The following is a 57,671-nucleotide window of genomic DNA, read 5'->3' on the forward strand; positions in this document are numbered from 1 at the left end:
TTTTCTGCGGCGATATTGTGCAAGGCGCCATATTGGGTGTCACCCGTGATATTGCCTTCGCTAAGCTCTTGGCGACGTTTAGCGTCTTCGGCGCTTAATGACACTAAGCTGCCATCTTGAGTTTCAACCTGACGACCGTAACCAAAACGCAGTGCGGCGAGATCATACTTTTGGAAAGTGGTCGCAAACCTGTCGGCGTTATAATCCATTTGGCTAGAGAAGTCTGCTTTAACCGATAGGTTAGGGTAGCCTGCTTCGGTTAAGGCCTCGCTGAACTTAGTGATCTCTTGTTCGTTAAAGAAGTTTGCCTGATCGCGGCTACCCGCAAAGTTGTGTCTTAGCCCTAATGTATGACCTAGCTCATGGGTAAGGGTGCCAGCAAAGGCTTGTGCGGCAAGTTTGGTCACTAGGTTAGTTTGGAAGCCTGTTGGCATGCTTTCGATATCTTTAAGCTTACCGCCCACCACGCCGTCGACCCAGAAATTGCTGTCTTTCCAATCAATCTCGTAGCCTTTAATACCACGAGGTAACTCGCGTAATGCCCCGCCCGTTAAACCAAAGGCTTTATCGACACTCATTAGGTTATGCTCAGCCCAAAACGCTTCGGTTTTGCTCTGCTGCGCGACTAACTCCTCAAAAGGGGCATTATCGACATCGGTAGTCGACAGATCTGGGATGACGGTTTGTGCCAAGGCTTGGTTTCTTGGCTGATTAACCATGGCATCGTCACTGTCACCATTTTGTGCAGCAATCAACTTGTTGGCCGCCACTGCATTGGCACGATTAACCGCTTCCTCAGAGGGCGTGTAATCAACGCCAGTGAGGGCTTTGACTGAATGAGCATCTAACATGCCACGGTTGTAGTCGAGCTGCACGCGGCGATAGTAACGTGTTGAGCCTTGCTCAAGGTTTGCACTGTATTGGTCTACACGGCCACTGACTATCTCACCGGTGAACGGGTTGGCCGCAGAGGGGCCATAGCCGGCAAGGCCATTGTCGAGCGGTTCGTCGAACAGGGTGATGTTGCTGTAACGCAGATCACCATGACGGTGCGTGCCAGCTTGTGCCAGCTTAAGCTCAGGTAAGCCAGTTTTGAACACTTTATTTTGAACATTGATCGCGGTGATACTTTGTGTGGCCGCGGTTAAGAATGGCTTATTCTTGGGCTCATAGAAGTTGTTGCTTAGGTAATAGGTGATTGACTCCTTCTTAGGGTTAAAATGGTTGAGGTACTGACGTACGTATCCATCTTTGCCCGCAGCATGGTTGCCATCTCGGTATTGATGTTGGGTTCTGAAAAAGCCAAAAGTGCCATTTTCATCTTCGCTATAGGGGACGGCTTCAAAGTCACTGCTTGCCAACTTGTCGAGTGCCACAACAGAGATATATTCGGTGGTGGTGAAAGAGAGGTTGTCAAAGTTACCTTTGAAAAACTTACCGAAACAGGCGGGGTTAGCTTGATAGGTGTGTTCAATCTCAAAGTTAAGCACGCCATTGGCTAAGTCCATTTGGTAGCCTTTCCAGTCACCATCTTGTACCAAGTGTGCAGACTCGGTTTCTGTGGTGCACTGTTTAAAGGTCACGAGATCGGTATAGTTTTCTTCGGCTATCTGTGCCGCTTCAAACTTAGGAATAAAGAACTTCTTTTTATCCCAAGTAATGTTGCGATCGTTTACTTCCTCTTCTTTGTTGGTACAGTCGCCCCAATTGTCCTCCTGGCATTGGAAGTCAATGTAGTTACCAGGAATGGTGAGCACGGGGGCCTTGTTGTACTCGTTGTCGTAACGAGAGTCATGGCCTAGACCAATGTTATCACGGTCTATCTGTCTTAGCTGAATGCCATTTTCTGTCATTCTAAGTGTAACCAGCTTCTCCTCGCCTTGAGAAAAACCATGAATAGGCGCTGAGTAGCGCGGCGCTTCACCTAGGCTACGAGTGTACAGAAACAGGCGTTCGGGTTGCTGGGTTGCTAGCTCTGACAGGGTGGAGGCTGAGGTGAGCTTATCTGTGCCCGCGTCAACATTGGTGGTGGCATCTTTAAAGTCTTGTACGGCGATCATTCGCTCATCTTTTTTGACTTCTTGATACGGCTCGTCTGTGCCACAGGCACTTAATCCTATCGCGCTTAAAATGGCGATAGCGACACTGCTCTTATACATAAAAACCTCCTCTTTGCTTAAATTTATAAGTATTTTGTGATTGATAGATAAAACACCGAACTGCGCTCGTCATAGACTTCAAAACCATGAGAGGCACCGCGATCAGGGTCATAGAGATAGCCGCTGTTATTGTGTCCAATTGCTGCAACCCAACTCGAAGCAAACGCCCAGCCTATCTCTTCGCTAAGGGTAAAGCGGTTGTCGTAGCGCTTGGTGTTAAAGGCTTTAGCCATGGCATAAGAGCCATTGATATCGAGATACCAGTTATCGATAAACTGCCAGGTCATATCAGCGAGAAGATCGATACGATATTCTACGAAATGCTCGCCATGACGGCCTGATTCATATTGGTAGGCGTTGTACTTTACCCGTGGCGAAACATAGAAGTTCCAATCCTCACTAGGACGATAAAACAGGTAGCCGGCCAATCTCGGCGCGGCCCTAAGTTTGTTCTCTTGACTGGTGTGGCTGGTGGGGAGGTATACCCCAGCACTGCCGATGTAGCTCCAGTCGCTCCCCAGTTGGCCGGTTGGCGTGCGGTATTCTAAAAAAGTATCGTAGAAGTAAGATTCATTATGATGTGTTTCTACCTCCCCTCCAGATGACAGGCGAAGGCTCCCCCAAGTATCACGATAGGCAATACGGCCATTGCCGCTCAGAGCTTGATAGGAGCTAGGGGCCGACTGTTCAAAGGTATTACTGGCCGCAGATGCACTGATATAACCAGACCAATGTGAGGTATTGTTGTCGATTGCTGCAGCAACATTTTCATTATCGGCCGCAGCTGAGTTTGATAACAACGCCGCAAATAATAAGCCTGTAGATATCACTTTTCGGCGTGTACTATTATCAACGCAGCCGTAGACACTCAGACAGCTTGAGTTTTTATAAGTCATGTAAATAACCTAATTTAGATAAGTTTTTAGAAACTGACCAATAGACCTGAGTAATGGTATATTCGGTTGGCTTAGTCGTGTTTGAAAGTTATTAACGGCAAACGCGGTTAATAATCTGGGGTAGATAAATTAAGACGGAGTGCCTTTGATAGGTTTAATCCAACTTATTAGAAGTGATGTGAACTCTAGTATGTTTTTCGGGGTTTTATACTTTTGCGATTTATATGAAGGTAAGCCCGCACAAAGGAATAATAGAAAAAATAGAGTTGAAGTTAACGTTAATGAACTGAAGTTGATATCTTCCACTTCAGCGGGAATAACATTTAGGTGTTGTTTACCGTATTGTTCAATGTAATCCAAGTACAATGAATGTGTTACAGCTTCTTTTTTTTTCGCGGCAGTGGTTTGTTGTGAAGGCGTTGAACCATGGGAAAATTGATGGCCTATTTCAGAGCTGTTTACTAAAAAGCAGGCACTCATATGTGTCAGTAGTATGATACCAACAAATAAAATGAAGCTTGATAGCGTGGCAGAACTTTTTTTTAACATACACTCATCTAAATGAATTTCACGTTTAATATGTATGATACAAATCGATACATTTGTTTTTAAGGCGAAAGTCCACTGTATGAAATACACAATTTTTATTCAACGCTAAAATAACATTCGCATCAATAGTGAGCGCTTTATCACATCTAAATTATTAATTTAGCCATGAATGTAAAATAAATTAACTTCGCGTTATCCTTGTGGTTACCTTGATGGTCATCGTTATTTACATTAATTACTTGTATTAGAAAAAGTTTATTATTGTGCTGGCTAATTATTTCGTGTTCCTGCTACTTTTTATTTTACCCAGATAACAAGGGAGGCACAGCTATCACTTCTTCGCTACGGTTAATCACAGAGTTTGATGGTTGAAGACACGATGTCGAAGACTCTTTCACCATGATCGATTAAAGTGATATCAACATCTATCTTTAGGACTAGGCTATGTGGAAAGTTAATCTGTTCCAGAATAGGCCACATAAAAGAGGTTATCTACGATGATTCGTTTGTTAATGCTTGCTGCTGTCATCATAAGTATCGTTACTCTGGCGAGTACTTATCGAGTTGGTGACACCGAGGGTGAGAGGCAAAATGTTGCACCAACTGATGACAAGATGCCTCTTTTCGCAATCAGTGCCAATGAGCTCGCCACTCAGCCTGATTCCAATCAAACGCAGGCCAGTTTTAAAGCGGTATCATTGCAGCGTCCAACTAAGCCTGCAAAAGATGTGGTGATTAATTCACTCGATGATCTCAGCGCGCTGTTTGATCAACTTAACTACAACACAGAAAGTTGGCAAGCGGGTAATCGAGAAGTGCCTAGGTTAACCTTTGAGTCGGTGGGCGAGCGCTGGCAGCAGACCTCTAGCCAGTTACCTGTACAGTTAAAAAAAATGGTGTTTTTTCGCCTGATGGCACCTTTAATTTTGGTGGCTAATGAAAATATTTTACTCGAACGTCAGATAATAGAAACGGCACCCATTGATGATACCCAACTACGTGCTTTGGCGGTTAAATATCGAGTGCTTAGCGCAAATGACAATGACAAACCACTGAGTGAGGCACAGCGGCAAACCTTACTTGAAGAGGTGGATATTATGCCACCATCACTGGTGCTTGCGCAGGCAGCGGAAGAGAGTGGTTGGGCTACATCGCGCTTTACGGTTGAAGGTAATGCCTTTTTTGGCCAATGGGACTTTAGCGGTAATGGCATGATCCCGAAACAGCAGCGTAAGGAGCTGGGCAATTACGGTTTAGCACGTTTTGATACGCCGCTAGCTTCGGTCGAAGGCTATTTACGTAATCTCAATACCAATAATGCTTACCAAAAGCTGCGTACGTTGCGCGCGCAACTCAGAGCTGAAAATAAACCGATCACTGGTTTAGAGCTGGCGGGAACCTTGGGCAAATATTCAGAGCGCGGTCAAGCGTATATCGATGGGATCCGTGGCATTATCACCTTCAATAAGTTGCAGCAGGTTGATGAGGCTTACCTCAGCGATAACGCGCCGCTGCATTTAATCTCTGGTAAATAATGCCTCCGCCACAGTAATCTCTTGGATGAGGTCACTGTGGTTGAATGGTAAGTATCACACGCCAGTCATCTGCCCGGTATAAAGGATAAAGTTACGTAATAGGAATACGCCAATAAGGCTAAAGCTGGCAGTTACCGCTACGTAGGTAAACTTGCGATCGGCGGAGACTTTCATCCACAAATTAAAGGCTAATGGCAAGGTTAAGCCGATACCGATAACGCCGCCCCAAAATATCCAGCCCCAAAACCCATAGCCCAGCGCATTGAGTGCGGCGACTTGGCTTTGGCCACCTGATAAAATTAGCCCTGCAAAGAAGGTGAAAAGTAGGCCTATCTCCACCAAGATCATAGGGATCTCAATACCGTGGATAAAGCGCACTTCAATCCCATTAGGGTTACCTCGAAGTAGCACGCCACCCAGCAAGGTTGCTGCCGCACCGGAGGAGAGTCCGGAGATTAAAAATAACAGCGGCAGTACTGGGTTGTTAAGCAGTGGGAAACCGATCAGTGCTGATAACAGAAAACCTGTGTATGCGCCTAATGAGATAGAGAGGATCACTAAGATACCTGTGATGGCCGCCTCCTGTCTGACTAGCATCTGGATAAAGCGTGTGCTTAAACGACCTATTGCGCCAAAACGACCGTCTAGCAGACGCGTTAAGCCTTGATGGAAGATGCAGCCAATCCAAGCAAACAGTGCCACTTGATAGGCCATTAGCACCAATACGCCCATCGACATCACTGAAGTGGTGTTGTAAAACACCAGTATCTTCCAGAAGTCCAATGGCTTGGTCAGATCGATAACCAAGATCCCTAGGCCGCCAAATACTGCTAGTGGCGCGATGATTGCCGCCGCCTGCACAAAGGGGGAGTGATAGGCTTCACTGGCTAACTTAAAATGTTTAAGCATGATGGCAAAAAATACCGCACCGGCAGATAACCCTGCCAAGAACAGATAGATAGCGATCGGCCAATGCCATACCAGGCCTTCAAAATGAAAAGCACTCATAGCATTACCTCCCCATCGATGGTTTGAATATGGAACAACTTTGGCCGGGTACCAAGATCCACTTTGGCGCGATACGTTGGCTTGGTTTTAAGTAACTTAACTAACGCTGAGTCAGGATCTTTTAAATTGCCAAAGGTCAGCGCTTGAGTTGGACACGCCAGGACGCAAGCAGGTTGCAAGCCTTTCGATAACTGGGTTTGCTGACAAAAATCGCACTTATCGGCAGTGCGCGTCTCGGGGTTAATAAACCGCACCTGATAAGGGCAGGCAGCAATACAGTATTGGCAGCCTACGCAGCGGTCGCTATTGACGGCAACGATACCAGTGTCTTTGTCTATATAGGCCGCACCTGTAGGACAAACACGTACGCATGGCGCGGCTTCACAGTGCTGGCAAGACACACGATTAAACCGATAGCTCTGGTTAGGGTAGTTCCCAAACGGACCTGTGCGCTCAATTTTGACTCGCGTCACACCGTCAGGCACATGATTGGTTTCACGGCATGCTTCAACGCAGGCGTTACAGCCGATACAGGCATTTTCGTCATGTACCATGGCATATTTAACCTCTGTTTGTGACGCATCTGTATTGGCATTTTCAGCCAAGGGAGATTTAGTCACCGTATAAACAGAGATCCCTGCGATCAACGCACCGCAGCCTTTAAGAAATTGTCGTTTTGATGTTTCCATCACAAGCCTCCTAGTGTTTGACCTGATGGCAGGTGACACATAACTGGCTATGCTGTTTGCTGTCTAATGACAACATTGGGTCGTATTCTGGATGTAGCTGGTGACATAGGGTGCAGCTTACGCGTGTCGCATGTACATTATGTGTCCACTCGGTGTTGGCCAGCGTTTGAGGATCATGGCAGCTTAGGCAGACCGCTACTTGCTGAGTCACAGACATTGGACTATTAGCGCCAAAGCGATTAATACTTGAGCCTTTTTTCGGGTGACTGCCTTTGTCACCATGGCAATCTTGGCACTCAATGGCTAAGGCAGTACTTGCGTGTACCCCATGCAGTTGGCCATTGCGCTTATGGCATTTAAGGCACGTACGGGTATCGTTCTCGGTCTGGGCGGCCAAGGTGATGGTCGGCAAGGTGCAGAAGATTGATGCCGTGATAAGGGTAGTAAGCACAATTGAGAGACTGCGGCTAATCTGACACATACCGACTCCTTACACCTTAAGGTGAACATGATTTCGGTGTTTAATGAGAGCGCCAAGTTGTCTATTTGACGCTCGGTTGGGCTGTGAACACTTGGATAAAGTGTGCTTGGATTGGGGTTGTTCGAATGCGTTTAGCCATTAGGCGGCGAGTGCAGTTCGTAACAAGGCTTCATCGCAATGCTTATCTTTATCTAGCTTAATGAATTGCACACCTATGTAATCTAAACATTTTTCGACAAATTTCATCTGTTCTGGTGAGCTCGTATCAGGGTTGCTAACCACTAATTTGACCGCAGAAGACTCGTTGTCAACGACCACATAGTCTAGGTGGCAATGCTCCATAAAATCTTGAACCTCTTCATGGTTTTTTACTGAGTCATCAATATCAACCACATTAACCAAAGACGCTCCGTACAGCACATCGTAGCGATTGCTCGCGATAGATTTTAAGCTTTTTAGAAAATGCATAGATTCTTTGTCGAGCAGGTGAGGTTTGATACTAACAGCAGCATCGACCATCTGAACCTCGCTTGATCTGAAGAACTTGATGCACGTCATTACGAAGGTCACGATGACGAGAGGAACAATTATGAATAAAACAAAATACATAAATGCATAACTTAAAATAACTGTAGCGGTGGCGTTCATGATAAACCTCCAAAAGTACTTCTGTTTATAAACTCTCCATTTAATTATTACTTTATGCGGAATATTTACAACAATTATCGAAATCAGTTTATTAAAATTTAGTGGCAGATCTGATAATTGCTTTTAACTATTTCGAATTGTAGAAAATCGATATTTGGATATCCAGTTTATGATTTGTGTATATCTGGTGTTTGTTTGTTTTTAATTTTAAACTTCTTTTAAATTAGTTTCTTACCGCTTTGTTGTAAAATGTTGAAATTTAAAAGTATGATCGAGATCTGATTTTTGTATCTATACATTTAATAAATAATAATATGGTAATTATGGCTGGGTTAACTATAATTCAAAATGGTATATTTGATGTCGGTAGAGGTATTTTACAATGAAAAATATAACTCTAGATAGTTTGGATATGCTTAGTGCTAATATATTGGTTAATTTGTATGAAAAACATTCTGCTTCATCAGTTGCTAGCGACATGAATATTCCAGCTCCTAAGGTGAGTCGCTGCCTACAGCATGCGCGGGCCATTTTTAATAATCCGCTGTTTATTCGAAAAAAGCATGGTCTTGAGCCTAATGAATTCACCCGCCAGCTTTACCCCATCGTTAAGGAGTTAGTACAGTGCGCTGAACACCTGTATCAATTAAACCAGCTGAATCCATTGGCGTTAGAATCGGCGATGGTGATCTACGTCAGCGATCTGTTGATCCCGCATTTGCCGCAGCAATTAAGTGCGGCCATTAATGAGGCACATCTGCCCATTAGTTACGAGCTCCGCAGTGGCTCAGATGATCTTTTACAAGATACAGCAAACGGCCTTATTGATGTGGCGATTCTCTGTGAGTCTGACGCAGTCCCATTGCAAGCTGATCCGCGTTTTGAAGTGATACCGCTTAAGACGCTAGAACATCTCTATCTGTTGTGCGGACTAAACCATCCTATCCTGCAGCAGGAGATCAGCTTAACCAATATCGCTACTTACCCCTATTTAAGCGCTTTTAGCCTACTAAATAAGAGCGCTCCAGACCCTTTCCAGGCTTTTTGCCGGCAGCAAAAGCTCTTTTGCCATCAGGCACCTAGCGATAACATCCAAACCGCGCTGGGCTTTCATGATCTCTATCGTTATTTATCAGACAATCAGACACTGAGCCTACTGCCCTACAATAAGGTTTATGAACAGAGCCATCTTTTACCCGGTTTACACGTGTGCTGCCTGTCTGCTATCGACACTGAGCTGCTGTACCAAGCACAGCCATATCCAAAGTTGTATTTGATTAGCGCCAAGCATCATCCGAGTCCACATATTGAATGGCTCAAAGAGCTGGTCACAGGGTTAATCAACCAATATGTGCACTGAGTTAACAGCGCCCTTATGGATGCCGAAAATGGCGAAGGCCTATTGTGAGGGATTGCAGCATTTTAGTGAAGAAGGCTCGGGTGTACTAGCGTCCTGACACATAGTTATCTGATGGTGGGTTAAATTACGATGCCGCGCCGCTTCATCATAATGGGCCTGCATCTCATCGAGTTTCTCTGTGAGCAGTGTCTTTAAGCAGTTGGCTAGTTGATCTTTAATTCCCTTATGGCAATTTAAATAGTAGCTGTCGCAAACAAGTTCGTTGGTGTCACGCCATAGTGATGACACGTCGATAAATGACACATCGTCACGGCTTTCAAAGTAATACATAGACATTGCCGAAGAGAGTAGCGCAACATCATCGCCATGACTCACATGGTCAATTAACATGCGTAGGCTTGGACTTTTAAGTGCGATGCTGATATCGAGCTCATGTTCTCTTGCATAGCGCTCTATCGGGTGGGGTTGATCATGTAGATTAGCATTGACTAGGGCAACGTGATAGTCAAACAGATCGATTAAAGGTTGATTGGAATTCAAAATGGGGTGCCCGTTTTTGGCCACAATAAAGAAGTGAATAATGTCGCCGAGTTTGTAGTTATTCACCATAGAATGATTAATAGGTTCAGTGGAGACACAGCAATCGATTTTCCCCTGACACAAGCGCTGACTAATATTGTCTGACCAAGGTTGAATATTGATACTAACGCCGCCTTCTAAACAATGACAGCTAGTATGTACGTAGTTCATCACCATTAGTGACCACTGCTCAAAGGTTGCCACACTTAACTGAAAAGGTTGTACGCCTTTGTCTATGGTGGTGGCGACTATTTTGTCGTACTGCTGCAAAATGGTTTGCACCATAGGGGTGATCTTAATGGCGATTTGATTGGGTTCGAAGCCATATTGCTGACGCACAAACAGCTCATCTTCTAATACTTCACGTAGGCAGGTTAAGCTACGACTGACTTTAGATTGGGTGGTGTGCAATCGCTCAGCTACGGCGCTGCCATTTTTTAGCTCAACCAAGCCGATAAACACTTGTAGTGTAAAGTAATCTAGGCGGCTCACTTTTTTCAGCATAGCGATATCCTTGTGCAATGACTGCGCCTTAGTTGGCTATTATTACAGGTATAAATTATAGATCTTCTGTTTAAAAATTAGTCAAAGGTAACTTCCTCTTTTAGCATGTTCGAGTTTAAAAAACTGCGCATTGGATCACACATAATGTCGGGTTTGTTAGGGGAGTGTTACCGTGGATGAGTTGCTATTGAGGTATTTGTCATAGATGGCTTGATAGCGGCCAGAGCTGATGAGGAGAGCAAGGCCTTGATTGAAGTCATCCCTGATGGCCGCATCATTGAAGATGGGGCGGTAGTCGAGTGGATCAACGTCTGTAAATTTATGTTCTTGAATGGGGTGAGTGACAAAATTTTTGCGTGATTGCAGTAATTGGCTGAAATATTTGAAAATACTTCGGTCACTTAACACCAGATCATAGCGACCTTTATTTAAGGTCAGCACCTGCAGTAACTGGTTGTTCTGTTCAAAGTACCGCCCCGACTGCTTCACTGGGGTTAACCATTCGGGATAACGTTTCACGGCGCCCACAAATGAGATCACGCTCAAGCCGTTGAGGTCTTCCGGTTTATTGATCTGAATATCACGCGCTTTCAAAGAGATAAATACGTTGTGATAGATCACTGCAGGATCGCCATAAAATCCGCCAAATGGCGTCAAGTCCTCCCCCAGATCTGTCATCGCGGCATCGACCGTTTTATTCTTAAACTCCACCGGAATACGTGCGAACGGGAAATAGAGTGGCACTAACACATGTCCTTTAAACGCTAAGGCCTCCCGGATGATATCAACTTCAATGCCAGAATCAGTTTCTGGAAAACAAAATGGCGCTATCTTTTCACCAAATGCCATCTCGACAGTAGCAGCGACGGATGTGGCAAAAGGGCAAAGGCTAATGAAAAACAAAAGCGTTAGGGTAAACAGTATTTTCACTCAGCCTCCACATAAGAATACAAATCAATACAATTGCCTACCTTACGAGATTGGTTTCATTGTTAACAGGCTAAAAAGTGCCTTGGATTAGATGGACCTTAATTACTATAGGTAAGAAATAGACCAAGGTAAATGACACCAAGTGAGTAGCTTGCCAGGAGTGACCTAGGGTTGTTTAAACCAAGTGTGGAAAATTCTCTTATGTCATACAGCAGCAAACTGGCATAGCTACGAAATAGTTATTTAAACCATTGTTAACTGACAATGGCATTTCAAATCGATAGAATACCAACAGATTATTCCTCATCTAGAGCCAACCCCATGCATGTACATATTCTTGGCATCTGCGGCACCTTTATGGGTGGCCTTGCACTGCTTGCCAGAGCCAATGGTCACAAGGTTACCGGCAGCGATGCCAATGTCTACCCGCCGATGAGCACGCAGCTCGAAGAGCAAGGTATTGAACTTATTCAAGGCTTCGACCCCAGTCAGCTTGGTCAGAACGAAGATGATGCCCCTGATCTGGTGGTGATAGGCAATGCGATGAGTCGCGGCAACCCTTGTGTCGAGGCGGTATTAAACCGTGGGCTTAAATATACCTCTGGGCCGCAGTTTTTGGCGGAACATATTTTGCCAGAACGCTGGGTGTTAGCGGTATCGGGGACTCACGGGAAAACGTCGACCTCGAGTATGTTAGCGTGGATTCTACAAGATTGCGGCTATGAGCCGGGCTTCTTGATTGGTGGCGTGCCGCAGAACTTTGGAGTGTCGGCGCGACTCGGCGGTTCGCCGTTTTTTGTGGTAGAAGCCGACGAATATGACAGCGCATTTTTCGATAAGCGCTCTAAGTTTGTCCATTACCAGCCACGCACCTTAGTGATAAACAATCTTGAGTTTGATCACGCCGATATCTTTGATGACCTAAAAGCTATTCAGCGTCAGTTTAACCACGTAATACGCACAGTACCGGGCCAAGGCAAGATTGTTTGGCCTGTAGGCAGTCAAGCGGTGCGAGATGTCATAAGCATGGGCTGTTGGAGTGAGCAGGAAACCTATAGTACTCATCAAGCTGAAGCGGGCTGGTATACCCAGGTACTGAGCAACGATGGCCACAGGTTTGAGTTGTTTTTTGATGGTGAATCACAAGGTATCTTAGACTGGCAGTTGATTGGCCAGCACAATGTGGAAAATGCCACCATGGCGATTGCTGCGGCGCGTCATGTAGGGGTGAAACCTCAGGCAGCGATTGAGGCATTAGTGAAGTTTGCGCCGCCCAAGCGTCGAATGGAGTTGATTGGTTCGGTCAATGGCGTCGAGGTGTATGACGATTTTGCTCATCATCCAACAGCGATTGCCACTACTTTGCAAGGTTGCCGCGCTAAAGTGGGCGAGGGGCGTATTTTAGTGGTGCTTGAGCCACGTTCAAACACCATGAAACGCGGCGTACATAAAGAGACTTTAGCGGCTTCGATGTCTCTAGCCGATGCAGCGTTTTTATATCAAGCCGATAATATCGACTGGGATGTAGAGGCAGCGATGGCGAAGGTTAGCCTGCCGATATCTGTGCTATACCAGATAGATGATGTGGTCGACGCTGTGGCTGCTGAAGTTAAACCAGGTGACACTGTTATTGTCATGAGCAACGGTGGCTTTGGCGGTATCCATGGCAAGCTTTTACAAAGGCTTGAAGGCGTTTCCACTTTCTAGCTTTAATTAAAGAGATTTATATGAATTATCCAAGAAAGGCCAAGGCTATTAGCTTGGCGTGGACCGGGGCCTCTGGGGCACCTTACGGGCTGAAGCTACTTGAGTGTTTGCTGGTGGCCGATTATCAAGTGTTCTTGATGATCTCTAGCGCCGCGCGGGTGGTGTTGGCCACTGAGCATGGCCTACAACTGAGCGCTAATGGCGACAAGGCGAAAGCGCAGTTACTGGAGCTGTTTGCACAGCAAGGCAGTGATATCAGCGGTGAGTTATATGTGCTGGGTAAAGAGGAGTGGTTCTCACCGCCAGCATCGGGTTCTGCTGCGCCTAAGCAGATGGTGATTTGTCCATGCAGTACAGGTACCTTGGCGGCCGTTGCCACAGGGATGAGTAACAGTTTACTGGAGCGCGCTGCCGATGTGGTGATAAAAGAGCGTGGCCAATTAATTCTGGTACCACGAGAAACACCCTTTAGCAGCATACACTTAGAGCATATGTTGTCACTGTCTAAGCTGGGGGCGACCATTATGCCTGCGGCACCGGGGTTTTATCATGATCCCAAATCGGTTGAAGATCTGGTAGACTTCATGGTCGCGCGGATTTTAGATCATCTGGGCGTCGACCACGCGTTAACCAAGCGTTGGGGCTATGATAAGCACAGTGCCAGCAATAGCGACAATTAAGACAATTTTGAGAATAGTATGAAACACACCATCGAAGTGATGATCTCGGCTGAAGAGATTGAGCAACAACTAGACATTCTTGCAGAGAAGATCAACGCCCATTATGCCAATAGCGAGCGCCTGTTAATGGTTGGCTTACTCAAAGGCTCAGTGGTCTTTATGGCCGATTTGTGTCGTCGTATTAAGGGCCATGTAGAGATCGATTTTATGTCGGTATCTAGCTATGGCAATGCTATGAGTAGCTCTCGGGATGTGAAAATCCTAAAAGATGTCCAGTCTGATATCGAAGGTCGCGATGTGTTAATCGTTGAAGATCTTATCGATTCGGGAAATACCTTAAATAAGGTGCGCGACATGTTGCTACTGCGTGAACCCAAGAGCCTAGCGTTATGTACACTGCTTGATAAGCCTGAGCGTCGTGAAGTGGATGTACCGGTTGATTTTATCGGTTTCACCATTCCTGATGAATTTATCGTAGGTTATGGGATCGACTACGCAGAGCAGTATCGTAACTTGCCTTATATTGCCAAAGTGGTGCCCTTGGATTAATGGCGAATGCCGTTAAGATTATAAACTCCTGCCATGTGCGGGAGTTTTTGTTTGTTTTTGATATTAAAGTGGATGTATTGCATGGCGAACAGTAATTATGCGCTCGAAATTGACCAACTAAAGAAAACGTATAAAGGCGGTGTCGAGGCTGTAAAAGGAATTAGTCTTAACGTTGAGGCGGGGGACTTCTTTGCGTTACTGGGACCTAATGGCGCGGGAAAGTCGACCACGATTGGTGTCATCTGCTCCTTGGTACAAAAGAGTGCCGGCAGGGTTAAAGTATTTGAACATGACATCGATACCCATTTAGAGCTGGCAAAAATGTCTATTGGCCTAGTGCCGCAAGAGTTTAATTTTAATCAGTTTGAAACCGTTCAACAGATTGTGGTGAACCAGGCCGGCTATTTTGGCGTATCCCGTGATGTGGCCCTTGAGCGTGCGCAGAAGTACTTGAGTCAGCTTGATCTGTGGGAGAAGCGAGATAGCCCTGCACGTGCGCTATCTGGTGGCATGAAACGCCGTTTGATGATCGCCCGAGCCTTGATGCATGAGCCAAAGTTATTGATTCTCGATGAGCCAACCGCTGGCGTCGATATTGAGCTGAGGCGTTCAATGTGGACCTTTTTGACTGAGCTCAACAAGCAAGGGGTGACGATTATCTTAACCACCCACTATCTGGAAGAGGCTGAGATGTTGTGCCGCAATATCGGCATCATCGACAAAGGGGTGTTGGTGGAGTGTACTAGCATGAAATCTTTGTTGAGCCGACTCAATATGGAAACCTTTATTTTGGATCTACGTGGTGATCTCGACGTCGTGCCAGTGCTCAGCGATATTCAGTGCCGCCTGAGTGATGCTCACACCTTAGAAGTGGATGTGGTTAAAAGCCAGAGTATTAATAGTGTGTTTGCTCAACTCAGTGAACAGGGGATTGAGGTGTTATCGATGCGCAACAAGGCAAACCGTTTAGAGGAGTTATTTGTGGAGTTGGTGGAACAAGGTAAGGGAGCGCAACGATGAGCAATGCCTGTGTCAATATGAAGCATGTTTACTTTACAGCGTTTAAGAGCATCTTGATAAAAGAGATCACCCGTTTTACGCGCATCTGGGTACAGACTCTAGTGCCGCCAGCGATTTCGATGACGCTCTATTTTCTGATTTTTGGTAACTTGGTCGGTAAGCGGATTGGTGAAATGGGCGGTGTTTCCTACATGGAATTTATCGCGCCAGGCCTGATTATGATGTCGGTGATCACTGCATCCTATTCTAATGTGGCATCATCCTTTTTTAGCGCTAAATTTCAGCGTAATCTCGAAGAGTTGATTGTTGCGCCTGTGCCTCACTATGTGATGATAGCTGGCTATGTGGGCGGCGGTGTGGCGCGCGGTTTATGTGTCGGCACTATCGTTACCTTAGTGGCAATGTTCTTTGTCGATATTAGCTTGCATCATGCGGGATTAGTGGCCATCACTGTGCTATTGACCGCTATTTTGTTTGCCCTTGGCGGATTGATTAATGCGGTATTTGCTAAGAGCTACGATGATATCAGTATCGTGCCGACCTTCGTGTTGACGCCGCTGACCTATCTTGGTGGGGTTTTTTATTCGCTGAGTTTATTGCCTGAGTTTTGGCAAGGCGTGTCGCAGCTCAATCCTGTGGTTTATATGATTAACGTGTTCCGTTATGGCTTCTTAGGTTATGCCGATATCAGCATCGCTTTGTCGTTTGCCATTATGCTAGGCTTTTGCAGCGCGTTATGGGCGATAGCGTATTATTTGATTAGCCGTGGAATAGGGTTAAGAAGTTAATTACTTTAGTCCCTATATCAATAGTCCCTATGGCCTAAGGTAATAGGGACTAGTTTTCTTCTAAGTAGCGCATCATTTCAAATACCTGCTCTATGGTATTGGCGCCCATTTTGGCGGTGCAACAGTGACCATTGAGGCTAGCGTGGGTACGCACCCAGTCCAGCAACTGCGCTAATGACACGGGCTCATTCGCTAGCATAAACTCGCCACCATCTGCCGTTGCGCGCCAGTGGTAGCTTAGCCCTTGGCTATCGATAATCATCATCTCGTCACTTGGGTTAATTTCCAGCTCTGCCAGCCACAGCTGTAGGTTGGCTAATAGCAAAAGGTGGTCATCATGGGGATGTTTTACCAGCAGCGGCCACGCGATCATTTGATTGAGGCTTGTTGGCTATGGGGGCGTTTTTTAAGCCACGGAAAGCGTGTATCACACTCGATTGTTTGGTATTGCTCTTTTTTGTCTATGTAGTGATGGCTGAGGCCAAAAGCGTAGCCCTTTAAGTAAACCAGCAGATAGAAGGCACTTTGGTCGCCACTATCAAACGGTGTGAGCTGCTGATTAAGATTAAAATTAAGCTTCATATTATCAATCTTATAACCCATATCCATGGCCAGTTTGGCGCAAATTAGCGGATCGATAACTTCCTTTTGCTGTAATAATTGGTTGGCATTGTTCACAAACCCAGACATATCCATCCCACCGCGACTGGCGATGACCTTTTGCAGTACTAGGTAGCTCAGCAGTGTGCCGAGTAACAGGCCGATAATAAAGAGGGTGATGTAGGTGAGTTTACGCATGGGGTTGGCCTAGACTGAGTTACGGGTCTTTCGTCTCGTAGGTTTCGGACTCATCTGCCGACTCCGCTTCAATCTTACTTTGGTGTTGCTTAAGCAGATCGATTGAGTGCTGGTTTAGCTGCTGAAGCTCATCAAAGTATTGATTCATCTCAGTCACTTGTTTCACAAACTCAGGATCATTCTCATCTTGTTTTTGCCAATAGCGTTTGCGATCGAGCTTTTGTTGCTCACTGGCGCGCAGGATATCATAGTAGCTATTTTCTTGATTAAGACGGTAAATCTCACTGCCAATTAGTTGCAGTAGCTTCTCTTTAGATATGGTGCGTTTGTTAAGCAGGGCTTGTAGCGGATCGTCAGGCGCTTTACGCTTGTCACTGTCGGTTTCAGTGGTGATCCCGAGCTGATATTTTATCTCATGCTGGCGAAAGTCTTTCGGGCAAGCGGTCTGGCTAAAGACGATTTTATCGTCTTTGATGCATTTATAGATACTGTTTGCCTGAGCAAGGCCTGAAAGCATCATCGTCGCTATGACAAGTAGCACTTTTCCCATCTGGCGATATATCCTCTATCTGCCTCGGTTGATTTATTGATAGCCGTTGACGCCATCATTGATAGACTTACGAGGAAGCTATTCAGCTTCGCTGTACATCCTTTTCTCTCGCAATACTGCTCTACTATGGCGCATGTTACTCATTAACACCAGTTTTTTACTTGTTAAAATTACCTATTTATCTTGTTAATTGATGCGAGATACAGTGTCATTGATGCCCTGTGCGCAGCGGAAAATAGGAGGCGAGCCCTTATAATAAAAAACCGCGATATGAAACCAGTCATATCGCGGAGTTTGCTTGGGTGGGGTTATCTAAAACCTAAATCATCTTGAGTCGCTGTTATTAACGGCTGCACTCTTCTAACAGATAAGCCAAATGACGATAAGAGATGCCACTGTGATGTGACAGACCGACTTCGCACATACGGTTGGCGTAGTAGCCCTCTTTGATATCAACAGGGATCAGCTTTTTGATGTTGCGCAGTGCACTGGCATTTATCTCAGGCTTATATAAACCTTTCTCACCAGCATAACCACAACACTCGATACCTTCAGGTAACTTTACGCCAGCACTGCAGGCATCGGCCAAAGCTTGCATCTTAGGCTCAAGCTTCATCTTACGAGCACTACAACCAAAATGCAGCGCAATGTTGACCTTCTTTGTCAATGTCAGCTTAGGCAAGATCTTGTCGTGCATAAACTCAACCAGATCGGTGATCTCAACCTTTGGATTACCAGTGAGCGTGCGGTAGGTACAAGAGAGTGCATCGACCACCACTGGCACTTTACCGTTATCACTGAGGGAGCTTAAGGCATCGATTAACTCATCGCGCTTAGCGTCGGCATTTTTAAAGTCACCTTTCGACTCCCACATCTGGCCGCAGCATAGATGACGAGTATTGTCGGGGGTGACGACGTTGTAACCTGCGCGTTCAAGCAAGGTAACCACAACATCAGGTAACGTGCGGTTATCTGGGTCTAACGGGGTTGGACCAAAGGTACGTCCGCCACAAGCTGGGAAGTAGACGATGGTCTCTTTATCTGGTGACGCAGGAGATGGCGTAGGCAGGTTAGCGCCTTTAGCAAAGTCAGGATTCCAGTAAGGTACTTCCTTAGACACCATACGGCCAACTTTCATGAGTCCATCGGTGACGCTGTCACCCGTGACTTTATGAATGATGTTAAGCACATTAAAACCTGTGCTTATTACTTGGTTGACCGCGCCAAAATGTTTGGCTTGGAAATCCAGTACTTTCTGTTCAGTCGTAGTGATATAAGGCGTACGCAACTTACGCACCAAGTTACCCATGCTGTTGTCTACGGGACAGGCAATGGTACACAGCTGACAAGCAGCGCAGGTATCAACCACATCGTACTTGGCGGCTGCGCGCATCTCTTCTGCTGCTTGCTTGTCGCCAGATTGTTCGAGACGAGCAATTTCACGCAAGGTGGCAATACGCTGACGCGGCGTGAAGTTAAGTGCAGAGGTTGGACAGGTTTTTTCGCAAAAACCACACTCAATACACTTATCGACAAAGTCATCAACCACAGGACATGGCTTGATATTCTTCACATGCACATTGGCATCATCGTTTAAGATCACGCCTGGATTGAGTAGACCTTGTGGGTCAAAAATCTGCTTAATGCGCTTCATTAATGTGTAGGCATCAGCACCCCATTCCATCTCAACAAATGGCGCTACCGCACGGCCAGTACCGTGTTCAGCTTTCATTGAGCCGTCATACTTGTCTATCACCATTTCGGCCACGTCTTGCATAAAGGCATGGAAACGGTCGATATCGCCTTGCGAGGCAAAGGTTGGTGTGATGATAAAGTGGAAGTTCCCCGCTAGCGCATGGCCGTAGATCACGCCTTCTGGGTAACCGTGCTTATGGAACAGTGCGGTGAGATCGCTGGCGGCGTTAGCTAAATGCTCTAGCTCAAAGGCCACATCTTCGATGATAACTGAGGTGCCTTTTGGACGCTCACCCCCGATGATGGGGAATAAGCCTGAGCGCATTGCCCAATATTTGCCATAGACTTCTGGGTCGTTACTGAAGCTGATAGGGCGTTCAGTTTCGATATGTGCAAGCTTGGCGATGACATCTTTAGTGTAGCGAGCCAGCGTCTCTTCATCGTTGGCACGTGATTCGATCAACAGAATGGCAGCCCCTTCAGGCAGTTCACTTAACCAATCTGGCATCCCTTTCTTGCCGGTGACAGACTTAATTGATGCCCAGTCTAGCAGTTCAGCGGCAGCAACACTGTCGCTTTTAATCGGAGGGATCGCACGTGCTGCATCTTCCATATTGAAAAATACGGCCATGGCAGAGGCCTTAAACTTAGCTTCATCGACGGTGTGGTAGGTTACCTCTTCGACGAAGGCTAATGTCCCTTCTGCACCTACAATCAGGTGGTTGATCAGATCGAACGGATCGGTGAAATCTACCAACGAATTGATACTGTAGCCAGTGGTATTCTTGATGGAGTACTTCTTACGAATGCGGTTGGCTAACACTTCGTTGCCACGGGTTAGTGCAGCAAGTTCGGTCAGCTCGTCTAATAATGCTTTATGGGAACTGGCAAAAGCAGCTCTAGACTGCGGACAGCCTGTGTCTAGCTCGGTACCATCGGCAAACAGCAGTTTGGCTGAGTCGATGGTTTGGTAACTGTTTTGCGCCGTACCACAACACATACCAGAAGCATTGTTTGATACGATGCCGCCCACCATGGCTGATGCCAAGGTGGCTGGATCGGGGCCAATCTTCTTATTGAGTGGCTTGAGTGCCATGTTGGCATCTGCGCCAATCACTGCCGAGCCTAGAGAAATCTTTTGGCTGTCTTCGCTGATCTTGATATCTCTAAAGCCATCGTGACCCAAAATAAGCAAGATGCCTTCGCCAATCGCTTGGCCTGAAAGGCTGGTGCCAGCGGCGCGAAATGTCACTGGCGCTTGATGCTGACGAGCGACCTCTAAGGTCTGTTTAGCTTGGGTAAGGGTTTCAGCATGAACCACCACTTCCGGTACAATACGGAAATAGCTAGCATCGGTAGACCAAGCAAAACGGCGTACAGGATCATCGGTAACGGCGTCAGTGCCAAGGATTGCACGTAGGTCTGTAATGACCGTGGAATAGTTAATCGACATAACATTACTCTTCTATTTAACCAAGGATAAGGGCGAGTTCATCACTGCTCGCCCACCTGTGTTTGGGTTATAAGCCGCCCCATAGGGCCGCGATAGTACCTGCAACCATTGCATAGCCGAGTGCGACTGGCATGGTCTTACGAATAATCTCTGATTCACGACCCGCCATGCCTACTACTGTAGCGGCAGCAACAACGTTCATGACGCACATCATGTTACCTGCGTTAGCACCAATACCTTGCAGTGCTAGCGCTAAAGCATGGTTCATGCCTATGTTGTCGGCCACACTGTATTGTAGACCCGAGAACATCATATTGGAGAAGGTTGCTGAGCCTGATAAGAAGGCACCAAAGATACCCACAATCGGTGCAATCCAAGCCCATACTGCGCCCATGGAGTTTGCGAGCAGGTCGGCAAGAGCCACTGGCATAGATTGCAACCCAGCTTCGTTTGAGCCTGAATTGAGGAAGATTTTCACCATAGGCACCGAGGCACCTAAAGAGATAATGGTCGGTAGCATAGATTTACATGACACGGTGATCGATTGCTTAATCGCTGAAGATTTCATCTTAAACAGCACGAAACCTATCAGACAGACCAAAACAAAGAAGGCACCAGGGGCGTAAAGGGTAGCAAAACCAGCTTTAAGCTCTGTGCCGAGTAAACCTGTCCAGCTAATATTAAAGCTCGTCAACCAAGTTTTAAGTGGTGCTACTGTGCGTGATAGCACTAACAGCGCAGCCATAATGATGTAAGGAGTCCATGCGGCAAACTGAGAGAACTGGGCTTTAGTTTCAACAACCGCTTTCTCTTGATTGTCATTTTCAGCAAAGTCATTCCAAGGCGTTTTAGGCAGTAAGTAACCTTTTTTCGCCACAGGGATCACGAGGGCCATACCCACTAACGCACCGATCACCGATGGGAATTCTGGGCCAGCAAAGTAGTTGATTAACCAAGCGGGAATCGTAAAGGCGAAGCCCGCGAACAGGGCAAACTTCCAGATGGCCAAGCCCTCTTTAAAGGATTTGTTACGACCAAAGAAACCGGTAAGTACCGCAACGAGCACTAATGGAATTAAAGTACCTGTGATCAGATCTATGGTGATCATGTGTAACGCAATGAACTGGGCATAGTCGGCGAAGTTACCACCGTGCTGAGCAATCTGCTCTGATGCCATGCTCACACCACCTTGCATCAAGCCTTGTTCCATACCAAATAGAACCGGTAAGCCTATAGCGCCGAATGATACGCTGGTAGAGTCGGCGATAAGTGCTACAACCGCAGCTGCAATAGGTGGTACACCTAACAGCACTAGCAGTGGTGCGCCAATGGCGGCGGGTGTACCAAAGCCTGCAGAGCCTTCGATAAAGGATCCAAATAGCCAGCAGATGATGACCACCTGTACTCGCGCGTCACCACTAATATTGGTAAAGCCTGCCCGAATAGTGTCCATTGCACCGGAATACTTAAGGGTATTAAGTAAGAATACTGCACCAAAGATAATGGTCAGTGGTGTTAAGGCCGATAGCAAACCTTCCACCACTGAGGCCGCTAAGATGGTGGTATCCATCTGCCAGATAAACACCGCAGCAAGACCGGTTACCACCATAGAGATGGGCATGGCACGCGAAGCTGGCATTCGTAAAAGTACCAAAAAGAGCATCACGCTGATTACTGGCGTTAAGCTGGCGAGTAGTTGAAGTAGGGTCATAATTGCCTCTTACTGTCTTTACTTTAATATTTCTAGTTATGGTTGGCGCTGAGTCGTTTGAAACAGTGCTGCGATGTTATTGCTTAGTGGTAAATTTTTTTGACCAACTAAGTCGTGATGCGTACTAAACGCTAATTCACGTAAAGCCAATATGATCTAGATCATATTGTATCTAATATGTGAGGTGGGGTTAGATGGCTGTGACGTTAGTCTGAAGTGATTAAATGGTTTTGTGACGCGCGTCACGCGACAAGGGGCTGGTATATAACAAAACAGTAGTGAGTTAGCATTTTTTAGCAAAAAACGATGATTTTAATGACGTATTTACTCTAAGTTTTGCTGTTTTTTGCAAAAATCTGATCTGATAATTTCATTTCTGAATTAAAAAATGTAATGACTAAATAATTGTCAATGTGATGTAGATCGCCTTGTTACTGGGTTGTGCTTTCTTTGAATTGGTAAGATCAATTTAACCTTCAATAAAATAGACCTTTATTACTCAGCGCTATTTTAGCCGTTGTGATTATGTTAAGCCTTATAGGGCCTAACTGATCTTGCTCACAATTCAATTTTGGTGGTTTATTTCTATTTGATGGCCACTATCGACGCATTTTAAATGTACGTCAGTACTACTTAATACGTTAAAAAATAACACATTAAGCGGCAGTGTGTCGCTTAATGTGTGCTAAAAGTTATTCTCGGTTAAAGCAAAGGTTATCAATTAGGCGGGTATTCCCCATATATGCCGCGGCAAGGATCACCAGGTGCTGGTGGTCAGTACTGACTGGGTCTAAGGTATCGGCACAGCGTACGGCAAGATAATCGGGCTTAAATCCAGCGGCAGCCAGCTGCTGAGTTGCGATTGAAATAGCCTCTTCAATCATTCCGTCTGACTGAATGGCACTAGCCATTTTATCCATGGTCTGCTTAAGCACTGCTGCAGCGCTTTTTTGCTCGTTACTGAGATAGCCATTTCGTGAGCTCATCGCAAGGCCTGAAGCCTCTCTGATGGTCTCAACGCCCACTATCTCGATTGGCATAGAGAGGTCGTCAACCATGGTTTTGATCACCATAAGTTGTTGGAAGTCTTTTTTACCAAATAACGCGATATCCGGCTGGACGATATTAAACAGTTTGCACACTATGGTCGCGACACCGCGAAAATGCCCAGGGCGACTCGCCCCACACAGTTCGTCTGAGATAGCCGGCACCTCAACAAAGCTCTGTTTGTCCATCCCTTTGGGGTAAATGATCGCTGGCGTTGGGGTAAAGAGTAACTCAGCACCTGCATCAATGAGGGCAGCCTTATCGGCGTCTAATGTGCGTGGATAAGCGTCTAGATCTTCATTAACGCCAAATTGCATTGGGTTGACAAAGATTGACACCACAACGTGATCGGCGCGTTTAACGGCTTCTTTTACTAAGGTGATGTGACCTAAGTGCAGGTTTCCCATGGTCGGCACAAAGGCGACGGTTTCACCTTGACGTTTCCAAAGGCGAACTTGCTCACGGATGTGAGCGATATCTTGAGTAGTAAACATGGTTATAACGACCTTTTTAACAGCTCTTAGGATTAGCTAAACGTATGTTCGCTGCTTGGGAAGATTCCTTTATCCACCTCTTCGATATAGGCGCGAATGGCGCTGCGTATCTCACCAGTTTGGGCAAGGTAGTTTTTCGAAAAGCGTGGAATGTAGCCGCTAGAGATGCCTAATACATCGTGCATGACTAAGATCTGGCCATCGGTGTCAGCGCCAGCACCGATTCCGATTACTGGGATAGTGAGTGCTTCGGTGATGGTTTTAGCCAGTGCGACTGGAATGCACTCAACCACTAATAGCTGCGCGCCAGCGGCTTCTAATGCTTTGGCTTCATTTAAAATACGCTGGGCGTTGTCGGCATCACGACCTTGTACTTTGAAACCACCAAAAACATGCACCGATTGCGGTGTAAGGCCGAGATGGGCGCACACAGGTATCCCGCGTTCGGTCAGCTTAGTCACAGTGTCGAGTAGCCAATGTCCACCTTCGACTTTAACCATGTTGGCCCCCGCTTGCATCAGCGTCGTGGCGTTGGTCATGGCTTGTTCTGGTGTGGCATAACTCATAAAGGGCATATCGGCTATCAGTAGCGCCCGCTTAATACCGCGACGCACGCAACGCGTATGGTAAGCGATATCGTCAATGGTTACAGGTAAGGTGTCATCATGGCCTTGGAGTACCATCCCCATCGAGTCGCCAACAAGTAGGACATCGATACCTTCACTATCGAACGCGCCCGCAAAACTGGCGTCATAGGCGGTGAGTGAAGTGAACTTTTTTCCTTCCTGCTTAAATTTAAGCAGGGTAGAGCTGGTTATCTTGGACATAATGGTGGTCTTAAATCAATTTATAAAAAGGAACTCGGTACACACTAGTGTGCTTTATATGCTAACTGGGCGCCAAGTTCAATGATCTGGGCCGAGTTGTTGCAATTGCATCGCCAGCTCATTGTTAATTAGGCTCGCTAATGGCGTCCCGCAAGGAAGGATTAATGCCGGTGCAATATCTGCAAGTGGGATCAGCACAAAACTGCGTTGTTTCATGCCGTAATGTGGAACGGTTAATCTTGGCTGGTTTATCGTTTGATTACCGTAAAGCAGCAGATCGAGATCTAAGGTTCTGGCGCCCCAGCGGATATTGCGTACGCGGCCTTGCTGGTGCTCAATCCCTTGCAGTGCATCGAGTAGTGGGATGGGGGCAAGGTCGCAATGAAATGATGCAACAGCATTAACATAGTCGGGTTGTTCAACTTCACCCATAGGAGCGCTGCGATAATAGGGGGAGACGTTGATAATGCCATCGCTGGCGATCAGCTTGAGCGCTTTAATCGCATCATCAAGTTGAGCAGCTGGGGACTCAAGGTTAGCCCCCAATGCGACGTAGACATAGGTCATTATTCTGCTGGCTTGCTGGTTTTCTTTGGGCTGCGACGACGGCTATTACTGCGATTACGATTGCCTTTGCCCTTGCTGCCACTGCGTGCGATGACACTGCGTTGTTCTTCACTGCCTTCAACGAAGCTTTTCCACCATGCGGCAGACTTGGCCACATTGCCACCTTCGGCTTCTGCGCGCAGTAGCAAGAGGTCATAAGCGGCTCGGAATTTAGGGTGCTCGATAAACTTAAAGGCGCGGGTGCCCTGATTACGGTCAAAGCGCAGTTGTAGTTGCCAGATATCTTTAGCCGGTGTGCTAAAGCGACGAGGGATGCTGATGGTTTGGCATTGCTGCTCCATCACATCGCCCATGGCAGCGTAAAAGGCATCATATAAGCTTAAGCCGCTTTCCAGTGCGATATCGTCGGCTCGCTGACTCAAGGGGTACCACAACATTGCCGCGTAGAAAAATGCAGGAGTAACAGACTTCTCTGCGTTTACTCGCTCATCTGTATTACGCATAATGGCGTTGGCCATCTTGGCAACAGGATCTTTAGGATCATCCTTTAATAAGGTTTCAATTAATGGGAATAGCGGCTCAAACAGGCCGAATTCACGCATCATGGTGAAATTGTTTTGTGCTTGACCGTTGAAGAAGAGTTTCAATATCTCTTCATACATGCGTGCTGCGGGAATATCTTTAAGCAGCGGCGCCAGCTCATAGATAGGTTCTGACGCGCCTTTATCTATGCTCATGCCCAGTTTTGTGGCAAAGCGCACGGCTCGAAGCATACGCACAGGATCTTCACGATAGCGCTTCTGTGGATCGCCAATCAGGCGCAGAGTGCGCGACTCAAGATCTTGTAAGCCGCCGCCATAACTGTGGATAGAGAAGTCACTGATATCGTAATAGAGTGCATTAACCGTAAAGTCACGGCGTTCTGCATCTTCATCAATGGTGCCATAAACATTATCACGCAGCAGACGACCTTCAGCGTTGGTCTTAGAAATCTTTTCACCGCTATCAACATGGTGACCGCGTAAGGTGGCCACTTCAATGACATCACGACCGAAAACGATATGCGCCAGACGGAATCTACGGCCCACAAGGCGACAGTTACGGAACAGCTTTTTGATCTCTTCGGGAGTGGCGTTAGTCACCACATCGAAATCTTTAGGTTCGAGGCCTAATAAAATATCGCGTACACCGCCGCCAACAAGGTAGGCCTTAAAGCCCGCTTTGTGCAGTCTATAGAGTACTTTTATAGCGTTTTCGCTAATCTGCTTACGAGAGATAGCGTGATGTTTGCGCGCTACAACTTCCAAGCTTAGTCCCGCTTGTGTGGTTTCTGTGTTGTTTTGATTGTCGTCAAAAAGCTGCTTACAGAATTGACTAATACGGCGAAAAATAGGACACCTCGAACATGGATCTAAAGTTAGCGATAAAATAAGGCCGCTATCATAACTCAAATACAGCTTAAAGAGTATACCCTCAGGGAAGCGGTTAGCTGCCAATGATCACGGCGCGAGTGTCATAGGCAGCGATGATTGCCCTTAACGTTACAGGACAATCTCCTGCTGTTTAGGTATAGCGTGTAGCGTAAATTGGCTGATAGCTTGAGTGAGCATAGTGCGCGGATCATCGATATCGACACTAGGTTGACCTAAAAAGGCCAGCGCAGATTGGATACTTTGCTGTGGCGCCTTACTGTCTATGGCTGGCGCATGGTTTTGCTTTGACAGTTTTAGCCCAGGCTCAGCGCAAACGAGTGGCAGATGTAACCATTGAGGGCTGGTGAGTGAAAACTGATTGAACAATGTTGCTTGGCGCGCACTCGAGGTCAGTAGATCACAGCCTCGAACGACTTCGGTGATCCCTTGATAAGCATCATCCATGACGACCGCAAGCTGATACGCATAGAGACCATCTCGGCGTTTAATAATAAAATCTTCGCTGGCAAAATCGGCATCGACATCGATCTCTCCCATTAATTGATCAGTAAACTGGCATACGGGACTGGTGTTGCGGATTCGAATAGCGCCTTGGTTTAGTGGTGGGTGTAGCTGGCCGCAGCGACCATCATAATGGCCACCCATAGTTTGGATTAATTTGCGGGTACATTGGCAATAATAAGCGTCATTCTGACTCAGTAACTGTTGCAGCTGCATCTCATAGGCGTCGAGCCGACTGCTTTGGTAAAGCTCTGTGTCATCCCAATGCAAGCCGTAGGCGTCTAAAGTACTTAAGATGTGGCTACTGGCACCGGCAATTTCACGAGGAGGATCGATATCTTCGATTCTGACTAGCCATTTTCCCTTTTGAGCACGTGCTCGCAGGTAACTGCCAAGGGCAGCAATCAGTGATCCGAAATGGAGTGGCCCCGAGGGTGAAGGAGCGAAACGACCGATATAGGCTTTAGAGTGCACGTTGCAGCCTTTGCAAGAAGCAGATACTAAAAAGCGGGGATAATCCCCGCTTTCATTAAAAAGTCAGATTAACCAGCCATCTGCTTTTCTTTAATCTCAGCAAGTGTCTTACAGTCGATACACTGATCGGCAGTAGGACGGGCTTCGAGACGGCGAATACCAATTTCGATACCGCACGAGTCACAGAAACCGAAATCATCATCTTCAATTTTCTGTAGCGTTTTTTCAATCTTCTTGATCAGTTTACGCTCTCTGTCACGGGCACGAAGTTCTAAGCTGAACTCCTCTTCCTGCGCAGCGCGATCCACTGGATCGGGAAAGTTTGCCGCTTCATCTTGCATATGACTAAGAGTGCGGTCTACTTCTTCGCGAAGTTGGTTGCGCCATGCATCGAGAATCTTTCTGAAATGACCAAGTTGATTGTCATTCATATACTCCTCGCCAGGTTTCCCCTGGTAAGGATCTACACCTGCGATAGCGAGCACGCCAAGTTTTTTAGTGCCTTCAGGCATAACGCATCTCCTGTTAATCATTTGCGTTGTAGGGCGTCTTTCATTAAAGGCCGATATCTATATCAGAAACTGATATACCACGCAAATTTTTTATGTTGCCATCTCTTTATCTTTTGACTATGTCCTCTATTTAGCATTAATTCAACTTTTACTCGCCTTTTAGAGTTTGACAGGACAGGATTTAGCCAAGAAAGCACTGTTTGGTGATAGTTGCGCACGATAAGCCAAGATTTCTACGCCAGCTTGAGCTGCCTGTTGGAGTAAGTTGGCATAGTCAGGGTCGATGTGACGGGCCGCTGTGACCGAAGTAATGCCGCTGTGTTGCACCACAAATAATAGTACCGCTCTGTGGCCTAAACGCACCATCTCCATTAGCTCTCGTAAGTGCTTTTGGCCGCGAGTCGTCACGGCATCAGGAAAGTAACCTTGACCCTCTTCGAGCAGAGTGCAACTTTTGACTTCAATATAGCAATTCGGTCTATGCTCATCTTCAAGAAGTAGATCGATACGACTATTTTCACTGCCGTATTTAACTTCGCGACGCAGTGATGCATATCCGCTTAACTCGCTAATCACCCCTTGAGCGATCCCTTCGGCGGCTAACTCGTTTGCACGGCCCGTATTGATGCCAATAATGTCTCCTACATCATTATGGGCTTGTTCCCAAGTATTGGGGTACTTACGTTTGGGATTGTCTGAGGTGGAATACCAGACTTTTTCACCCGGAAAGAGGCAGTGACGCATCGACCCTGTATTAGGGCAATGAATGGTGATTTGTGAGCCGTCGGGCAATTGGATATCAGCAAGAAAACGTTTATAGCGTTTGATTAAGGTGCCTTGTTCAAATTTGGGATCAAAAAGCATACTAAAAAATCATCAAATAAGCGGTGGCAGCAGGTTAGCAGAAAGTACGGAGTGAGCCTATTGGCGGATCAGGTTTTATCCTGATTAAGGTTTGGGGTTATACTTGGGCGCAAAAATGAAGACTCGATAATAATGCCTGTCAGATTAGCGCAAACAAATAGGGCGTTAGCAAGTGTAAGAAATCATGCTAATGATGACCTCGTGAGCTCTGTTTTTGCCATGACAAAATCTGATTAAGATAATTGCTGTCCAAACAAGGAATCGATATGAGCCACGCGATGAAGATTATTCTGACCAATGATGCACCTGCCGCCCACTGGGGAAAAGCCGATGTGACTTTTGAGCAGGGGCAAGCCTATATTCACCTGCAAGCCGGTGATCATTTGCGCCAAGTGCAACAGGCCGCCCGTAAACTCCGCAGCCAAGGGCTTTCACAGGTTGCATTGTGTGGTGAACATTGGGAGTTACACACTCAATGGGCGTTTGCTCAAGGTTTCGCCACGGCAAAAGGTGCTGGTGAGATTCAATGGACAGGCGATGAGAGTATGCAGAAGTTGTTGACTGACCGCCTAGCCAGTGCCAGCTTTGCACGCCAACAAATTAATGAAACCCCAGAGAATTTAGCGCCGGTAACATTAGCTTCTCAATCGGCTAAATGGTTGGCTGAAATCGGTGGCGATAAGGTGAGCTATCGTATTATTGAGGGCGAAGAGTTACTGCAACAGAAATGGATTGGTATTCATGCAGTCGGTCGCGGCAGTGAGCGTCCTCCAGCGATGTTAGAGCTTGATTACAATCCTTTGGGTGAAGACGCGCCAGTTTCTGTGGCCTTGGTCGGTAAAGGAATCACCTTTGACTCGGGCGGCTATAGCATTAAAGCGTCTGAAGGAATGTTGGGAATGAAGTGCGATATGGGCGGTGCAGCCACCGTTACTGCAGCACTTGGTTTAGCTATCAAATCAGGCTTAAACAAGCGTGTAAAACTCTTTTTGTGCTGTGCTGAAAACCTAATTAGTGGCCATGCTTACAAGCTGGGCGATATATTGACCTATAAAAATGGTGTGTCGGTGGAAGTGGTTAATACCGATGCGGAAGGGCGTTTAGTACTGGCCGATGGTCTGCAAGCCGCGTCGGAAACCGGGGCACCATTAATCATCGATGCGGCAACGTTAACTGGCGCAGCCTTGATGGCCGTTGGCACCAACTATAACGCCATTTTCTCTCCAAGCAGCGAATTACTGGCGCGCACTCAAGCTAAAGCCGCAAGTGTGGCGGAGCGTGTGTGGCCGTTACCGTTAGATCCTTGGCATAAAGAGATGTGTCCATCACCGTATGCCGATACCGCAAATAGTCGCCCAGTGAAAGGAGGCGGCGCTGGTGGAGCCTCTAACGCGGCAGGGTTCTTGTGGCACTTTGTGTCACCTGATGCACAGTGGCTGCATGTGGATTTAGCCGCGGCATTTGCTGACAGTGCTAATGGACTTTGGGCCGCCGGTGCAACCACTCACGGTGTATTGACGGTAGCTGCACTATTGGAAGACTAAGCGTCTTAATGACTTAACTCTATCGAATACTTAAAGCGGTCTCATCATGAGGCCGCTTTTTTATCTACGCTCACGGCTCATCTATCAGAGACCATGACGACACGATGGGATAGCGCACGCCATTGTGAGTGGACACCGATTGATACAGATGCAAGGTATCAGGGGCAAAGTATAAGGGGGCTGGTGGCGCAGCGGTCAGCCGCTTGGCTTTGCGATACAAAGTGATGTGGGGGATAAAGTCATGCTCGCTGCAGTGCAGGCCTATATCTGTGGCCAAGGTGACGCTTCGACGTTTAAGGTCGATTAAATTGGGATCAAGAGCTTTACCTATTAGGCAGATGGCGCTGGCTTTTTGCCAGTGAACGAATTCATTAAGTATGACGTTAAAACGCTTGAACTTAGCGGCAGTAGAGTGATGATTGAGTTGTTCAATGAGGCAAGCTTGTTGGTACTCATTTACTTGGCCAAGGAAGGCCAACGTCAGATGTAAATTAGCTGATGGCACTCGGTTACCATCGCTTTCAATAGCATTTTGCTCACCGAGTAGTTGTGTGGTTTGTACCTCATTTGGACTGAAACCTAAAAAAAGTCTCTTTAACATAGCGGTCTACTCTTCTACGGATTGCGATGAAAGCTAAATGTCATTGATGAAATTGTATTATTACTGATTAACACTTGAGTGTGTTACGGATTTGTTGTTAACTAATTTGTATACAAAAATTCGCGTGATAATCCCTGTTACTCATGAGTCAACGCATTGTATTAATTTACGATACTAATAAGCTCTTTCATATCGTATTAGCGTGTGAATCGTTGAAATAACGGGGTCATTGCCGTATCCCTAGCTATAATTTTAGTGTCGTAAGCCCGAGTCACCAAGGAAATTAGCCCTATATGCCTAATAGCAAGCAGCATCAACCGTATCTATTACAACAGGTTTTGGCCTATTTGTGTGATGGTGGTTTAGATGATGAGCTTGATGCTGTATTAGAAAATCTCGCCGTGGATGTCAACTGTGATGGACTATTTTTGCTGCGTGTTACTCAGCAGCGACGTCATCTGGTGGTTGAGGCGATGAGCCAGACACAGGGGGCGAAATTAAGCCGCAAAGATGCGGAACGATTATTGACTCGGCTGGCCAACCATCGTCGTTTACACTCCTATGCATCACTCAAAACGCCCTGTATTGTCGATGATCTCAACACCATTATCGACGACGACCTAGCCATTCAGTCACAGTTGGATGCCGTGCAGATCCGCAGTGCGTTGTTGATGCCAATTAGTGGTATTGATACCTATATATTGGGAGCCTATCGTTACGATTGTGACGAGCCATGGCACGAGGATAAGATTGAAGCGCTTCGATTAGCGAGCCACCTGGTCGCGTTTAAGCAAGAGTTAATTCGCCAACGTTCGATTGTTAGCAATAATGAACTGGTGTGTGCCGAACACTTGTATCGATTGCCGATGCCCTGCGCGCATATTGATATTGATAATAAAGTGGTGCGTTTTAATGTGAGTGCTGAAGAGACACTGCATCTGCAGGCGATGCAAGAGGTGTTGACCTTGGTTAATCGCCGTGACGAAGCATTACTGCTTGATACCATGCAGTTAGTGAGAGGCCAAGTTTTAGAGCAAGCTTCCTGTGAACTGGTAATAAAGCCAAGTCCTTCCCCTGCACCGTCACGACTGACTTTTTTGTCGCTCTCTGGTGAAGAGGGGCCACTATTGATGTTTATTGAGCCTATCGAAGAGCAGCTTGCCACGGCCCCACCCATCTCCTTGCATTTCGATGGGCTAACAGGACTGCCTAATCGTAGCTATTTCGAAGCGCTATACACTCAAGCTAAGCCTAATCGTCAAGGGCGTTCTACCTTCGTTGCGTTTATCAATTTAGATCGTTTTCAGATCGTCAACAATGTCAGTGGCCACAAGGCGGGTGATCGCCTGCTTTGTGAAGTGGCGGCACGACTTGGGCAGTTAGTGCGCAAAGATGATGTGGTCGCACGTCTTAGTGGCGATGAATTCGGTATTTTGATGCCAGATATCGACATGGCGATCGCCCAGCAAGTGGCGCAGCGTATCTGTCATGCCCTCAGTGAGCATGAATTTGTATGGAATGAGAGAAAACACAGTGTCAGTATCAGCTTGGGCTTAGCTCGGTGCGATGTACCAGAAGAGTCGATCTCCGAGCTGTTAAGAAGTGCCAGTGCTGCGTGCCGTATTGCCAAAGAAAAAGGGCGTAACGGTTGGTACTTGTATCAGGCGGATGACCCCACCTTAGATAGACTTAATACCGATATGAGTGCCTCTGTGGATATTATCGGAGCCTTGTCCAAGGACCAATTTGAGCTTTATTTTCAGCCGATAGAGCCGTTAATGAAGGAGTCAGAAGGCTTACATTTAGAGATATTGCTCCGAATGATATCCGATGATGGTGAGCTGATTGCACCAGGGATTTTCTTACCGGCAGCCGAGCGCTTTAATTTGGCCTCAAAAGTCGATAAATGGGTGATTGATCATCTATTGCGCTGGGGGGCTGAGCATTTATCACTTTGGCAGGCGATGTCTATGATATCGGTGAACTTATCGGCGTTATCGATAGGCGACAAAGAGTTTATTGACTGGTTAGAGATGCGTCTACTGGGTGAGCCTGAGTTGGTGGGTAAACTCTGCTTTGAGATCACCGAAACCGCAGCGGTCAGTCAGTTAGATCATGCAACCGAATTGATTAACTTAATAAAGCCTATGGGGTGTAAGCTGGCCCTTGATGATTTTGGCTCCGGTTTTTCAAGCTTTGCTTATCTGAAATTACTGGATGTGGATTTTGTCAAAATTGATGGTCAATTTGTGCAAAACCTATGCGAGGACAAGGCAGACCAAGCCATTGTTAATGCCATTGTGCAGTTAGGTCGTGATATGGAGTTTGAGATCATCGCCGAGTTTGTTGAATCTGTAGCCGTTGGTCGTCACCTTAAAGAGCTTGGCGTGGACTATGGGCAAGGTTATGGTATCGCTAAGCCGAGTTCATTGAATGGCCTGACGTCGGGCAACAGTTTAGCCTGGTACCAACAACTCAGTTAGTGAGTTGCCGTCGCACATCAGTTTTGTTTTGTTGGCTTTCCTTGTACACTTGTCGCAGTTTTTAGCGATAGAACGTCACCTTTGAATCAGTTACCTATCCATCAGCTCCTTAGTCGCATTCAACAAACATTAGCGGCCCATGACCAGCTCATTTTACAAGCCCCTACCGGTGCCGGAAAGTCGACCGCCTTGCCTTTAGCAATGCTCGATTGGCCTGAGATATCGGGGAAAATTCTGATGCTCGAACCAAGACGCATGGCGGCAAGAAATGTTGCCCGCTTTATTGCTAAGCAGTGCGGCCAAACTGTGGGCAAGCGGGTGGGTTACCGGGTAAAAGGCGAATCCAGAGTCAGCAAAGAGACTCAGTTGGAAGTGGTGACAGAAGGGGTTCTAACGCGGATGATCCAGCAAGATCCTGAGTTAGCAGGGATTGGGCTGATTATTTTCGATGAGATCCATGAACGTCATCTCACCACGGATCTTGGTTTGGCCCTAGCGCTTGAGCTGCAAGCTGTTTTCCGTGAAGATCTTAAGATTGTCGCCATGTCAGCGACATTATCCGGTTTACCGCTGCGTGCCTTAATGCCCAATGCGGTGCTACTTGAAAGTGAGGGGCGTAGTTTCCCGGTGGAGATTGAATATCAAGCGCCTGGGACGCAACAAGATTGGTTGTTACATATGGCAAAAGTGATCCATGATGCGCTCAATCAGCATCAAATGGGGTCGCTATTAACTTTCTTGCCCGGACAGAATGAAATCAATCGGTTAGCTCAATATCTCAATGAACGTCTGGATACAACCAAATACCTTATTGCGCCGCTTTATGGCAGCTTACCTGCTGCGGCTCAAGACAGCGCTATCGCTCCAGCACCGACCGGAATGCGAAAAGTGGTGCTGTCGACCAATGTTGCCGAGTCGAGTTTAACGATTGAGGGGATCACTTTAGTCATCGATTCGGGTTATAAACGCCAAGCCAGTTTCAATCCTAAAACGGGCGTAAGCCGTTTGTCACTTAAGCGCATTAGCCAAGCATCTGCGGCGCAACGCGCTGGTCGTGCGGGTCGTCTGTGTGCTGGGCATTGTATCCGCTTATGGGGACAGGAGGAGCACGGTCGATTAATGCAAGCCGATGATCCCGAAATCCTTCATGGCGATCTGACCGCCATGGTGCTCGACGCGGCTTATTGGGGCGTTAGCGCATTAGCTGAGTTACCGCTATTAAGCCCCGCCAATCAGGCCAATGAAGCGGTGGCTTGGTCGCTACTCACCCAGCTCACTTTGGTTGATGACCAACGTAAAATCACCCCCCATGGACAAGCGGCTTATCAATTGGGGTGTCATCCGCGTTTGGCACATATGCTGCTTCAAGCTCAAGCGTTTGATAAAGGTGATAACGTCGGCCACCACTTGGGCTTAGCGGCGGTATTGGCGGGTATTTTGGAGTCTCGCACTCTGCCGCGAAGAGGCGCAGATATCAGCAGCTATTTACGTGATGCACGTCAAGGCGAAGTCGCGCAACTGGCTCGAGGTTACCTACAACGGGTGAATGGCGCAAACCATATTGATGATGAGGTTTATCAAAGTCATCCCGACGAGATGGCGCTGTTATTAGCGTTGGCATATCCTGACCGCATCGCCAAAGGACGGGGTGATCATCGTTACCTACTCGCCTGCGGTGTTGGCGTGAGTTTGAGAGAGCATGAAGCGTTAGTCGCGACGCCTTGGTTAGTCGTTGCCGACTTTCAAGAGTCGCAGGGGCAGAGCAGTGGTCTCGTCTATTTGGCTGCTAAGTTAAATCCGCAGACTTTGACCTCTGAGCTTCGCCATTGTGTGAGTAATCGTGTGGAGTGTGGCTGGGATGAGCTGCAGGGGCGGTTTGTTGCCTTTGAGCAAAAACGGATAGGTGCTATCGTTGTTGAGCAGCGTCAACTACAGCAACTTGATAGTACACTGATAAAGCAAGCAATTTATGGCTTACTCCGTACTAAAGGGCTATCGATATTGGCATTTGATGATAAGGTAACCCAGCTTCGTCAGCGTATTGCTTTAGCGACCCATTATCAGCTAGCGGGTACTTGGTTTGATGTGAGTGAGCAAGGGCTATTGGCTCAGTTGGAGCAGTGGCTCGGCCCTTATTTAGATGATGTTCGTCGTATCGGACAGCTTAAAAGTTTGGATTTTTATGGGATACTGTTCAACCGTTTACCGTGGGAGCAACAGCAGCAACTGAATGAGATGTTGCCTACGCACTGGTTGATGAAAACAGGAACCCGAGCGAGAATTCGTTACGAAGCCTCTGGTCGAGCCTTATTGAGCGTGCGACTGCAAGAGGCCTTAGGCTTGGCGCAAAGCCCACAGATCGCGCAGGGAAAGTTAACGGTTACTATGGAGTTACTGTCGCCTGCTCAGCGACCGCTGGCATTGACAGCCGATCTGGCCAACTTTTGGAATGGCGCGTATGTTGAGGTGAAAAAAGAGATGAAAGGCCGCTACCCTAAGCACCTATGGCCCGATGATCTAGCCAACACCTTACCGACCAAATTCACCAAGAAAAAGACATTAAATAACGGCCAGTAAAACGCCGTTATCGATTTTTAATGGAATTGTAATGACAACGAAAGAGACACCAAAGAAGCGCGTACCACGCAAGCCTGCCAGTAAGTCAGCCAAGGCCAAATCAAAGCCTAAGAAGGGCGTGGCGACCTCCAGAGGGTGGGGGCGTAAGCTCTGGTCGATAACTTGGAAATTAGCGCTGATTGTTATGGCCGCGTTGACTATCTACAGTATCTATTTAGATCAGATTATTGCGCGTAAGTTTGAGGGACAGAAGTGGCACCTTCCAGCGCAGGTATTTAGCCGTTCGATGGCACTGTATCCAGGGGCTGCCGTCAGTCACGGACAGTTGATTGCCGAGCTAAAACTACTTGGATATCGTAAGGTGGCCAATCCTCGTCAAGTGGGTGAGTTTTCTGCGTCTAAAACTAAAGTTGATCTATGGCGTCGTCCCTTCCTACATCCACAAGGCTCTCAAGGTGAGCAGCGAGTGATGATCACTTTTGATGGTTTTGGGGTTGAGTCTGTCGCTCGCCATGATGATAAACGTCAAATGGCTGTGTTTCATCTAGAACCTGTGCTGCTGGACCGCATGATCACTGGTGATGGTGAAGATAGGTTATTTGTGCCGACAGAAAAGATGCCGCAGGCGATCGTCGATGCCTTAATATTGGTGGAGGACAGAAGTTTTTATCAACATCACGGCGTGAACCCTTTTGCCATTGTGCGAGCGGCGATGGTGAATATCAGTGCTGGGCGAACCGTTCAAGGTGGCTCGACCTTAACCCAGCAGTTGGCGAAAAACTTTTTCTTATCCAGTGAGCGCTCACTTATCCGTAAAGTGCGAGAAGCCTTGATGGCGATCATTATCGATTTTCGCTATGACAAAAATGAGATCCTTGAGGCGTACTTAAATGAAGTCTATATGGGGCAAGATAAGTCGCGTGCTGTTCATGGTATGGGGCTCGCTTCTCAATTTTATTTTGGTCGCCCGATTGCCGAACTGACTTTGCCGCAACAGGCATTTTTGGTCGCGGCGATTAAAGGTCCTTCCTATTACAATCCTTGGCGTTACCCTGCGCGCGCGCAAGAGCGTCGTGATCTAGTGCTGCGTTTGCTCATGGAGGCGGAGCAGTTATCGGTGGCGCAATATAAAGCGGCAGTGGAATCACCACTGGGGCTGCGTAAGTTTGATAAACCTGTGCATCAGAAGTTGCCAGCATTTTTTGCAGTAGTGAGACATGAATTAAATCAACGTTTTGGCAATGCTTTGCTGCAGCAGTCGGGTATTAAGGTGTACACCACCTTAGATCCAATGGCGCAAGAGGCGGCTGAAAAAGCCGTGGCTTCGACCATGAAACAGTTGAGCCAACGTGATAAGGCATTGCAAGTCGGTATGGTGTTGACCGACAAGTACTCCGCGGGCATCGCTGCCATGGTCGGTGATAAGGTGCCAAGCTACCAAGGGTTTAATCGTGCCGTGGAGATAAGACGTCCCATAGGCTCCTTGGTCAAACCCTTTGTCTATGCAACAGCTTTGTCTCAGGGGAATAAATACACCTTAGCGACCCCCTTGAAAGATGAACCCATTACCCTTAAAAATGGTCAGGGTAAAACTTGGTCACCCCAAAACGTGGACAAAAAGTTTACCGGACAGGTGCCGTTATTAACCGCTTTTAAACGTTCGATGAATGTGCCAACGGTTAATTTGGGTATGGCTATCGGCACTAGTGCGGTGGCGACGACACTAGATAAAGCTGGTTGGACTGACAAAATTCCTGAGTACCCATCGATGCTATTGGGGGCTATTAATGGCTCACCTTTGATGGTGGCACAGGCGTATCAAACCCTTGCAGATAATGGTCGTTACCGTCAGTTGAGTGCGGTGACTCATGTACTCGATATGGACAATAATCCGCTGCAGGGCGCGGGGCTCTCTTCATCACAGGCCATTGATGTTGGCAGTGACTTTTTAGTGCAGCATGCCATGACTCAAGTGGTCGCGTCGGGGACGGCGCGGCGGCTGGGTCAGGCGTTTCCAGGTGTCACCTTGGCGGGTAAGACCGGAACCAGTAACGACTCTCGTGACTCTTGGTTTGCCGGTTTTGATGAGCGAAATGTCGCGGCAATTTGGGTCGGTTTAGATGATAACGGCAAAACAGGCTTGTATGGCAGTAGTGGTGCCATGGCGGTTTATCAGGCGTTCTTAAAAAATAGGGCGCCTATTAGCCTAAGGCGAACACCTGTAAATGGTGTGGTGCAGGGCTATTTTGATGCCACATCTGGTGCGGCAATGGAGCGTGATTGTGGCAATGTGATGGCGCTGCCGGCACTGGCAGAGAGTTATCATCCAGCCAAAAACTGTGGTGAGCCACTGTCGTGGTGGCAAAAACTGACTGGCGGTTAATGCTTACCGGCTTAGATAAGGGATCTTTTTCCCTTATCTAGTCGGATAGCAGCTTAGTCTTAAACCTGAACACTGGAACATCTCAGCCGTCATATGCAGGTAGTACTGTTGCATATCGACCATTTCGTTATGGGTCGGCGATAGCCGCTGCTGCGCTTCTTTAATCTCAAACCCTAAAGAGAGTAGGCTCTTTACCGAGGGATGATTGTCACAATTGACGTAACAATATACCTCGTTGAGCTGGAGTACGTCGAAGGCGATGGTTAATAGCTGCTGTTTTATATACTTATTGAGCCCTTTGCCTTGCTGATCGCCAATGAGCCAGGTTCCAGTCTCTGCACGGCGATGATCAAAATCCATATTTTTAAGTCGGGTAAAGCCGATGATCGCATCGGTTTCTTTAAGCTGTACACTAAATAAAAAGCTGCCTTCATCTGACAATACGTTGGTAAAATAGTGGTTAAAGCTCTCTGGTGTGCTCTTTGGAAATCGTGCGAAACGCCAAATCCTTGGATCTATGCCTATTAATTGCATGAACTCGGTATCTTGGTCTACTAGCGGCTGAATATAGGCGCCGCAATCACTCTGTTTAAATGAGCGAATAAAGGATTGAGTTAGCAATGTGAACTGGGCTAGGTTCGTCATAAGTTCGCCTTATTTAACGTCAATGTTAATTAGCGTATTGCATGGGTGATAAAGCGGTTGACCGCATTGGCCTGTACCGGTTGTTTATAGGAGGGTGTAACATACTTGGGTTCAATCAAAACGCCTTTGCTGATTAAACGTGAGATAAGTGGCAAATAAGCCAGTGATGTTTTTCCTGTTAGTAGGTGATTAAAGTTAGCCTCCTTTTCATAGGCATTCAGTATCATACTGAAGCCTTTGAGGTAGAGGTGGTCTTTAGTGTAACCGCCCCCACGATAGACCCTTACTGTGATGGTATAAGCTAGATTATCTTCGACACCATATTGCTCTTTAAGCAGCAAAAAGGTGGAGCGAAAATCTTTATCTTTAATCATAGAGGCTACCGCCATTACCCGTAACGCCAATATTTTTAGTCGTTTTAAGGTAAGGTTTCCCGACAGATATTCACTCAAAATCGCCAACCCTTCTTGGGTCATGGTGTTGAGCGGACAGCCTAATGAGAGCACATTTAATGGCTGGCTTTGTGCATTTAAGGAGGTTACTAAGTGCACGCCTAGTTCATGGTGGGCTAAAGCCAGTGAGTCGGTGTGAGAAAGTATAGCGCGGCTATTAATGCGCACTTTGGTGCCTGAAACTAGCGCATTCGCCACCATAGAATCGTCCATTTGCAACTGCCAAGTATAGCCTTCTTGAGCTGCCATCGATGAGAGGATCTGGCAAATGGCTTGTGCATCTTGCAACTTACCGACGTTGTCATCGGGATCATCGGGTAGATGCAAAATGAACTGTGCATTATTAATATCTTTTTCGCTTGGCTCACCGTAATAACGCAATGAATCATATAAAAAATCCGTGCTACCGATCGACTTGTATTGATCGACTTTGTCGACATAGGAGTCGATAACATCTAGGTATAAAGTGTAGAGATCGTCATCCTTTAAGGTTTCTAATGGCAGGTTAAATAGGGCGCGTTTGAGTTTAAACGGATCGATATTCTCTTTGGCGTAAATGAAGGAAGGTTCCACCGAAAATTGATTATCGAAAAAGGCTTGTTTTTGTTCAACATTATTGAGAGGTTTTACCGCATCAAGTATATCGATATCTGCCACTAATTGGTGCAGTGGGGCGTCAATGTTTGTCTGCAATGACTTAAGGGCTGGCGATGCGAGTGTAGACATAGTTGGCAAACCTCGAAATAAGTAAAGCAAGAAGGTGATATTCACCTCTGCTGGCGTTGTGCCCTTTTCTAACCGCATAATAAAGTGTTGGCGGTATTTGGCTTAAGCTAACTCAGGATAGTGTTTTTTGCTAGAAAATCATCTACTCTAAAGGCAGATTTTTTTGATGGTGGTGGAGATTTTACTATTTTTAGTTATATCAGCCTGTTAGCTTAATACTTTTGTAAGGATAACAGGCTGCTGGATGGGACGGTTGTGGCGGTCATTAGGGGCGTTTGCTGCGCTTTTTAGGCTTAGCTTGCCGCCACAGGTACAGGCCTGAAAATGCCATAAAGATTAATGATAGTGCCACTAGATCCATAAGCCATTGGCCAGACAAACCAACAATGCGACCGCTGTGAAGGTCAAGTAATACACGTTCCCAGGTCAGGTTATTTGAGCGCGATAAAAGGGAGACTTGGGCCTTGGCTGCTGTGATTTTGCTGCCATCAAGCCCTTGTTGCCAAACTAGCGTAGGCTTGACTGTTGTGGCTGCCCACTCAATGAGTTCGGCATCTGCCACAAATTGGCCCTCTTGGGTCTTAAGGAATAGCCGATCTTTTTGAATGGCAATGGCCTCTATGTTGTCAGGCAGACCAGTGGCTCTGCTTTGTTGTTCGAGTAATTCCCCCTCAGCAGAGAGTATATAGAGATTACTTTCATCAATGGCGACAAACATTTGTTGATAAACTATTGCACTGATAAGTGGTGCGTTCGCCTCAAGGATACGTTTGTCATTGAGCCATAATAGGTTATCAGTGATGGCCAACAGTGGTTTAGTTTGGAAAATCTTTATCTCATTTGGCGGTTTAATACCGTAATGATCCAGCAACCATGCTTGTGTTACGTGACTGCTGTCTATGGTTAGCTGATTACTGTGGTTAATTAATATACCGCTAATTGATACCATTACCACCAGCAATGCGCTGGCGATCCCCAGTCTTCTGTGCCAAGGCCTAAAGAGTTTTGCTAATTGTTGATTCAGGGTTTTACGGTGGGGATGGCGGGGCTTATTGCTCATGCAGCGGTTCTTATCTGTTGTCTAAGGATGCGTCAATCGGGGGAATCATCCCCATTTCGTGGCGATTACTATAACTGAGCTTGATGCTAACCACTACTTTCTTATTGACTATTTATCTGTTGATCCAGATAGAGAGCGATACGTGAAAGCTTAGTGAGTGCTCTGACGGATAAGGTTGCGCCGGTAATACCATCGATATGTTTATCTAACTGATAGTTAGCTGTGAGTGTGGCGGCTTTAAATTGGTCGGTAAAAAAATCATGGCGTACTTCATCGCCGCGGCTTTCCCGATACACCAAGACTTTGGTTTGCACTATGGCGCTGTCTTTAACATGGATACCCACGGTAATGGGAGATTCTTTGCCTATCTCTTCTAGAATCCATACCGTTTGCTGTGGTTGTTGCCAGTATCTAACTCGCATCTTGTTAAACTTGTGGGCCAATATCTCTTCAATGACTTTTTTTGATTCGCTGTCTAGCCATAGCACGTTGGCTTTTGGGGCTACTGAGTTAAAGGCGCTCGCGATAAAATCTTCAGTAGTTTGATAGGTATTGTCAGCCTGTGACTGCAAGCTGAAACACAAGAGGATGCTGGCGCAAGCAAGGGTGATAGATTTCATGTTTAGCTCTGCAATGATGTGATGAAAAATAGGTCACTATGGCAAAGTAACCGCTATGTCATAACCGTTACTTTGGCATAGTGAGTGCGCCGCTAAGACGCACTCATTATGAAGCCTTGCTTAGAACTGGTAGCCAACACCTAAGTTGAAACCATCAGAGTCTTTAGCACCGCCAACTTTTTCGTAGTCAGCTTTGAATACAACGTTTTCGTGCAACCAGTAGTTAATACCGACATTGGTTTGCTCTACGTTAGTATCTGCGTTGTTACCGGCGTTGTTGTCATATTCGTTGTAGCGAGCAAACACACCAAAGCTCTCATTAAAACGGTAAGAAGGTTCGATATACCAACCTGTTTGTTCATCACGACCAAGTGCTTTGGCTTCTTGTCCATCGATGTCCCACTGGGCGTAAAGCGCTTTAACCGTAAAACCTTCGATGGTGTAGATAGCGTGAGCAGTCAGTAATGTCGCAGATGCAGTATCAACACCTTCGCGACCTTGGGTCAGGTCTGACTGGTATTGTGCTGTTGCCGCAAGCTCAAGGCCTGGTACTGCGGTGTATTTAACTCGTGCGGTATAAGCGAGATCTTCAGCTTTGGCCTTAGAGACTTTTTGACGACCGCCACGGATGCTGTATGACTCATCGACATAAAGACCTGAGGTGATGGCACCGTCAAATGCAAGACCAGGAGCAGCTTTAACATTCAGTGCAGCACCGGCTTCCCACCAAGTTGCAGGTAAGATATTTTTCTCAACTGGGTTACGCTCAACACCGTAAAAGGCAGGTGGCTCGTGAGTCTCGTTGATGATACCAACAGGCATTAGGAATAGACCCGCTTTACCCGTGAACATCTGGTTAAAGTCATGTTCGATATAGGCTTGCTCAAGCTCTACTTCACCATTTTGGCCGTCACCTGAGATTGAGTGCTCAACTTCTAGTTCAGAGAAGAAACGTGTGTTTTCAGTAAACTCGTGGCCGAAGAAAAGTACAAAGCGATGGAAATCGAACTCTTTCTTGTCAGTGCCTTTTTTATTATCGGTGATATTGTTGTAATGCAGTTCACCATAACCACCGATGGTGGTCGCGCTCTTCGCTGAGCTTGATTCTTCTACAACATCTGCGGTTTGTTCAACACGCTTTTCTGTCTCTTCAAGACGCTTCTCAAGGTCTTTCAGGACTTTTTGTTGCTGCTCAATTACTTTACGCAGTTCTTGAGTTTCTTCAGATGCAACAGCACCTTGGCTAGCAAATAAGCTGACAATTGCAGCAGCAATTAGCGTTTTCTTCATCATTCTCTTCCCAGTTGTTATGTCGGGGTTATTAAATTGCTGGCGATTCTACCAATTACGTATCGTAATGCAAACCATTATCATTAAGTTTATTGATTAAGATCAACAAATGTAAAAGATCTGTAAATGTTTAGGGGTAGGTGAAAGCTAAAATATTTTTTATAAAACACTTTAAAAACAAAAGTATGGGTTTATCTTCTTGGCGAGGGCATAGAGGCGGCTAAATGGTGTAGCGTAAACTTTCGGACTAAAAGTGGGCAGCGATATGCTGCCCAGCGTTAATTCTCAGATAAAAATCGGTAAGTAAATTAGAATTGGTAACGATAACCCATGGTCACGGATAGGGGTTTACCAGCAAAGTTGGAGCCATGGATCTTAGTGGTGACATAGTCAGTATCGAATAAGTTCTCCGCTGTCAGATAAAGCTCATGATCACGCGCTATATGGTAACGCCCAGATAGGTCAACAATGGTTTTAGCCTCGATAAGTTGCTCGCTCGGGATATGACCATTACCAGCTTGAGTGCGTATTTCACTGGTATAACGTGCTGCCAGCGTTAATTGCCAGTTCTCAGTCTCCATCGCCACCGAGGCAAACAGCATATCTTCAGGCAGGTAAGGCAGTTTAAAGCCAGCCTCGACATCCCCCCAAGAGTCAAAGTCTGAGGTGAAGCTGTTATCGAACTCTGCGTTAGTGTAGGTGTAGGCCAACTTAAGCGGGAAGCTCAACGATTTCCCTTGGTTGATGGTGTAATCTAGGCTGAATTCGAGGCCGTTTACATCGACTTCTCCGCCATTATACTGATTACCTATATTGTCATCATTACACCCTTGCGCAGCGGTGCAGTTGCCGTGCATATTGCTGTAGTCACTGTAGAACAGAATCGCTTCGGCGTTTAATTCACCACTATTGAAACGCGCACCTGCCTCATAGTTCCAGCTCTGCTCCTCTTTACGATCACGGTTGCCGGGCGCGGCTGGGGAAAAGCCTTTTTGGACACCGGTCAAGAGCAACCAGTGCTCATCTAATTGATAGGTGACTGCTAAAGATGGCAACAGTGCCGAGAAACTATTGCGAATATCTTTGTTTGGCTCGCCCTCACGGCCGATATTGCTTTTGCCCCAATCGAGTCGACGGGTTTCGACCGTTTCATAGCGCAGACCCGCAGTGAGATTAAATTGACCCCATTGGATTTTGTCTTGTAGATAAAGTGCCAAGGCTTGAGCACTGTCGAGGCGATTAGAGTCGGTGCCAGGTATGCCAGCCGTATCGAGACGCATCTGTTGATCCGCCTGCAAGGTGTATTTGTCTACCCATTGGAATCTGTCCATCTCATCTTCATGATAGCGTGCACCCAAAGCGAGTTCATGGTTGTCTAACAACCAGTTCAATTCAGTTTGAAGCCCTTGGGAGAGATACTCACGATTATTGGCTTTCACATCGACACTCAGATCTCCTGCTAGGGGGTCTTCATCAAAATCGGCGGCCAACTGAGTACCAGAGCCACTAATACTCTTACCCCCTACTTTACTGGTTTTATACCAGTTACGGGCAAAGGCATTATAGTACGCGGTTGTGCCGAGGGTCAGGTTAGGACTGAGATCGATAAGATGGTTAATTTGTAGCTGTTTGTGCTCAGTGGTCATCAGGTCTTTTTGCGAAGCAGAATAGCGCTGGTAGGGGTTAGCGGCAAAATCTGCGTCGGTTAAACCTAGGTAGGTTTCATTTGAGGATTCGTCCGAATATTTCAGTTTTATCTCCAGCATTTGTGGTTGCAGGCTGTTTTCATCACTGCGAATACTCAGTTTGGCGAGTGCATCGTTTTTACTAAAGCCGCTATCGCCACCGACGCCATTGATGGTACGAAAGCCATCGGCTTGATAGCGATATAGATCCACCAGCGCACCCACTCGTTCACCTTGTCCACCTGCATAGGTATGGAGTTTGCCGTAGCCATGCTGGCCGGCTGCCACCTCAATTTGCCCAGTCAACGGCGCATCAGGGATCTGCCGCGAGATAAGATTAATTACACCGCCAGTAGTGCGTGGGCCATATTTTACTGTCGAGCTGCCTTTAAGGATTTCGATAGACTGCATTCTGCCTGAGGTTGGAAAGTAATAGGCGGCAGGTGAAGCATAGGGGGCGGGCGCGGCTAGTACACCATCCTCCATAATGGTTATCTTTTCTGAGCGATTCTGGCCGGTGCCGCGCATGCCTAAGTTAGGGCGCAGACCAAAGCCATCTTCCTCTTGAATATAGACGCCAGGAATAGAGGCTAATGTGCGCAGTATATCGCTGTATTTGAAGGTGTCTAAATCTGCTTGAGTTAGCTGGTGGGCGCTGCCTGGTGCGGTATTGAGAGGGTTGCGTTTACCAAATACGGTCAGCTGTTCTAACGGTTGTGCAACTTGAAGGGGGGCTGACAGGGCATGGCTTGGGTTGCTGAGGGTACTCAGCAGTGCGACAGTGATCAGGCTAAGTGAGCCAGTAAATGAGCGTGACATAAAATCTCCAACGTAAATGAGAGTTATTCTCGTTAAGTTGGGCAGATGTTAGGAGTTGGTGCTTAAAATTAACTTAAAGCAGCAGCTATTTACATTTGTTAAATTCTGTATCCTAAGTCATCGGAGAAGTGTTTGTGGTGTTTTGCTGTACACTGTGGCCCCTGAATGATAACTAGCCCCTGTATTGTCGAGCCGATATGTTTCTAAGTCCTTATTATAAAAAAGATGAACAGCTTGTTTCTGTCACTGCTGAACAAGCCAGTGAGTTTGCCAAAGGCGTTGCGCAAGATTTTAATCCCATCCACGACGTTGCTGCGAAGAAGTTTTGTGTCCCCGGTGATCTGTTGTTTGCCTTGGTACTGGGTCAGTATGGCTTAAGTCAAACCATGGGCTTTCGTTTCGAGGGAATGGTTGGTGATGGCGTCCCCTTGCTGTTTCCTGAGCAGGTTGGTGGAGCCTTTGCCGTTGTCGATGATAAAGGCAAGCAATATCTTAGTGTTACCCGAAGCGGTGCCTCGACGCTGTGTGACGTGCAAACTGAGTCTTTTATAAGAAGTTACGTGGCTTTTTCTGGGCTTAACTTTACCCATGTATTGGTGCCGATGATGAAGGCCCATGGGGTGATGATTAACCCAGCGAGACCACTGGTAATTTATGAAAGCATGTCATTTGATTTAACCACGCTCGACTTCAATAAGGTTGAGCTAAGCCTCGTGGAGCAAAAGTTAGTGGTTGATGGCAAGCGCGGCGATGTGACCTTAGGTTTCGAGCTGCATTGCGGTGACAAATTAGTCGGCACAGGCATTAAGACCTTAGTACTGAGTGGCCTGCGAGCTATCGACGTGCAAAGTATGGATGAGATGGTTGAGCGTTATGAGTCTCGCCGTATAGATTACCAAGGTGCATAGTCGTTGGGATAATCACTAAACGACATCACTCACTAAGGGCTGCCCCCCAATAAGGTGACTAAAGCCATCGCTACTGCAGCGATGGCTTTTTTGTTTTCGCTAGATCAGAATTCAACTGCTGTTTCCTTAAGCTTCATTACGCGCCAAAGTGAGCTATGATCGCGCTTTTTTCACTCCCAATGTGTTTGAGGCATCGCCTCGATTGCCAAGGCTGCGGCTTTGTTTTACTTTAGTGGGATTATTTTAAAAATAGATCGTTAATGCTGCTCGGCTGCCGCGATTGTTTATGCGCTATTGCCAATATTTGGCGCTGTTTGGATAAGGATTAAGATGCCAAGCTTGAATCGAATTGTGCTCATCAATACGCACCTCCCTGGCGTTGTAGAACTCGCCCTCGATGGACATACCAATATCTGTGGAACCAACGCTTCGGGTAAGACAACATTGCAGCGTTTGGTGCCGGTGTTTTATGGTGAATATCCAAGTCGCGTCGTCCCCTCGACTCGCGACAGCTTTGAGCGTTGGTATCTGCCGCACGATTCGAGTTACATCATCTACGAATATCGTCGTGATGATGGCCTGCTTAACCAGGCTGTATTGGCTTCGGCGGGTGATGGTAAAGGGGTGAATTACCGCTTTATTGCGAAAGGGTTTGAGTTAGAAGATTACGTTAAGTCGCAGCAGGGAGAGTCGATTCTGTGTCACAACATGGCTGAATTAGGCCGTGAGATGAAGCGTGCAGGCGTGGCTGTCACCAATCTCCTCAATACCCGAGAGTATCGTGCCATTATCCAAAATGACCGCACCTTGCTGAGCACGGGAAGTAACCGCAGTGAATTGCGCGCCTATGCGCGTCAATTCTCTTTGTGTCAGAGCGAGCATTCGCTACGTCATATTGAAAAGCTTGCTAAAGCGGTGCACTCCAAAGAGGGCAAGATGGAAACCATCAAGTCGATGATTGCCGCCATTTTGGAAGAGGATGGTGTGAACCCTCCGAGCTCGCGTATCAACCCTCAGCGAGTCGAAGCATGGATAAGAGAAAGTCAGCTTATTCAAGGTTTTGAGCAGATCCGTCCCGAATTCGATAAGCTTGAACAAGAGTTTAATCAACTGCTTAGCGCCGAACAAAGGCTCGCTGGTCTAAAGCGTGGTTATGGCAGAGATGAAGCCACTGAAGTCGAACGTCAGGAGTTAAACCAACAACGCTCAAAAGAGTTAGGTTTAAAACTACGTCAGCTCGATGACGAATGGAAAGAAGTGCGCGATGAGTTAAATCAAGATCTGTCGGCCGCTAAAGGGGATGTTGCTAAGATCGAACACGATCTTGATGTGATCGAAGATCAACACGCTTCGTTTCTCGACGCCGATATAGAGCAAGCCAAGCTGGATTTAGATCAACTGCCTAGTTGGCGAGGCAGCTTAGATAACTTAACTGAGCGTCATAAGCTGCAAACCGAGAAACATCAAGATGTTGAGGCGGCTTATAATGCCCGTCGTAGCAAAATTGGTGAAAACCTTAACCGTGAACTAGAGCTACTCGATAAAGAGCAAGATAAACACCGCGAAGCCCGCGATAAACAGAAAGAGCAAGGCCGCAAAGAGTTAACAGCGCTTGACGAGCAGTGGCGTGAGCAGATGGATGCTGGCCAGGCAAAGCACAGAGAGCAAGAATATCAGCTCAAATTGACCGCTGCTGAGCTAACGATGCAGGTCAATAACGTGACCTATAGTGAAGAAGAAAAACTGGCGTTAGCGGTTTTTGATGAACGTATCTCGCGTGCTGATGAAGAGCAAGAAGCCTGTAATGCCAAGGCAGAACGGCTCAGTAGCGAGGAGCGCAAATATCGAGCTAAACGTGATCAAGCCAATGAAAGCCTGCGTCAAGCTGGTATTCGGGTGATTGAGCGCCAAGGTGCCTTAGATGAGTTACACCATATCCTCCTCCCTCAATCGCACACCTTGCTTGAGTACCTGCGTAAAGAGGTTGATGGTTGGGAACAGAACATAGGTAAACTGATTAATCCAGAACTGTTACATCGCAGTGATCTGCACCCTGTCATGGGTGAAAACAGTGACGATCTATTCTGCGGTGTCGGCTTAGATCTCAAAGCGATTGAGATCCCTGAATATGCAGCCTCAGAGCAAGAGCTACGTGGTCGTTATGGCGAGGCTGAAGACGCATTGGCCAAAGCCAAAGCATTGCAAGCAGAGGCGGAAAATAGTTTAGTCGCCATCAATGGTGAGCTTGATAAACTCAATCGTGAGCTGACCTTTGCTAAGACCGCGTATAAAAACAGTCGTGATGATCTGCGACGTCTGTTTGATGAAAAGCGGGTTGAGCAGGAGAAGATCAATAAAGCCCTCGGTGAGCGGAAAGCTCAAGCGCAAAAACGCCTAAGCCGTCTCGACAGCGAACTCAAACAACTTGAACAGCAACATCAAGCCTGGATTGACGAGCAAAAAGAGCAAGCTCTCGAGGCTCGCATGGAAAAGAATGCCTACTGGCAAGAGGTGGTTGGTGTACTCGACAGCCAATTAGCGCAGATTAAGAGCAACATTGCCCAGCGTCGCCAAGATGCTAAGAGTGAGCAGAAAGCTTGTGAGCAGTGGTATAAGGACGAGTTAAAATCACGGGGGGTCGACGAAGACAAGATTGTTAAGCTTAAGCAATCGATCCGCGAGCTGGAAAGCAACATTAGTAAGGCGGAGCAGCGTCGTAGCGAAGTACTCAGATTTGATGATTGGTATCAACATACGTGGCTGGCGCGCAAACCTAAATTACAAACTGAGTTAAGCACCATTAAGCTGGCCGTTACTGAATTAGAACAGCAATTAACCCGTAAAGCCAACGAGGTGAAGCAGCAAAGACAAAGCTTAGATACCGACCGCAAGCAGTCTGATGCGGTGCAAGTTGAGGCGTCGGAGAACTTAACTAAGCTACGCAGTGTGATGCGCAAATTAGCCGAGCTAAAATTACCGGCCAACAACGATGAGTTACAAGGCGGCTTGACTGAGCGTTTGCGTCAAGGCGAAGAACTGTTATTGCGTCGCGACCAGCTACTTGGTGCAGTGAAGCAGTATATTGAGCATTTCGATTCGGTGATCGCCAGTAAGTCTGGTTCGAGTCTATCGGAAACTTGGGAGCGTGCTCGCGAAGAGTCGAGCTTTATCAACGATAAAGGCATTCGTCTGCTCGACTACAGCAAGTTAGTGCCACAGCTTGAGCAGTTGCTGAATGTTATGGTGCCACAGGCGATAATGGGGCTGCGTGAACAGGGACGTAACTTTGGTATCGACTTAACTGCATTTTACGATGTCTTGGCCGATATCGATCGCCGTATTGCCTCGCAAAGTGCACGTATTACTCGCGAAGTGGGTGAGGAGTTGTTCCTCGATGGTGTCAGCGAGTCAGCAGTGCGTATTCGATCGCGGATCAGTGAACTCGAATTTTGGCCTGAGCTGGAGGTCTTTGTGAAAGCTTTCCGCCAATGGAAAGCCGACGGCTTTGCCGAGTTGCCCGATGAGCACTATACCAGCAGCATGCGCCGCGCGTTAGAGATCATCGGCCGCGCCGCATTAACTGGTGGTATCGCTAAGTTGCTTGAGATTGAGTTAAGGCTCAAAGAGGGCAATAGTGACTTGGTTATTCGTACTGACCGCCAGTTAAACGAATCGTCGAGCCACGGTATGGCTTATCTGATTTTATGTAAATTCCTTTTAGCCTTTACCCGCCTATTGCGCGGCCGAGCCGATGTGACTATTCATTGGCCTATCGATGAGCTTGGAACTTTACACCACGGTAACGTGAAGAAGATTTTCGATGCCTGTGAAAACAATAACATCTCGGTACTTGGCGCATTCCCTAATCCTGAGTCTGAGGTGCTGAACCTGTTTGCTAACCGTTACATTATTAATAAGCAAACTAAGAAACTGCAGGTGGTGAAGCCGCAAATTAACCCCATTGCCGATAAGTTGAGCCAACGTTTTGCCAAGGAGGCTGTGTAAATGAGTAGTACAACGCAAACCGTATTAGTTGGCCAAGGCGCATTGATTGAAAGCTTACTGCGCGGCGAGTTTATCTGCCGCACCAGTAATGAAGAGGCGTGGCGTGCTCTGAAGTCGCCAGTCACTCGTGACAATGTCGAGCAGTACCTAAATCAGATCAACCGCACCATCGCCTCAGCGGGTGAGGGCGAGGTCTTTTTCTGCGGTTATCAGCAGCTTGGCGATGATGAGCGTAAAGTGATTTCCAGTCAGTTTAAAGATATCTGTAATGCACTCATTCCCTTAGTGGAATGGCTGGTGCTGGTGCAAGAAGCGAGCGGCCAAGATGCGCCACTGTCTGAAGGGGCTGCCGTGCGTGTAAGCGAGCTGCAGATGCGGATTGAAGACACGCCAGCCTTTAGGGAACAACTGGGAAAAATTAGCCATTATCGTCTGTTTGGGTCAACCAGTACTCAAGTGGATGCGCAGATTAAGTTAGTGTTTAAGCGCTTAGTGGAGCTAGGTTATCTGCTACGGCCCAACGCTGAAAAACAGATCTACATTGCCACCGGTAAACTCGATTATCTCTATGAAGTGATCCGCTTTATCGATGAAACTGAAGGATTAAGTTTAGAAGCACAGGCTGAAACAGCGACGCAAAGGGACTTAATCTAATATGAGTAGTAACTTACACCAGGCCGGGGTAACACTACTTAAGCAGCTAGGCCGTCATGCCGAGCTGGTGATGGATGTTTACCTGTCTGGCTCTGTTTCTGAGGGCGGAGACAACGCCGCAGCCATTGAAAAGTTGCGCAAGGCGGATATCTTGTGGCGACCCGAACCCGAACAGGAGTTACGGCTCAAGCGTTCGGTACGTGCGCTGCTTGAGGAGGCGTTAAGCGATGAGCGTAATCGTCAAATCGATGCCAATGTCGGCTCATCACTGGCGACCATTAAGACCCTAGCCGATCACTATAAAGAGGCGCGTCATGCGGTTGATTATAGTGCGAGTGAAGCCTACCTTTCTGATTTAAGTGAGCATGTTTACAGTTTTGCCGAGGGGTTACGCTACTCGATTCGTGTACTGTGGAGCCGGATTAACAATGAATTTGGTTATGTTGGCACCATCAATGCCAAAATTCGTGAAAATGAGCTAGCGCAGAGTCAGGTTACCGAGCTGCTCAATGGGCTGGAGATGTTCCAGTTTAGTGAGTTAGGTGAAATCGCTGGCGATATTAGAGAGCTGAGAAAACTCCTGGTCACCACATTACAAGAAACGCTGAGTGACTGTACTCAGGAGCTCAGTGTGGTGCAGGGACGTTTACTGGAGCTATTGGGGCGTTTCAGACAGATTCAGGGGCGTACCCGGTTATTAAAAGGCTGGTTACTCTATACCGATCAGCATCCTGACTATCGGGTGGCCGACCATGTTGGTCATAAACAGTTACCAAGGCTGTTTAATCGTGCCGATGCGCTATTAGCGCCAGCAGCAGTAGACGTGAATAACAGTGGCTATGAAACTGAGCTATTGGGATTAGTGGCGCAGATCAAGGCGATAACAAGGGTTGGACGAGATAGCGAAGTGCGTGAGCATGATGTGGCGTTCTCCTTGGTTCAGGCTGAAGATTTTGATATTCCAGATAATCCGCTCAAGTTAGCCGTAGAGGAGTATTTCTGCGCGGTTATTGATTCAGGCTTACGACAATCGGCCCTCGAGTACCATCAAGATAAGCAGCTTAATTGGGATGAAGAAAGTTGGCTCTATCAAGTGATCTGCGGCTATGAAGGACTCCCCGAGGAGCATAGACGTTACTTTGAGCTAGAGCCTATCGGTGAACCAGATCCTGTTTATACGGGCAACTTCATCATACGTGATGTGGAGCTGTGGCTGGCCTAACTTTTTACGCCACTATCCAATAAAAAAAACCATTAATACATTGTATTAATGGTTTTTTTTATTAGTTTCGCTTGTTGAAGCCATGTTAGGGAAATCGGATTTTGTCTGTTTTTTAGCTAGGGAATATAAGGGCGATGCAAGTTTTGCTAGTGATTTGAGTTTTCACTTGTACCTTTTTTTGGTGGATTGTGCTAAGTTTTTTGGTTTTGTTGGGTATAGTCACTGCTGGTTGTGGTGGTTTGTTGTGCTAGTTCATTGCCTTCATGTTGTCGTTGTAAAAGTTTTGTACGGATTAACCTTTGTTTTATAAGATATTTGGTTGTAAATCAGCGAGCTAGCTTTGAGTGTTTGGGTGTTATTGATTTGTTTCGCCTGCCGTTAATTGTGATTGATATTGAAATTATTGTCAGCATGATTCACTATCAAACGCTCATTACGACATGTAGTCGTTTCATATCTAGATATCATCCGCAGAGATGAACAGATAAAAGCGCGCAATAGACGGGCTAATAAAATAGGCAAGCATATGACAAAATCACTTTCTACTCGGATCTTTATTGGTCTATTCTCTGGATTGATATTTGGGTCAATCATTCAATATTTCCTCGCTGACGTTAGCCTGTTCTCTGGCGCTTTGGTGGATGTCGCTTCAGGTGCGGGCACCATGTTCGTCAATATGATCATGATGCTGGTGGTGCCACTGGTATTCGTCAGTATTGTCTGTGGTGTATTAGAGCTGAAAGACCTAAAAAGCTTTGGTCGCCTAGGGGGAAAGACCTTCGGCTTCTATATTATTAATACTTTAGTGGCTATCTTTGCGGCATTAGCTGTCGCACTTTTACTCAAACCTGGCCAAGGTGTAGATATGTCCGGTGGCAGTGGTGCTGAGATCACCGCCACTGAACTGCCGAATTTGATGCAACTTATCGTCAATATTGTGCCGAGTAACCCTGTTGCCGCGTTTACCTCTGGCAACATGCTACAGGTTATCTTTATGGCGCTATTGATTGGTGGTGTCGTCAAGTCGATGGGCAGTGCAGTGCCTTTGTTGGTGCAAGGTTTCCAAGAGGGCAACAAGCTGATGATGAAGCTTATCAGCGTGGTGATGCAACTGGCACCGTTTGGCGTGTTCGCCTTGATGTTAAAGCTAGGGGCGACCTTAGAGGCGAGTTTATTCTTCAGTGTACTTGAATACTTAGTGGTGATATTGAGTCTACTGCTACTGTGGATATTTGTGGTTTATCCGCTAGCGGTAAGCCTATTTACACCGGTATCAGCAAAAGAGTTCAGGGCTAAAACACAAGAACAGATCCTGTTTTCACTGTCTACGGCCAGTTCAAATGCCACTATTCCAGTGACCATGCGTACCTTGACCGAAAAGTTAGGTGTTAAGCGTGCCGTGGCGGGTTTTGGTGTGCCACTGGGGGCAACCATGAACATGGGCGGCGTATCGATTTACATCACTATCGCTATCTTCTTTGTGGCCAACTCGTTCGGTGCACCGATTGCGATGGAGCAGTTACCTGCACTCTTGTTTAGCATTTTCCTATTGTCAGTCGGTGCAGGTGGTGTACCAGGTGGTGGTATGGTGATGATTGGTGTGCTTATTCACCAAATGGGTCTGCCAATTGAAGCATTTGTTATTGTTGCCGCGCTCGACCGCCTTATCGATATGGTATTAACCTCTTGTAATGTGGTGGGCGATGCCGCGGTATTGACCATTGTCGATGCCACAGAGAAAGAGCATGAGGCTGAGGTGGCAGAAGCATCAGAGCTTAAGTCGGCTTAATTCTGATTGGCCTAGTTTTTGTGAAACACTGAATCGATTGATAGTAAAAAAGCTCGCCTAGATGGCGAGCTTTTTTGTACGTAATATTAGAGATCTACGTTTTAAGTGTATGTAAAATATGTTGATTTTATGTGTATTGCTGATATCTTTGCTTCTGGTGCGACCAGCACAACGACAATCAATAACAGCGTCATAATCAAGCAGTATCACTATGAAATTGATGAAAGGGATTTTAATGAAGCCACGATTAAGTTTGGTGTTAATGCTTGCCATTAGCACGCTTCTGGGCTGTGCACAGAAAATTGAGGGCATCTCTAAAGATGTCGATAAGCAGCTTGCTGAAAATAGCGGATACCTGTTAATAGGTATTGATACTAACCGAGGGTTACACAGCATCATTATTGGTGGTACCAAATCATTAATGTTGACCGACAAAGATCTCCAGTCTGGGACCAACTATATATTAGTCGATGTGCCAGCGGGCCAATACCAAATAGAAGATATTAAGTTTGGTCGCTATGTCTATATGGAGCTTGAGCAGGGATATTGGAATTTTGAGGTGAAGCCCAATCAAGTCAGTTATGTTGGCGACCTATACGTGAAGACTGTTGGGTTTTGGATGGTATCTTCTGCTGAAATTCTACTTGAAAACCGCTCAACCTCTGCACAACTATTTTTAGAAGAGAAATTCCCTAATATCTTAAAGTCTCGTCAAGTTCGTTATTCGGGACCTGGCGAGGATAAGTTTTTAGAGTATGCCGAAAGGCTGCTTGCAGGTAAGGAGGTGGCACTATGAGAGCACTGATTGCGCTGTGTTTATATTGCTTGGCGTTTTATGCTCAAGCGACACCGATACCTGCAAAAGAGCTGTTTCGCTCACCAGCTATGTCGCAGGTGGGCTTTTCCCCTGATAATCGTTATATCTCGGCGCTAATTGTGGATGAGGGGAAGAGCTATCTGTCGCTGATAGGTGTTGAAGATAAAATATATCAGCATGTAGGGGCCTTTGACGCCGATGAGCAGCTCAATGAATATGTTTGGATTGATAATAACACCCTATACATTAGCTATAGTCACCGTGGCCAAGCTCGCCAAGTGTTGGCATTGTTGTCAGAAAAAGCTGGGAAAATCGATGCCAAAATGGTGTCGCTTCCAAGTGACGGATATCTGGTTGACCCGCTTATTGCTGACCCAACGCATGTTTTATATGCTAAGAACCGCTATGGTAATCGTCCCAGTAATCGCCTTTATAAGTTGACCTTAGATGAGTTGATCAATAAAAAGTTTAATTCCGCTAAATTTGAAGAAAAAAAGCTAAAGGATGTCGCGGTATTTGCCTTTGACAGTATTCGTGAGGAGTTGTTTGCGGTCACGGCAGATATTGAAAATATGCGTGGCGAAGTCCTTTATCGGTCACTAAACGAAAGCCGCTGGAAGCTACTGTTTGAAATTGATGACTCCGAGGTCAGTTTTAGTCCGATCGGGTTTATTCGTGACAATACCTTGGCCGTATTGAGCAATAAAAATACTGATAAAGTTGCTTTATATGAGTTTGACATTCCAAGCCAGACGTTAGGCAGCGTGTTATATGAACACCCAAAATACGACCTCGTTGGCGCTGAACTGGATGAGTCTGGCAAGGCTGTTAAGTCTGTTCGGTACGTGGAAAACGGTCATCATGTTAGCCATTTCTTTGACAATGATATTAACCAAATTAAATCGCTGTTTAGTAGCGCATTTCAGGGCAAGGAAACCGTTATTAGTGCGCACTCAAATGACGCGAAGCAGATGTTGCTATTCTCCTATGCCTCTGATGACCCAGGTAGCTATTACTTATTTGATGTGCAGAGTAAAAAAGCTGATTTGCTTACTGAGTTATATCCAGACTTAATTCAACATCAACTTCAGCCGACAGAAGTGTTTTCTGTCACAAATACCGCTGGCGTAGAGGTTGAAGCCTATTTAACTTTGCCAGATAAGCAGAGTGGCAACGGCGTGCTTTTGGTTATGCCTCATGGTGGGCCGATTGGTGTACGTGACTTTAACTATTTCAATAGTGAAGTTCAGTATTTTGTCAGCCGTGGCTTTGCGATACTGAGAGTTAACTTTCGCGGCTCTGAAGGTTACGGTAAGCAGTTTTTAGATAGCGGTAAAGGCGAGTTTGGAAAGGCGATTGAAGAGGATATTACCGCAGCGGTTACTCAAGTCAGAAAGCAACATAAGTTTAATCAGATGTGTGCCATTGGTGCCAGCTACGGTGGTTACTCTTCGCTGATGCTGGCAATTAAGCATCCTGATGACTATCAGTGTGCGGTGGGTGGATACGGCATTTACGATCTACCGTTACTGTTTAACGCAAACAACTTCAAAGTACTGGAAGAGTATCGTGAGAGTGTATCCAAAGTTGTGGGTGAATTGAGTGATGAGTTGATTAAGTACTCTCCAGTTTATTTGGCTGAGGCGATCAAAAGCCCTGTACTGTTGGTTGCGGGTAAGATGGATCGTATTGCTGATTTTGAGCATTCGATGCGAATGGAATACGTACTCAACAAATTGGGCAAAGAGGTTGAGACTCTCTATTACGAACAAACTGGGCATGGTCAAAGTTCATGGTATTGGCAGCGGCATGAGTCTGCCTATGTCGCGGACTATCTTAAGCGTACTTTAGTGCTTGGCGAGTACCATCAAATGCAGGGCGTTAATGATGAGCTGGTTAAACAGCTTGGTGGTGATACGGTGCTGATTGCCGACGGATTTCATTTTGATAATCGAGTTAAAAATGATCAGTCCTTAGCGCTTAAGTATTATCGTGAATCTGCCAATATGGGTGAGGGGCGAGCGGCTTACAATCTTGGTAATTTGCTTGTTGAGCAGGGACTTGAACTCAAAGATAACATCACCATAGGTGCAGGTGTGGACGATAAAGCAAATGCCCATGCACTAATTAAAGAGGGGGTTGAGTGGGGCGACAAGGCTGTTGAGTTTGGTTATGCAGGGGCTGGTTATTGGCTTGGTATTGTTTATGAATTAGGTGAGTTAGTTGAGCAAGATTGGGGGCGATCTTTGAAGTATTTTACCGCGGCAGCGGAGTTGGAATATGACGCGAGAGCGCGCTTGAGAATGGCAAAAGCCTATTGCCTTGCGCCTGCGCCAATTCGAGATGTCCAACGCTGTAGCGAACTGCTTTCGCTATCAGATCT

46 protein-coding genes (2 of these 46 cut by a window edge) are annotated in these 57,671 nt (G+C 46.7%); 18 read left to right on the forward strand and 28 right to left on the reverse strand.

The annotated features are described in order from the left end of the window. The 3 genes from L876_RS0110330 to L876_RS0110340 all read right to left on the reverse strand — a co-directional run. Positions 1-2,159, reverse strand: the 5' portion of a protein-coding gene (locus L876_RS0110330; RefSeq protein WP_028763743.1) for a zinc-dependent metalloprotease. It extends 1,411 nt beyond the left edge of the window; the window shows 2,159 of its 3,570 coding nt (coding positions 1-2,159); its start codon is at positions 2,157-2,159; the stop codon falls past the left edge of the window. Between the two features lie 23 nt (positions 2,160-2,182). Continuing rightward, the gene (locus tag L876_RS21540) at positions 2,183-3,055 is read right to left on the reverse strand and encodes a hypothetical protein (protein ID WP_051413074.1); all 873 of its coding nucleotides are present in this window, start codon (positions 3,053-3,055) and stop codon (positions 2,183-2,185) included. Between the two features lie 129 nt (positions 3,056-3,184). Further along, positions 3,185-3,604 (reverse strand): hypothetical protein, encoded by a 420-nt coding sequence (locus L876_RS0110340; protein WP_028763744.1) that lies wholly within the window; start codon positions 3,602-3,604, stop codon positions 3,185-3,187. A gap of 497 nt (positions 3,605-4,101) precedes the next feature. On the opposite strand from L876_RS0110340, the gene L876_RS0110345 reads away from it, so the two are divergent. Further along, positions 4,102-5,139, forward strand: a complete 1,038-nt coding sequence (locus tag L876_RS0110345) for a glucosaminidase domain-containing protein (RefSeq protein ID WP_028763745.1) — start codon at positions 4,102-4,104, stop codon at positions 5,137-5,139. 54 nt (positions 5,140-5,193) lie between these two features. On the opposite strand, the gene nrfD is transcribed toward L876_RS0110345, so the two are convergent. The 4 genes from nrfD to L876_RS0110365 form a co-directional block, all read right to left on the reverse strand. After that, on the reverse strand, positions 5,194-6,147 hold the full coding sequence (gene nrfD / locus L876_RS0110350) for a cytochrome c nitrite reductase subunit NrfD (RefSeq protein ID WP_028763746.1): 954 nt from the start codon (positions 6,145-6,147) through the stop codon (positions 5,194-5,196). Beyond that, positions 6,144-6,836 carry a 4Fe-4S dicluster domain-containing protein gene (locus L876_RS0110355; protein ID WP_028763747.1) on the reverse strand — a complete coding sequence of 231 codons (693 nt, stop codon included), beginning with the start codon at positions 6,834-6,836 and terminating at the stop codon, positions 6,144-6,146. Before L876_RS0110355 ends, nrfD begins: the two co-directional genes overlap by 4 nt. 10 nt (positions 6,837-6,846) lie before the next feature. After that, complete coding sequence (locus tag L876_RS0110360; RefSeq protein ID WP_028763748.1) at positions 6,847-7,317, reverse strand: cytochrome c3 family protein; 471 nt, start codon at positions 7,315-7,317, stop codon at positions 6,847-6,849. Between the two features lie 138 nt (positions 7,318-7,455). Next, complete coding sequence (locus tag L876_RS0110365) at positions 7,456-7,836, reverse strand: DUF2726 domain-containing protein (protein ID WP_245686969.1); 381 nt, start codon at positions 7,834-7,836, stop codon at positions 7,456-7,458. Between the two features lie 511 nt (positions 7,837-8,347). On the opposite strand from L876_RS0110365, the gene L876_RS0110370 reads away from it, so the two are divergent. Then, entirely contained in the window at positions 8,348-9,325 is a 978-nt protein-coding gene (locus tag L876_RS0110370) for a LysR family transcriptional regulator (protein WP_028763750.1), read from the forward strand. Between the two features lie 39 nt (positions 9,326-9,364). Here L876_RS0110370 and L876_RS0110375 read toward each other — a convergent pair whose 3' ends face one another. Beyond that, the gene (locus tag L876_RS0110375) at positions 9,365-10,408 is read right to left on the reverse strand and encodes a LysR family transcriptional regulator (protein ID WP_028763751.1); all 1,044 of its coding nucleotides are present in this window, start codon (positions 10,406-10,408) and stop codon (positions 9,365-9,367) included. 156 nt (positions 10,409-10,564) lie between these two features. Beyond that, positions 10,565-11,338, reverse strand: a complete 774-nt coding sequence (locus L876_RS0110380; RefSeq protein ID WP_248674568.1) for a substrate-binding periplasmic protein — start codon at positions 11,336-11,338, stop codon at positions 10,565-10,567. Between the two features lie 321 nt (positions 11,339-11,659). Here L876_RS0110380 and mpl point away from each other — a divergent pair, with 321 nt between their 5' ends. The 5 genes from mpl to L876_RS0110405 all read left to right on the forward strand — a co-directional run bounded on the left by mpl (position 11,660) and on the right by L876_RS0110405 (position 16,082). Further along, on the forward strand, positions 11,660-13,045 hold the full coding sequence (mpl, locus tag L876_RS0110385) for a UDP-N-acetylmuramate:L-alanyl-gamma-D-glutamyl-meso-diaminopimelate ligase (RefSeq protein WP_028763753.1): 1,386 nt from the start codon (positions 11,660-11,662) through the stop codon (positions 13,043-13,045). Positions 13,046-13,065: 20 nt separating this feature from the next. Then, the gene (locus L876_RS0110390; RefSeq protein WP_028763754.1) at positions 13,066-13,725 is read left to right on the forward strand and encodes a flavin prenyltransferase UbiX; all 660 of its coding nucleotides are present in this window, start codon (positions 13,066-13,068) and stop codon (positions 13,723-13,725) included. A gap of 18 nt (positions 13,726-13,743) precedes the next feature. Next, positions 13,744-14,274, forward strand: a complete 531-nt coding sequence (gene hpt / locus L876_RS0110395) for a hypoxanthine phosphoribosyltransferase (protein WP_028763755.1) — start codon at positions 13,744-13,746, stop codon at positions 14,272-14,274. Positions 14,275-14,355: 81 nt separating this feature from the next. Continuing rightward, on the forward strand, positions 14,356-15,294 hold the full coding sequence (locus L876_RS0110400) for an ABC transporter ATP-binding protein (RefSeq protein WP_028763756.1): 939 nt from the start codon (positions 14,356-14,358) through the stop codon (positions 15,292-15,294). 17 nt (positions 15,295-15,311) lie between these two features. Beyond that, entirely contained in the window at positions 15,312-16,082 is a 771-nt protein-coding gene (locus tag L876_RS0110405; protein WP_028763757.1) for an ABC transporter permease, read from the forward strand. A gap of 49 nt (positions 16,083-16,131) precedes the next feature. On the opposite strand, the gene L876_RS21545 is transcribed toward L876_RS0110405, so the two are convergent. The 12 genes from L876_RS21545 to sfsA all read right to left on the reverse strand — a co-directional run bounded on the left by L876_RS21545 (position 16,132) and on the right by sfsA (position 29,008). Beyond that, complete coding sequence (locus L876_RS21545) at positions 16,132-16,455, reverse strand: DUF4144 family protein (protein WP_051413075.1); 324 nt, start codon at positions 16,453-16,455, stop codon at positions 16,132-16,134. Beyond that, positions 16,452-16,880 (reverse strand): hypothetical protein, encoded by a 429-nt coding sequence (locus L876_RS0110415; RefSeq protein WP_028763758.1) that lies wholly within the window; start codon positions 16,878-16,880, stop codon positions 16,452-16,454. Before L876_RS0110415 ends, L876_RS21545 begins: the two co-directional genes overlap by 4 nt. 19 nt (positions 16,881-16,899) lie before the next feature. Further along, positions 16,900-17,430 (reverse strand): hypothetical protein, encoded by a 531-nt coding sequence (locus tag L876_RS0110420; protein WP_028763759.1) that lies wholly within the window; start codon positions 17,428-17,430, stop codon positions 16,900-16,902. 343 nt (positions 17,431-17,773) lie between these two features. Beyond that, positions 17,774-20,578 carry an FAD-binding and (Fe-S)-binding domain-containing protein gene (locus tag L876_RS0110425; RefSeq protein ID WP_028763760.1) on the reverse strand — a complete coding sequence of 935 codons (2,805 nt, stop codon included), beginning with the start codon at positions 20,576-20,578 and terminating at the stop codon, positions 17,774-17,776. Positions 20,579-20,645: 67 nt separating this feature from the next. Then, on the reverse strand, positions 20,646-22,289 hold the full coding sequence (locus L876_RS0110430; protein WP_051413076.1) for an L-lactate permease: 1,644 nt from the start codon (positions 22,287-22,289) through the stop codon (positions 20,646-20,648). Positions 22,290-22,981: 692 nt separating this feature from the next. Further along, entirely contained in the window at positions 22,982-23,830 is an 849-nt protein-coding gene (gene panC, locus L876_RS0110435) for a pantoate--beta-alanine ligase (RefSeq protein WP_028763762.1), read from the reverse strand. A gap of 32 nt (positions 23,831-23,862) precedes the next feature. Further along, positions 23,863-24,657, reverse strand: coding sequence for a 3-methyl-2-oxobutanoate hydroxymethyltransferase (gene panB, locus L876_RS0110440; RefSeq protein WP_028763763.1), 795 nt, complete (start codon positions 24,655-24,657; stop codon positions 23,863-23,865). A 78-nt stretch (positions 24,658-24,735) separates the two neighbouring features. Continuing rightward, positions 24,736-25,224: a 2-amino-4-hydroxy-6-hydroxymethyldihydropteridine diphosphokinase gene (gene folK, locus L876_RS0110445; RefSeq protein ID WP_028763764.1), complete on the reverse strand. Its 489-nt coding sequence runs from the start codon at positions 25,222-25,224 to the stop codon at positions 24,736-24,738. Continuing rightward, complete coding sequence (pcnB, locus tag L876_RS0110450; RefSeq protein ID WP_028763765.1) at positions 25,224-26,675, reverse strand: polynucleotide adenylyltransferase PcnB; 1,452 nt, start codon at positions 26,673-26,675, stop codon at positions 25,224-25,226. Before pcnB ends, folK begins: the two co-directional genes overlap by 1 nt. A 90-nt stretch (positions 26,676-26,765) precedes the next feature. Beyond that, a complete protein-coding gene (gene gluQRS / locus L876_RS0110455) occupies positions 26,766-27,632 on the reverse strand; it encodes a tRNA glutamyl-Q(34) synthetase GluQRS (protein WP_028763766.1) in 867 nt (288 codons plus the stop codon). A gap of 68 nt (positions 27,633-27,700) precedes the next feature. Beyond that, the gene (dksA, locus tag L876_RS0110460; protein ID WP_028763767.1) at positions 27,701-28,144 is read right to left on the reverse strand and encodes an RNA polymerase-binding protein DksA; all 444 of its coding nucleotides are present in this window, start codon (positions 28,142-28,144) and stop codon (positions 27,701-27,703) included. A gap of 159 nt (positions 28,145-28,303) precedes the next feature. Beyond that, positions 28,304-29,008 carry a DNA/RNA nuclease SfsA gene (gene sfsA / locus L876_RS0110465; protein WP_028763768.1) on the reverse strand — a complete coding sequence of 235 codons (705 nt, stop codon included), beginning with the start codon at positions 29,006-29,008 and terminating at the stop codon, positions 28,304-28,306. 266 nt (positions 29,009-29,274) lie between these two features. Here sfsA and pepB point away from each other — a divergent pair, with 266 nt between their 5' ends. Further along, positions 29,275-30,552, forward strand: a complete 1,278-nt coding sequence (pepB, locus tag L876_RS0110470) for an aminopeptidase PepB (RefSeq protein WP_028763769.1) — start codon at positions 29,275-29,277, stop codon at positions 30,550-30,552. Between the two features lie 70 nt (positions 30,553-30,622). On the opposite strand, the gene thpR is transcribed toward pepB, so the two are convergent. Beyond that, positions 30,623-31,153, reverse strand: a complete 531-nt coding sequence (gene thpR, locus L876_RS0110475; protein ID WP_028763770.1) for an RNA 2',3'-cyclic phosphodiesterase — start codon at positions 31,151-31,153, stop codon at positions 30,623-30,625. A gap of 293 nt (positions 31,154-31,446) precedes the next feature. Here thpR and L876_RS0110480 point away from each other — a divergent pair, with 293 nt between their 5' ends. From L876_RS0110480 to mrcB, 3 genes are all read left to right on the forward strand, one after another. Next, positions 31,447-33,636: a putative bifunctional diguanylate cyclase/phosphodiesterase gene (locus tag L876_RS0110480; protein WP_028763771.1), complete on the forward strand. Its 2,190-nt coding sequence runs from the start codon at positions 31,447-31,449 to the stop codon at positions 33,634-33,636. A gap of 81 nt (positions 33,637-33,717) precedes the next feature. Further along, the gene (gene hrpB / locus L876_RS0110485; protein WP_028763772.1) at positions 33,718-36,213 is read left to right on the forward strand and encodes an ATP-dependent helicase HrpB; all 2,496 of its coding nucleotides are present in this window, start codon (positions 33,718-33,720) and stop codon (positions 36,211-36,213) included. 31 nt (positions 36,214-36,244) lie between these two features. Next, entirely contained in the window at positions 36,245-38,596 is a 2,352-nt protein-coding gene (gene mrcB / locus L876_RS0110490) for a penicillin-binding protein 1B (protein WP_028763773.1), read from the forward strand. A gap of 33 nt (positions 38,597-38,629) precedes the next feature. On the opposite strand, the gene L876_RS0110495 is transcribed toward mrcB, so the two are convergent. The 6 genes from L876_RS0110495 to L876_RS0110520 all read right to left on the reverse strand — a co-directional run bounded on the left by L876_RS0110495 (position 38,630) and on the right by L876_RS0110520 (position 45,893). Next, entirely contained in the window at positions 38,630-39,241 is a 612-nt protein-coding gene (locus L876_RS0110495; protein ID WP_028763774.1) for a GNAT family N-acetyltransferase, read from the reverse strand. A 29-nt stretch (positions 39,242-39,270) separates the two neighbouring features. Then, entirely contained in the window at positions 39,271-40,419 is a 1,149-nt protein-coding gene (locus tag L876_RS0110500) for a flavohemoglobin expression-modulating QEGLA motif protein (RefSeq protein WP_051413078.1), read from the reverse strand. 265 nt (positions 40,420-40,684) lie between these two features. Next, positions 40,685-41,479, reverse strand: coding sequence for a PepSY-associated TM helix domain-containing protein (locus tag L876_RS0110505; protein ID WP_028763776.1), 795 nt, complete (start codon positions 41,477-41,479; stop codon positions 40,685-40,687). Between the two features lie 101 nt (positions 41,480-41,580). Continuing rightward, positions 41,581-42,099, reverse strand: coding sequence for an FMN-binding protein (locus L876_RS0110510; protein ID WP_028763777.1), 519 nt, complete (start codon positions 42,097-42,099; stop codon positions 41,581-41,583). Positions 42,100-42,219: 120 nt separating this feature from the next. Beyond that, positions 42,220-43,389 carry a porin gene (locus L876_RS0110515; RefSeq protein WP_028763778.1) on the reverse strand — a complete coding sequence of 390 codons (1,170 nt, stop codon included), beginning with the start codon at positions 43,387-43,389 and terminating at the stop codon, positions 42,220-42,222. Between the two features lie 308 nt (positions 43,390-43,697). Further along, positions 43,698-45,893: a TonB-dependent receptor family protein gene (locus tag L876_RS0110520; RefSeq protein ID WP_028763779.1), complete on the reverse strand. Its 2,196-nt coding sequence runs from the start codon at positions 45,891-45,893 to the stop codon at positions 43,698-43,700. A 197-nt stretch (positions 45,894-46,090) separates the two neighbouring features. On the opposite strand from L876_RS0110520, the gene L876_RS0110525 reads away from it, so the two are divergent. The 7 genes from L876_RS0110525 to L876_RS0110555 all read left to right on the forward strand — a co-directional run. Beyond that, a complete protein-coding gene (locus L876_RS0110525) occupies positions 46,091-46,801 on the forward strand; it encodes a DUF3581 domain-containing protein (RefSeq protein WP_028763780.1) in 711 nt (236 codons plus the stop codon). A 330-nt stretch (positions 46,802-47,131) separates the two neighbouring features. Then, complete coding sequence (locus tag L876_RS0110530; RefSeq protein WP_028763781.1) at positions 47,132-50,806, forward strand: ATP-binding protein; 3,675 nt, start codon at positions 47,132-47,134, stop codon at positions 50,804-50,806. Further along, positions 50,807-51,460, forward strand: a complete 654-nt coding sequence (locus L876_RS0110535; RefSeq protein ID WP_028763782.1) for a hypothetical protein — start codon at positions 50,807-50,809, stop codon at positions 51,458-51,460. A 1-nt stretch (position 51,461) separates the two neighbouring features. Beyond that, the gene (locus L876_RS0110540) at positions 51,462-52,682 is read left to right on the forward strand and encodes a hypothetical protein (RefSeq protein WP_028763783.1); all 1,221 of its coding nucleotides are present in this window, start codon (positions 51,462-51,464) and stop codon (positions 52,680-52,682) included. Between the two features lie 526 nt (positions 52,683-53,208). Then, positions 53,209-54,471, forward strand: coding sequence for a dicarboxylate/amino acid:cation symporter (locus L876_RS0110545; RefSeq protein WP_028763784.1), 1,263 nt, complete (start codon positions 53,209-53,211; stop codon positions 54,469-54,471). Positions 54,472-54,682: 211 nt separating this feature from the next. After that, on the forward strand, positions 54,683-55,267 hold the full coding sequence (locus L876_RS0110550; RefSeq protein ID WP_037428411.1) for a hypothetical protein: 585 nt from the start codon (positions 54,683-54,685) through the stop codon (positions 55,265-55,267). Then, on the forward strand, positions 55,264-57,671 hold the 5' portion of the coding sequence (locus tag L876_RS0110555; protein ID WP_028763786.1) for a prolyl oligopeptidase family serine peptidase. 529 nt of this gene lie beyond the right edge of the window; 2,408 of the gene's 2,937 nt are visible here — the first part of the coding sequence; it begins with the start codon at positions 55,264-55,266; its stop codon lies off the right edge, out of view. The genes L876_RS0110550 and L876_RS0110555 overlap by 4 nt, the downstream gene beginning before the upstream one ends.

The sequence above is a fragment of the Shewanella colwelliana ATCC 39565 genome, assembly GCF_000518705.1.
Taxonomy (GTDB): Bacteria; Pseudomonadota; Gammaproteobacteria; order Enterobacterales; family Shewanellaceae; genus Shewanella; species Shewanella colwelliana.

Bases quoted from the DNA above. Each gene is read 5' to 3' on its own strand.
- L876_RS21540 (WP_051413074.1), bottom strand. From the start codon at position 3,055: ATGACTTATAAAAACTCAAGCTGTCTGAGTGTCTACGGCTGCGTTGAT.
- L876_RS0110340 (WP_028763744.1), bottom strand. From the start codon at position 3,604: ATGTTAAAAAAAAGTTCTGCCACGCTATCAAGCTTCATTTTATTTGTT.
- L876_RS0110345 (WP_028763745.1), top strand. From the start codon at position 4,102: ATGATTCGTTTGTTAATGCTTGCTGCTGTCATCATAAGTATCGTTACT.
- nrfD (WP_028763746.1), bottom strand. From the start codon at position 6,147: ATGAGTGCTTTTCATTTTGAAGGCCTGGTATGGCATTGGCCGATCGCT.
- L876_RS0110355 (WP_028763747.1), bottom strand. From the start codon at position 6,836: ATGGAAACATCAAAACGACAATTTCTTAAAGGCTGCGGTGCGTTGATC.
- L876_RS0110360 (WP_028763748.1), bottom strand. From the start codon at position 7,317: ATGTGTCAGATTAGCCGCAGTCTCTCAATTGTGCTTACTACCCTTATC.
- L876_RS0110365 (WP_245686969.1), bottom strand. From the start codon at position 7,836: ATGGTCGATGCTGCTGTTAGTATCAAACCTCACCTGCTCGACAAAGAA.
- L876_RS0110370 (WP_028763750.1), top strand. From the start codon at position 8,348: ATGAAAAATATAACTCTAGATAGTTTGGATATGCTTAGTGCTAATATA.
- L876_RS0110375 (WP_028763751.1), bottom strand. From the start codon at position 10,408: ATGCTGAAAAAAGTGAGCCGCCTAGATTACTTTACACTACAAGTGTTT.
- mpl (WP_028763753.1), top strand. From the start codon at position 11,660: ATGCATGTACATATTCTTGGCATCTGCGGCACCTTTATGGGTGGCCTT.
- L876_RS0110390 (WP_028763754.1), top strand. From the start codon at position 13,066: ATGAATTATCCAAGAAAGGCCAAGGCTATTAGCTTGGCGTGGACCGGG.
- hpt (WP_028763755.1), top strand. From the start codon at position 13,744: ATGAAACACACCATCGAAGTGATGATCTCGGCTGAAGAGATTGAGCAA.
- L876_RS0110400 (WP_028763756.1), top strand. From the start codon at position 14,356: ATGGCGAACAGTAATTATGCGCTCGAAATTGACCAACTAAAGAAAACG.
- L876_RS0110405 (WP_028763757.1), top strand. From the start codon at position 15,312: ATGAAGCATGTTTACTTTACAGCGTTTAAGAGCATCTTGATAAAAGAG.
- L876_RS21545 (WP_051413075.1), bottom strand. From the start codon at position 16,455: ATGATCGCGTGGCCGCTGCTGGTAAAACATCCCCATGATGACCACCTT.
- L876_RS0110415 (WP_028763758.1), bottom strand. From the start codon at position 16,880: ATGCGTAAACTCACCTACATCACCCTCTTTATTATCGGCCTGTTACTC.
- L876_RS0110420 (WP_028763759.1), bottom strand. From the start codon at position 17,430: ATGGGAAAAGTGCTACTTGTCATAGCGACGATGATGCTTTCAGGCCTT.
- L876_RS0110425 (WP_028763760.1), bottom strand. From the start codon at position 20,578: ATGTCGATTAACTATTCCACGGTCATTACAGACCTACGTGCAATCCTT.
- L876_RS0110430 (WP_051413076.1), bottom strand. From the start codon at position 22,289: ATGACCCTACTTCAACTACTCGCCAGCTTAACGCCAGTAATCAGCGTG.
- panC (WP_028763762.1), bottom strand. From the start codon at position 23,830: ATGTTTACTACTCAAGATATCGCTCACATCCGTGAGCAAGTTCGCCTT.
- panB (WP_028763763.1), bottom strand. From the start codon at position 24,657: ATGTCCAAGATAACCAGCTCTACCCTGCTTAAATTTAAGCAGGAAGGA.
- folK (WP_028763764.1), bottom strand. From the start codon at position 25,224: ATGACCTATGTCTACGTCGCATTGGGGGCTAACCTTGAGTCCCCAGCT.
- dksA (WP_028763767.1), bottom strand. From the start codon at position 28,144: ATGCCTGAAGGCACTAAAAAACTTGGCGTGCTCGCTATCGCAGGTGTA.
- sfsA (WP_028763768.1), bottom strand. From the start codon at position 29,008: ATGCTTTTTGATCCCAAATTTGAACAAGGCACCTTAATCAAACGCTAT.
- pepB (WP_028763769.1), top strand. From the start codon at position 29,275: ATGAGCCACGCGATGAAGATTATTCTGACCAATGATGCACCTGCCGCC.
- thpR (WP_028763770.1), bottom strand. From the start codon at position 31,153: ATGTTAAAGAGACTTTTTTTAGGTTTCAGTCCAAATGAGGTACAAACC.
- L876_RS0110480 (WP_028763771.1), top strand. From the start codon at position 31,447: ATGCCTAATAGCAAGCAGCATCAACCGTATCTATTACAACAGGTTTTG.
- mrcB (WP_028763773.1), top strand. From the start codon at position 36,245: ATGACAACGAAAGAGACACCAAAGAAGCGCGTACCACGCAAGCCTGCC.
- L876_RS0110495 (WP_028763774.1), bottom strand. From the start codon at position 39,241: ATGACGAACCTAGCCCAGTTCACATTGCTAACTCAATCCTTTATTCGC.
- L876_RS0110500 (WP_051413078.1), bottom strand. From the start codon at position 40,419: ATGTCTACACTCGCATCGCCAGCCCTTAAGTCATTGCAGACAAACATT.
- L876_RS0110505 (WP_028763776.1), bottom strand. From the start codon at position 41,479: ATGAGCAATAAGCCCCGCCATCCCCACCGTAAAACCCTGAATCAACAA.
- L876_RS0110510 (WP_028763777.1), bottom strand. From the start codon at position 42,099: ATGAAATCTATCACCCTTGCTTGCGCCAGCATCCTCTTGTGTTTCAGC.
- L876_RS0110515 (WP_028763778.1), bottom strand. From the start codon at position 43,389: ATGAAGAAAACGCTAATTGCTGCTGCAATTGTCAGCTTATTTGCTAGC.
- L876_RS0110520 (WP_028763779.1), bottom strand. From the start codon at position 45,893: ATGTCACGCTCATTTACTGGCTCACTTAGCCTGATCACTGTCGCACTG.
- L876_RS0110525 (WP_028763780.1), top strand. From the start codon at position 46,091: ATGTTTCTAAGTCCTTATTATAAAAAAGATGAACAGCTTGTTTCTGTC.
- L876_RS0110530 (WP_028763781.1), top strand. From the start codon at position 47,132: ATGCCAAGCTTGAATCGAATTGTGCTCATCAATACGCACCTCCCTGGC.
- L876_RS0110535 (WP_028763782.1), top strand. From the start codon at position 50,807: ATGAGTAGTACAACGCAAACCGTATTAGTTGGCCAAGGCGCATTGATT.
- L876_RS0110540 (WP_028763783.1), top strand. From the start codon at position 51,462: ATGAGTAGTAACTTACACCAGGCCGGGGTAACACTACTTAAGCAGCTA.
- L876_RS0110545 (WP_028763784.1), top strand. From the start codon at position 53,209: ATGACAAAATCACTTTCTACTCGGATCTTTATTGGTCTATTCTCTGGA.
- L876_RS0110550 (WP_037428411.1), top strand. From the start codon at position 54,683: ATGAAATTGATGAAAGGGATTTTAATGAAGCCACGATTAAGTTTGGTG.